This is a genomic window from Mesorhizobium sp. M8A.F.Ca.ET.161.01.1.1 (genome assembly GCF_004792105.1).
GTDB lineage: Bacteria > Pseudomonadota > Alphaproteobacteria > Rhizobiales > Rhizobiaceae > Mesorhizobium.
The window spans coordinates 1-44,054 of sequence record NZ_SRTD01000030.1 but is presented as its reverse complement, the minus strand read 5'-3'; the positions used below and the strand labels follow the sequence as shown (position 1 = coordinate 44,054).

44 protein-coding genes and 2 pseudogenes are annotated in these 44,054 nt (G+C 61.2%); 27 read left to right on the top strand and 19 right to left on the bottom strand.

Translation table 11 applies throughout. The features are described from left to right. A pseudogene (locus EN804_RS33650) lies at positions 1-205 on the bottom strand (5-aminolevulinate synthase); the annotation flags it as partial. Between the two features lie 278 nt (positions 206-483). Here EN804_RS33650 and galE point away from each other — a divergent pair. The 3 genes from galE to EN804_RS33635 all read left to right on the top strand — a co-directional run bounded on the left by galE (position 484) and on the right by EN804_RS33635 (position 3,047). Then, the gene (galE, locus tag EN804_RS33645; protein WP_127276972.1) at positions 484-1,479 is read left to right on the top strand and encodes a UDP-glucose 4-epimerase GalE; all 996 of its coding nucleotides are present in this window, start codon (positions 484-486) and stop codon (positions 1,477-1,479) included. A gap of 103 nt (positions 1,480-1,582) precedes the next feature. After that, positions 1,583-2,833, top strand: a complete 1,251-nt coding sequence (locus tag EN804_RS33640; RefSeq protein WP_135922214.1) for a D-amino acid dehydrogenase — start codon at positions 1,583-1,585, stop codon at positions 2,831-2,833. 1 nt (position 2,834) lies between these two features. After that, complete coding sequence (locus EN804_RS33635; RefSeq protein ID WP_210234942.1) at positions 2,835-3,047, top strand: hypothetical protein; 213 nt, start codon at positions 2,835-2,837, stop codon at positions 3,045-3,047. On the opposite strand, the gene EN804_RS33630 is transcribed toward EN804_RS33635, so the two are convergent. The 7 genes from EN804_RS33630 to EN804_RS33600 form a co-directional block, all read right to left on the bottom strand. Then, positions 3,048-4,424: an FGGY-family carbohydrate kinase gene (locus EN804_RS33630; RefSeq protein ID WP_135922213.1), complete on the bottom strand. Its 1,377-nt coding sequence runs from the start codon at positions 4,422-4,424 to the stop codon at positions 3,048-3,050. It lies immediately after the preceding gene. After that, entirely contained in the window at positions 4,421-4,738 is a 318-nt protein-coding gene (rhaM, locus tag EN804_RS33625) for an L-rhamnose mutarotase (protein WP_135922212.1), read from the bottom strand. The genes EN804_RS33630 and rhaM overlap by 4 nt, the downstream gene beginning before the upstream one ends. Then, positions 4,738-5,739: an ABC transporter permease gene (locus tag EN804_RS33620; protein WP_135916984.1), complete on the bottom strand. Its 1,002-nt coding sequence runs from the start codon at positions 5,737-5,739 to the stop codon at positions 4,738-4,740. Before EN804_RS33620 ends, rhaM begins: the two co-directional genes overlap by 1 nt. Before the next feature lie 268 nt (positions 5,740-6,007). Next, positions 6,008-6,982 carry an ABC transporter permease gene (locus tag EN804_RS33615; RefSeq protein WP_127276982.1) on the bottom strand — a complete coding sequence of 325 codons (975 nt, stop codon included), beginning with the start codon at positions 6,980-6,982 and terminating at the stop codon, positions 6,008-6,010. Beyond that, positions 6,979-8,520 (bottom strand): sugar ABC transporter ATP-binding protein, encoded by a 1,542-nt coding sequence (locus EN804_RS33610; protein ID WP_127276984.1) that lies wholly within the window; start codon positions 8,518-8,520, stop codon positions 6,979-6,981. Before EN804_RS33610 ends, EN804_RS33615 begins: the two co-directional genes overlap by 4 nt. Before the next feature lie 84 nt (positions 8,521-8,604). Continuing rightward, positions 8,605-9,600 carry a rhamnose ABC transporter substrate-binding protein gene (gene rhaS, locus EN804_RS33605; protein WP_127276986.1) on the bottom strand — a complete coding sequence of 332 codons (996 nt, stop codon included), beginning with the start codon at positions 9,598-9,600 and terminating at the stop codon, positions 8,605-8,607. Between the two features lie 55 nt (positions 9,601-9,655). Continuing rightward, positions 9,656-10,459 carry a DeoR/GlpR family DNA-binding transcription regulator gene (locus EN804_RS33600; RefSeq protein WP_027145694.1) on the bottom strand — a complete coding sequence of 268 codons (804 nt, stop codon included), beginning with the start codon at positions 10,457-10,459 and terminating at the stop codon, positions 9,656-9,658. Between the two features lie 186 nt (positions 10,460-10,645). Here EN804_RS33600 and EN804_RS33595 point away from each other — a divergent pair, with 186 nt between their 5' ends. The 3 genes from EN804_RS33595 (at position 10,646) to ggt (ending at position 16,104) form a co-directional block, all read left to right on the top strand. Next, positions 10,646-12,748 carry a bifunctional rhamnulose-1-phosphate aldolase/short-chain dehydrogenase gene (locus tag EN804_RS33595; protein ID WP_127276988.1) on the top strand — a complete coding sequence of 701 codons (2,103 nt, stop codon included), beginning with the start codon at positions 10,646-10,648 and terminating at the stop codon, positions 12,746-12,748. Positions 12,749-12,836: 88 nt separating this feature from the next. After that, on the top strand, positions 12,837-14,129 hold the full coding sequence (rhaI, locus tag EN804_RS33590) for an L-rhamnose catabolism isomerase (RefSeq protein ID WP_127276990.1): 1,293 nt from the start codon (positions 12,837-12,839) through the stop codon (positions 14,127-14,129). A 235-nt stretch (positions 14,130-14,364) separates the two neighbouring features. Then, complete coding sequence (gene ggt / locus EN804_RS33585) at positions 14,365-16,104, top strand: gamma-glutamyltransferase (protein ID WP_135922211.1); 1,740 nt, start codon at positions 14,365-14,367, stop codon at positions 16,102-16,104. A gap of 84 nt (positions 16,105-16,188) precedes the next feature. Here the strand turns inward: ggt and EN804_RS33580 are convergent, their stop codons facing one another. The 4 genes from EN804_RS33580 to EN804_RS33565 form a co-directional block, all read right to left on the bottom strand. Beyond that, entirely contained in the window at positions 16,189-16,530 is a 342-nt protein-coding gene (locus tag EN804_RS33580; RefSeq protein ID WP_015319229.1) for a hypothetical protein, read from the bottom strand. A gap of 269 nt (positions 16,531-16,799) precedes the next feature. Next, positions 16,800-17,288 (bottom strand): hypothetical protein, encoded by a 489-nt coding sequence (locus EN804_RS33575; RefSeq protein ID WP_245511858.1) that lies wholly within the window; start codon positions 17,286-17,288, stop codon positions 16,800-16,802. Between the two features lie 257 nt (positions 17,289-17,545). Further along, positions 17,546-17,986, bottom strand: coding sequence for a hypothetical protein (locus tag EN804_RS33570; RefSeq protein WP_135922210.1), 441 nt, complete (start codon positions 17,984-17,986; stop codon positions 17,546-17,548). A 323-nt stretch (positions 17,987-18,309) separates the two neighbouring features. Then, entirely contained in the window at positions 18,310-18,606 is a 297-nt protein-coding gene (locus EN804_RS33565; protein WP_210212440.1) for an adenylate cyclase, read from the bottom strand. Positions 18,607-19,890: 1,284 nt separating this feature from the next. Between EN804_RS33565 and EN804_RS33560 the strand changes: the two genes are divergently transcribed. Further along, the gene (locus tag EN804_RS33560) at positions 19,891-21,177 is read left to right on the top strand and encodes an MFS transporter (RefSeq protein ID WP_127311540.1); all 1,287 of its coding nucleotides are present in this window, start codon (positions 19,891-19,893) and stop codon (positions 21,175-21,177) included. 150 nt (positions 21,178-21,327) lie between these two features. Here the strand turns inward: EN804_RS33560 and EN804_RS33555 are convergent, their stop codons facing one another. Beyond that, complete coding sequence (locus tag EN804_RS33555) at positions 21,328-22,263, bottom strand: XRE family transcriptional regulator (protein WP_167531545.1); 936 nt, start codon at positions 22,261-22,263, stop codon at positions 21,328-21,330. On the opposite strand from EN804_RS33555, the gene EN804_RS37470 reads away from it, so the two are divergent. The 4 genes from EN804_RS37470 (at position 22,262) to EN804_RS33530 (ending at position 26,434) form a co-directional block, all read left to right on the top strand. Next, complete coding sequence (locus tag EN804_RS37470) at positions 22,262-23,320, top strand: SEC-C domain-containing protein (RefSeq protein WP_127310336.1); 1,059 nt, start codon at positions 22,262-22,264, stop codon at positions 23,318-23,320. The genes EN804_RS33555 and EN804_RS37470 overlap by 2 nt on opposite strands. Positions 23,321-24,225: 905 nt before the next feature. Further along, positions 24,226-24,612, top strand: a complete 387-nt coding sequence (locus EN804_RS33545; RefSeq protein ID WP_127310335.1) for a hypothetical protein — start codon at positions 24,226-24,228, stop codon at positions 24,610-24,612. 110 nt (positions 24,613-24,722) lie between these two features. After that, entirely contained in the window at positions 24,723-25,403 is a 681-nt protein-coding gene (locus EN804_RS33540) for a thermonuclease family protein (protein WP_245511859.1), read from the top strand. Between the two features lie 359 nt (positions 25,404-25,762). Further along, complete coding sequence (locus EN804_RS33530; protein WP_127310332.1) at positions 25,763-26,434, top strand: hypothetical protein; 672 nt, start codon at positions 25,763-25,765, stop codon at positions 26,432-26,434. Positions 26,435-26,467: 33 nt separating this feature from the next. Here the strand turns inward: EN804_RS33530 and EN804_RS38385 are convergent. Beyond that, positions 26,468-26,557: pseudogene (locus tag EN804_RS38385) on the bottom strand (oxidoreductase); the annotation flags it as partial. A gap of 687 nt (positions 26,558-27,244) precedes the next feature. On the opposite strand from EN804_RS38385, the gene EN804_RS33520 reads away from it, so the two are divergent. Genes EN804_RS33520 through EN804_RS38370 form a run of 4 tightly spaced genes read left to right on the top strand, consistent with a single transcriptional unit; the run spans position 27,245 to position 29,027 of the window. Beyond that, positions 27,245-27,916, top strand: a complete 672-nt coding sequence (locus EN804_RS33520) for a hypothetical protein (RefSeq protein ID WP_245478274.1) — start codon at positions 27,245-27,247, stop codon at positions 27,914-27,916. After that, positions 27,913-28,092, top strand: coding sequence for a hypothetical protein (locus EN804_RS38380; protein WP_245478273.1), 180 nt, complete (start codon positions 27,913-27,915; stop codon positions 28,090-28,092). Before EN804_RS33520 ends, EN804_RS38380 begins: the two co-directional genes overlap by 4 nt. Before the next feature lie 19 nt (positions 28,093-28,111). Beyond that, on the top strand, positions 28,112-28,570 hold the full coding sequence (locus tag EN804_RS38375; RefSeq protein WP_245478272.1) for a hypothetical protein: 459 nt from the start codon (positions 28,112-28,114) through the stop codon (positions 28,568-28,570). Continuing rightward, positions 28,521-29,027 carry a hypothetical protein gene (locus EN804_RS38370; RefSeq protein ID WP_245478271.1) on the top strand — a complete coding sequence of 169 codons (507 nt, stop codon included), beginning with the start codon at positions 28,521-28,523 and terminating at the stop codon, positions 29,025-29,027. Before EN804_RS38375 ends, EN804_RS38370 begins: the two co-directional genes overlap by 50 nt. Before the next feature lie 12 nt (positions 29,028-29,039). On the opposite strand, the gene EN804_RS38365 is transcribed toward EN804_RS38370, so the two are convergent. Both EN804_RS38365 and EN804_RS38360 read right to left on the bottom strand, forming a co-directional pair. Then, positions 29,040-29,570 carry a hypothetical protein gene (locus EN804_RS38365; protein WP_245478270.1) on the bottom strand — a complete coding sequence of 177 codons (531 nt, stop codon included), beginning with the start codon at positions 29,568-29,570 and terminating at the stop codon, positions 29,040-29,042. Beyond that, positions 29,501-29,905, bottom strand: coding sequence for a hypothetical protein (locus EN804_RS38360; RefSeq protein ID WP_245478269.1), 405 nt, complete (start codon positions 29,903-29,905; stop codon positions 29,501-29,503). The genes EN804_RS38365 and EN804_RS38360 overlap by 70 nt, the downstream gene beginning before the upstream one ends. A gap of 231 nt (positions 29,906-30,136) precedes the next feature. Between EN804_RS38360 and EN804_RS37735 the strand changes: the two genes are divergently transcribed. Together EN804_RS37735 and EN804_RS37730 are read left to right on the top strand one after the other, a co-directional pair. Continuing rightward, a complete protein-coding gene (locus EN804_RS37735; RefSeq protein WP_210212297.1) occupies positions 30,137-30,679 on the top strand; it encodes a hypothetical protein in 543 nt (180 codons plus the stop codon). 108 nt (positions 30,680-30,787) lie between these two features. Next, positions 30,788-31,555 (top strand): hypothetical protein, encoded by a 768-nt coding sequence (locus EN804_RS37730; RefSeq protein WP_210235377.1) that lies wholly within the window; start codon positions 30,788-30,790, stop codon positions 31,553-31,555. 166 nt (positions 31,556-31,721) lie between these two features. On the opposite strand, the gene EN804_RS33500 is transcribed toward EN804_RS37730, so the two are convergent. Next, on the bottom strand, positions 31,722-32,585 hold the full coding sequence (locus EN804_RS33500) for a nucleotidyl transferase AbiEii/AbiGii toxin family protein (protein ID WP_127310331.1): 864 nt from the start codon (positions 32,583-32,585) through the stop codon (positions 31,722-31,724). Next, positions 32,576-33,817: a type IV toxin-antitoxin system AbiEi family antitoxin gene (locus EN804_RS33495; protein WP_127310330.1), complete on the bottom strand. Its 1,242-nt coding sequence runs from the start codon at positions 33,815-33,817 to the stop codon at positions 32,576-32,578. The genes EN804_RS33500 and EN804_RS33495 overlap by 10 nt, the downstream gene beginning before the upstream one ends. 206 nt (positions 33,818-34,023) lie before the next feature. Here EN804_RS33495 and EN804_RS33490 point away from each other — a divergent pair, with 206 nt between their 5' ends. Beyond that, positions 34,024-35,238: an NERD domain-containing protein gene (locus EN804_RS33490; RefSeq protein ID WP_127310329.1), complete on the top strand. Its 1,215-nt coding sequence runs from the start codon at positions 34,024-34,026 to the stop codon at positions 35,236-35,238. Between the two features lie 42 nt (positions 35,239-35,280). Here EN804_RS33490 and EN804_RS33485 read toward each other — a convergent pair whose 3' ends face one another. Continuing rightward, positions 35,281-35,889 carry a peptidase M41 gene (locus EN804_RS33485; RefSeq protein ID WP_127310328.1) on the bottom strand — a complete coding sequence of 203 codons (609 nt, stop codon included), beginning with the start codon at positions 35,887-35,889 and terminating at the stop codon, positions 35,281-35,283. Between the two features lie 215 nt (positions 35,890-36,104). Between EN804_RS33485 and EN804_RS38890 the strand changes: the two genes are divergently transcribed. From EN804_RS38890 to EN804_RS33440, 9 genes are all read left to right on the top strand, one after another. Then, positions 36,105-36,284 (top strand): lytic transglycosylase domain-containing protein, encoded by a 180-nt coding sequence (locus tag EN804_RS38890; protein WP_348631116.1) that lies wholly within the window; start codon positions 36,105-36,107, stop codon positions 36,282-36,284. A 322-nt stretch (positions 36,285-36,606) separates the two neighbouring features. Next, positions 36,607-37,287, top strand: coding sequence for a peptidase C39 family protein (locus EN804_RS33475; RefSeq protein WP_135922209.1), 681 nt, complete (start codon positions 36,607-36,609; stop codon positions 37,285-37,287). Between the two features lie 676 nt (positions 37,288-37,963). Next, entirely contained in the window at positions 37,964-38,929 is a 966-nt protein-coding gene (locus tag EN804_RS33470) for a zincin-like metallopeptidase domain-containing protein (protein WP_127311954.1), read from the top strand. Between the two features lie 131 nt (positions 38,930-39,060). Then, positions 39,061-39,480, top strand: a complete 420-nt coding sequence (locus EN804_RS33465) for a DUF2958 domain-containing protein (protein ID WP_127870809.1) — start codon at positions 39,061-39,063, stop codon at positions 39,478-39,480. A gap of 75 nt (positions 39,481-39,555) precedes the next feature. After that, complete coding sequence (locus tag EN804_RS33460) at positions 39,556-41,286, top strand: ParB/RepB/Spo0J family partition protein (RefSeq protein ID WP_127309129.1); 1,731 nt, start codon at positions 39,556-39,558, stop codon at positions 41,284-41,286. A 531-nt stretch (positions 41,287-41,817) separates the two neighbouring features. Next, complete coding sequence (locus tag EN804_RS33455; RefSeq protein WP_127309130.1) at positions 41,818-42,141, top strand: DUF736 domain-containing protein; 324 nt, start codon at positions 41,818-41,820, stop codon at positions 42,139-42,141. 165 nt (positions 42,142-42,306) lie between these two features. Beyond that, positions 42,307-42,546 (top strand): helix-turn-helix domain-containing protein, encoded by a 240-nt coding sequence (locus tag EN804_RS33450; RefSeq protein WP_127309131.1) that lies wholly within the window; start codon positions 42,307-42,309, stop codon positions 42,544-42,546. A 278-nt stretch (positions 42,547-42,824) separates the two neighbouring features. Continuing rightward, positions 42,825-43,088: a S26 family signal peptidase gene (locus tag EN804_RS38355; RefSeq protein WP_245478139.1), complete on the top strand. Its 264-nt coding sequence runs from the start codon at positions 42,825-42,827 to the stop codon at positions 43,086-43,088. Continuing rightward, positions 43,076-43,669 carry a lytic transglycosylase domain-containing protein gene (locus tag EN804_RS33440; protein ID WP_245518380.1) on the top strand — a complete coding sequence of 198 codons (594 nt, stop codon included), beginning with the start codon at positions 43,076-43,078 and terminating at the stop codon, positions 43,667-43,669. The genes EN804_RS38355 and EN804_RS33440 overlap by 13 nt, the downstream gene beginning before the upstream one ends. The last annotated feature ends 385 nt before the right edge of the window (positions 43,670-44,054 follow it).

Below are 44,054 nucleotides of genomic sequence, written 5' to 3'. Positions count from 1 at the left end.
GGAACGCGGCGATGACGTCGGCGTGCTGGCCCATGCCAAGATAGTCGTTGGAGCACCAGACGGTGATTTCCTCGGCGCGGCCGTTGGAACGCCAGATGGCGCGCGGAAACTTGCCCGCGATGCGCTCAAGGTCGGCGAAGACGCGGTAGCGACGCTCGGCATGGAGCTGGTCGATCGCGTCCTCGAAGAACCGCTGGTAATTCATGTAGGCTTCCCAATTTTGCGCGGGATCATAATCATTGGTCTTTTGGTCGTCCACCGGGCCGATTTGGTCAAAATGCCACGCCCCGGACCTGTTCCTAACGATGGCGGATCGTGGCCTATTCCCAATCCGTGGCACGCTCTTTGGTTCACTTTTGTTTCCGCACGATGCCACATCAAGTGAACGCTGGTTACCTTAGGTTTTAATGGGCAGACGGCGGACTTTCCAGTAAGGCGGTTGTTGAGACAGTTTCCGATAAATCTGGGTAAGCGAGGATTTGGATGGCGGTTTTGGTGACAGGTGGCGCCGGCTATATCGGCAGCCATATGGTCTGGGAATTGCTGGATGCGGGCGAAAGCGTGGTCGTTCTCGACCGCCTTTCCACCGGCTTCGAATGGGCCGTGGCGCCGGAGGCAAAGCTGGTCGTCGGCGATGTCGCCGACAAGGAATTGGTCGGCTCGGTCATCAGGGAGAACAAGGTCGACGCGATCATCCATTTCGCCGGCTCCATCGTGGTGCCGGAATCGGTCGCCGACCCGCTCGCCTACTATGAGAACAACACCTCGAAGACCCGCACGCTGATTGAAACGGCAGTGCGCGAAGGCGTGCCGAACTTCATCTTTTCCTCGACAGCCGCCGTCTATGGCGGCGCCGGCCTGGAACCGGTGCGCGAGGATGCCCGCCTGGCGCCCGAATCGCCTTATGGCCTGTCCAAGCTGATGAGCGAGTGGATGCTGCGCGACGCGGGCCTTGCGCACGACATTCGCTACACGGCGCTGCGCTATTTCAACGTCGCCGGCGCCGACCCGAAGGGCCGCACCGGCCAGTCCACCCCAGGCGCCACCCACCTGATCAAGGTCGCCTGTGAGACCGCGCTCGGCAAGCGCCCGTTCATGCAGGTCTTCGGCACCGATTATCCGACGCCCGACGGCACCTGCATGCGCGACTATATCCATGTCAGCGATCTGGCCGCCGCGCATCGCCTTGCCTTGCAGCGGCTGCGCGCCGGCGGCGCCAGCCTCGTCGCCAATTGCGGCTACAGCCATGGCTATTCGGTGCTCGAAGTGATCGACAGCGTGCGGCGCGCCTACGGGCATGATTTCGAGGTCAGGATGGGCGACCGGCGTCCCGGCGATGCCGCGGCGGTGGTCGCCAATTCCGATCTCGCGCGGTCCGAACTCGGCTGGACCCCGCAGCGCGACGATCTCGACCAGATCGTCAACGACGCGCTGGCCTGGGAGCGCATCCTGACCAGCAAGAATTCCGCACGGGGCTGAGCGCGCTTTCTCCAAGGGCTCGCAAGGCGCGTGGCGACGCGCTATGGAAGCATTCGCGACACGGCGTGGAGGCGCCGTGCCGGGAAGAGCTTTGGGGGATGGCATGAAGATAACGGTGCTTGGAGCCGGCGTCGTCGGTACGGCGGCCGCCTATTACCTGGCCGCCGACGGCCACGAGGTCACCGTGATCGAGCGCCATCCGGCGCCGGCGCGGGGCACCAGCCAATCGAATGCCGGGCTGGTGTCTCCGGGCGACGCCACCGCCTGGGCCTCGCCGGCGGCACTTAAGACGTTCCTGCGCGGGCTCTACAATCATGATCTCGGCATCAAGGTGCGGCTGCGCTTCGATCCCTATTTCCTCGCCTGGAGTCTGCGCTTCTTGCGCCAGTGCACGGTGGCCCGCCTGCGCGCCAACAGCCAGGTCAAGCTGCGGCTCGCGCTCTATTCGCGCGACTGCATCAATGCCATCTCCAGTGACACCGGCATCCATTATGACGAGCGCAAGAAGGGCATCCTGTATTTCTTCCGCTCGCAGTACAGCCTCGACACTGGCACCGACAATTATCGCTATCTGGCCGAGCATGGCCTGCCGATCGAGATCGTCGGCCGCGATCGGCTGGTCGAACTGGAACCGGGCCTTGCAGGCGTCAAGGAAAAGATCGCCGGCGGCGTCTATTCGCCGATCGACCAGACGGGCGATTCTCGGCAGTTCGTGGAAAATCTGGCCGCCTATGCCGCCGAAAAGCTCGGCGTGAGGTTTCGCTACGGCACCACGGTCGAGGGCTTCGACATCGAGGGCGACTGGGTGCGCGCCGTGATGACCTCGGCCGGACCCGTCACCGGTGACGCCGTCGTCCTATCGATGGGTCCGGAAAGTGGGCTGCTCGGCCGTCGCTACGGCATCGACCTGCCGGTCTATCCGGTGAAAGGTTATACGGCGACGATTCCCCTGGAAGACGAGAGCAAGGGCCCGACCATGGGCGGCGCCGACGAGGACCAGCTGATGGCCTATTCGCGCCTTGGCAATCGATTGCGGTTGGCTTCGACCGCAGAATTCACCGGCTTCGACCGCACCCACAAGCCCAGCGACTTTGCCACCATGTTCAGGACCGGCAAGGACCTGTTCCCCGGCGCCTTCGACGAGAAGAAGGCGGAGCTGTGGGCCGGTTTGCGGCCAATGATGCCGAACTCGGTGCCGGTCATCGGCCAGGCGAAATACCGCAACCTTTATCTCGACACAGGCCACGGCCATGTCGGCTGGACCATGGCCTGCGGTTCGGGAAAATTCCTCGCCGACCTCGTTGCCGGCCGCAAGCCGGAGATCGATCCGCAGGGACTGGTCTACAGGGGATAAAATGTCGGGCCCGCAAGTCGCCATCGACCTTGGCCGCACTGAGTGCAACGCGCGCACCATCGTCGAGCGCTGCGCGCTGTCTCATATCAAGGTGTTCGGCGTCACCAAGGGTATGTGCGGCATGCCGCAAGTGGCGCGCGCCATGCCGCGGCGGTGTCGCCGAATCGACGCGGTCAATTTCGTCATGTCGGCCTTCGGCAAGCGGATCCTCTGATCAGCCAACTGCCTCGACCGCCGCCTGCCACGCGCGCGCATACTCCGCCCAGGCCGGATCGGCCGGCGGCTCTTGTGTTTGGCCCTTACCATGCGCGGCTCCCTGATCCGATGCCAGCAGGGCGGCCCCGATGCTGGTGCCCGTCGCGGCTTCCGATGCGATGACCGCACGGCCAGTGCTCGCGGCAAGCATCCACGTGAACAATTGGTTGCGCGCAAAGGGTCCCTCGACCGTCGTCGGGCCACCGCCGCCGATCAGGTCGAGGCAAGTGGCGGTCATCAGCGCCAGGTAGAAGGAAATGGCGGCAAAGCGCTGGCCGGGAGGGATGGCCTCGCCCTTGCGCCATGCGGCCGCATGATGCGGAAACGGCCCCGAGCCCTGCTGGGTCGAAGGCAACAGTAATGTCTTGCGCGCCAGCACGGCGGCGACGTCGCTGTCGCTCCAGTCCTGCGCCGCGCCTTCGGTCAGCAGCGAGAATTCCCGGCCGCCCATGAAACGCGCCGAGGGCACGGGGTTGCCCAGCGCGTTGACGTTGACCAGCGTATCCCTTGCCGGGTCGAGCGCCACCGCCTTGCCGCCGACCGCCATCGATACCACCCAGGTGCCGGTCGAGACCACCGAGAAGGGCGGTGCGTCGGACAGGAGATGCGGCAACAGGGAGGCGTTGGAATCGTGCAGGCCGCAAAAGACGGGCGTTTGAGGATCGAGCCCGGTGCGCTGCGCAAGCACGGGCAGGATCGGGCCAAGGCGGTCCCTGGCCGGCCGCACGGGCGCCATCAGGTCGCGCCAGCCCAGGCGGTCGACCAGCGCCGAAAAATCCGCTGTCCAGGGGTTCCACAGATCGGTGTGGCAGCCGAGCGACGTCACCTCGTTGGCGGCGGCGCCGGTCAGGCGCAGCGCCCAGTATTGCGGGTACATCAGCATCGCGGCGGCTCGGGCAAACTCCGTCGGGAAACTTTGCTGCTGCCAGAAGAATTGCGCACCGAGATTGAGGCCGAGCGGCAGGCGCGGCGTGCCGGTCTCGGCGAAAGGCGGGCGGATCGCGTCATAGTCCGCCGCGAGTTCATCGGGGCCGCCGAATTCATAGTCGAGAACCGGCAGCACGAGTTCGCCGGAGGCATCGACCAGCACGCCGGTCGCGCCATGGGTGGTGATCGAGATGGCGTCGATGCGCTGTTCGCGGTTGAGGTCGGCAAGGCTGTCGAGGATGAACGCCCACAGCGCTTCGACATCGTGATGCGGGTAGGGCGCTTGCCGCAACGGCGCGTTCGCCACCCGGCGCAGCGCCGCCTCGCTCAATGTGGCGAGATCGACCAGCGCCACCTTGGCGTTGGTCTTGCCGATGTCGATGACGGCGACGTGGCGGATCGCGCTCATTCCATATGGAACATTATTTCCAGCGCAACGGCCACTGGTTCGTTGTCCGGTTTCGTCTCCATGATGTCGGCCATATGGGCCCACCAGCGCTGCATCACAGGATGCTTCGGCAGATCGGTCATGCCGTGACCATCGCGCCGCCACAGCACGCCGAACAGGATGTTCGTCTCGTCGTCGAGATGGATCGAGTAGTCGGAGATGCCGGCCTGCTTCAGCAACGCGACAAGCGACGGCCAGATTTCATCGTGGCGCTTTTTGTACTCGGCCTTCATGCCGGGTTTGAGCATCATCTTGAATGCGCATTTCTCGGACATCAGGCCAGGCGTCCCCCGCGCAGCCGTCGCCATACGATCGGCAGGGCGATGACGATGATCAGCAGCAGGCCAATGAAGATCGACATGACGATGCCGGGCACGTTGAGCAGGCCGAGGCCGAAGGTCACCAGCCCCATGATGAAGGCGGCGAGCACGACGCCCAGAATGCTGCCGGCGCCACCAAGGATGCTGACGCCGCCAAGCACCACCATGGTGATCACCTCGAGTTCGTAGCCCTGTGCGATCGACGGCCGGGTCGAGCCGAGCCGCGAGGTGATCAGCACCGAGGCGATGCCCGACATCAGTCCGGTCAGGCAGAACAGGATGAATTTTATGCGGCCGACGCGCACGCCTGAAAACTGCGCCGCGACCGGGTTGTTGCCGATGGCGAAGACACGGCGGCCGAAACTCGTGCGGTGCAGCAGGAACCAGTAGACGACGGCCGCGATGAGGAAGAGCACCAGTTCGAACGACACCACCCACCAGACGTAGCCCTGGCCGAAGAAGGCGAAGCTTTCGGGATAGCCCTTGTAGGCCTGGTCGCCGAGGATGATGAAGGCAATGCCGCGAAACAGGCTCATCGTGCCGATGGTGACGACGATGGAAGGCAGACCGAGCCGCGTCACCAGCAGCCCGTTGAAGGCGCCACAGCCGAGGCCGACGACGATGCCGATCAAAACAAGCACTGGCGTGCCGGCGCCGGCCTGCACCGCCATGCCCATCATGGTCGAGGCGAGCGCGATGATGGCGGCCACCGACAGGTCGATCTCGCCAGAGATGATGAGCAATGCCATGGCAAAGGCGATCAGGCCCTTCTCGGTGAAGTTGAAGGTCAGATCGGACAGCGAATAGGGGTCGAGGAAATAGGGCGAGGCGAAACTGTTGATGGCGAAGATGGCGATGGCCACCACGACCAGCAGCGCTTCCCAGGAAAAGATCGCCGAAGAGAGCGGCTTGTCGAGCCGGTCGGGAATGTGGCGCGGGGCGGGGGTATCGGTCATGCGGCATGCTCCAGACGCTGGCGCTGCCCGTCGCAAAGAGCGTCCCTTCTCCCCGTCACTATACGGGGAGAAGGTGCCCGAAGGGCGGATGAGGGGCGGCGCCAATGTTCGGAGGTGCTCAACGTATGCGGCGAGTTCCGGCCGAGGCAAATCGGACCGTTGCTATTCGCAACGATCCTGTTTGCACCGTAAGCGCCGCCCCTCATCCGCCTGCCGGCACCTTCTCCCCGTATAGTGACGGGGAGAAGGGAGCACTTCAACGTCCCGCTCATGCCTCCGCCTTCCTCAGAATAATCCGCCCCTTTTGGCGTTCGCCGCGCGCGTTGAGCACGACGGCCAGGATGATGGCGCTGCCCGAAATCGCCATCTGCCAGAAGGGCGAGATGTTGATGACCGGCAGCGCATTGGAGATGATGCCGAGGAACAATGCGCCGAGCACCGCACCCCCGACCGAGCCGATGCCGCCCGCGATCGAGATGCCGCCGATGACGCAGGCGGCGATGATGTTGAGCTCATAGCCGTTGGCGACCTCGACCGAGGCGATGACATACCGCGAAATCCAGAGATAGCCGGCGAGGCCACCGATCATGCCGGAGATGCAGAAGACGATGAATTTCGTGCGCCCGACATCGATGCCGGTATAGACCGATGCCGTCGGATTGACGCCGATGGCATAGATCGAGCGGCCGAGCGCGGTACGCGTCATCAAGACGAAGAACAGCGCGATGACCAGGATGGCGATCCAGGACAGCACCGGAATGCCAAGCAAGGCCGCGCGCTGAAAGCCGATGAAATCCGGGCTCATCTTGTCGGCGTTGACCCAGGCGCCGCCCGAAATGACGAAAGTGGCGCCGCGATAGATGGTCAGCGTGCCCAATGTCACCACGATCGAGGGGATGTTCAGCCGCCAAACCAAGAGGCCGTTGATGGCGCCGAGCACCAGCCCGACGGCAAGCGCGATCACGACCAGCAGCGGGATCGGGATCGCCGGATGGGCCGCGTTCAGCATCGCTACCACCATGCCGGTGAAGCACAGGTTGGAGGCCATCGACAGGTCGATCGACCGTGTCAGGATAACGACCATCTGGCCGAGCGCCAGGATCATCAGGATCGAGGTGTCGTTGAACACCTGGCGCAGGTTGCCGGGGTCGGCAAAGCCCGGAAAGCGCATCGAGATCAGTCCGATCAGCACGGCGATGGCCGCCAGCAGCCAGATTTCGCGGTATTTCAGGAAAGCCTTCATGCCGCGATTCCCGCTGCCGTCCGGACCAGCGTCTCGGCGTCCAGTCCCTTATTGTCGTAGACCGCCGCGACCAGGCCCTCGCGCATGACCACGACGCGGTCGGACATGCCGAGAATCTCCGGCAGTTCCGATGACACCATGATCACCGACAGGCCCTGCGCCACCAACTCCGCCATGAAACCGTGCACGGCGGCCTTGGAGCCGATATCGATGCCCTTGGTCGGCTCGTCGAGGATGATGACCTTGGGTGTCGTCGCCAGCCATTTGGCGATGACCACCTTCTGCTGGTTACCGCCCGAGAGGGTACCGACATCCTGGCTGAGCGAAGAGGCGCGCAGGTCCAGCCGCTCGGTGTAGGAGCGGGCAAGCGAAAACTCTTCCGCGAGCCGCAGCATACCGGATTTGGAGGTGCGGGCGAGCGATGGGAGCGAAACATTCTGGAAGATCGGCAGGCCGATCACCACGCCTTGCTTGCCGCGCTCCTCCGGCACGTAGACGATGCCGGCCCCGATCGAATCCGCGGCCGATTTCGGCGCGATTGCCTTGCCTTCCAGCGTGATCGTGCCGCCGGATATGCGGGTGATGCCGGATATCGCCTGCATCACCTCGCTGCGCCCGGCGCCGACAAGGCCATAGAAACCGAGGATTTCGCCCTTGTGCAGCTCGAAGCCGATATTGTTGAACTCAGTTGGATGCGAGAGGCCGGAAACGGAAAGCACCGGCGCGCCGATTTCAGCCTTGCGCTGCGGAAAGATGTGGTCGACCGAACGGCCCACCATCATGCGTACGATCTGGCTCTGGCCGGCATCCTTGATCAGCCCTTCGCCGACCATCTCGCCGTCGCGGAAGACCGTGTAGCGGTCGGCGATGCGGTAGATCTCGTCGAACTTGTGGCTGATGAACAGGATCGCCTTGCCCTGCTCCTTGAGGAACGCGATGAGCAGGAACAGCTCCTCGATCTCCTTCATCGAAAGGGCGGCCGTCGGCTCGTCCATGATGACGATCCCAGAGTCGATCGACATGGCGCGCGCGACGGCGACGAGATGCTTGTTGGCGATGCCGAGATCCCTGAGCCGCGCATCGGCGTCGATATGGCCGGCATGCATGGTGTCGAGCACTTCGCGCGCATTCTTGCGCATCATGCGCCAGTCGATGGTGCCAAAGCGCGTGCGCGGCGCATGGCCGAGAAAAATGTTTTCGGCGACACTGAGATCGTCGAACAGCACGGTTTCCTGATGGATGGCGGTGACGCCAATCCCGAAGGCGGCGTGTGCGCTTGGCAGCGCGACGGCCTGTCCGTCAATGCTGATGGTGCCTGCATCGGGCTGGTAGATGCCGGTCATGATCTTGACCAGCGTCGACTTGCCGGCGCCGTTCTCGCCGATCAGCGCGGTCACCTGACCCGGATAGAGCGACAGGCTGACATTGTGCAGGGCCCGCACGCCGGGAAAGCTTTTTGAAATGCCGGACAGCGTCAGGCGTGGAGCCGAGGCCGGAGGCCGCTCCTTTGTCTCGTTGTGTCGGGCCGTCGTGTCCATATCCGTATCAAGCCCTGAAACTAGGTCCGTTTGAAGTCGCGGCGGGATGTGACTCCCGCCGCGTCAGCTTGAAAAACTCAGTGATCAATAGATCTTGGAGAACTTCTCGATGTTGGACTTGTCGAACTGGAAGGGCGGAGCCATGGCGGCCGAGTTGGTGTCGTCGAGCGTGACCTTGCCGACACGGCCGATCGACAGCGTCGCACCCGGCTTGGCTTCTTCCTTCTTCACCGCCAGGTCATGGGCGAGGTAGACGGCGGAATAGCCGAGGTCGATCGGGTTCCACAGCGCAACCGCCTGGCTGGCGCCGTTGTCGATGAACTTCTTGAACTCCGACGGCAGCGCCAGGCCGGTGACGTTGACCTTGCCGATCAGGTTCTCGTCGGTGACGACCTGGGCGGCGGCAACGACGCCTACTGTGGTCGGCGCGATGATCGCCTTGAGGTTCGGGTAGGACTTCAAGAGGCCCTTGGCCTCGTCGGTGCTCTTGGCCGAGTCGTCATCGCCATAGACGGTGGCGACCAGCTTGATCTTGGGGAACTTCTCCGGCAGCACCTTCTTGGCCGCTTCGATCCAGGAGTTCTGGTTGGTCGCGGTCGAGGAGGCCGACAGGATGGCGACGTCGCCGCCTTCCGGCAGATAGTCGGCGGCGAGCTTGATGATGGTCTCGCCGATCAGGCCGGTGTCGGACGGGTTGAGGTGAAGCTGGCGGCCTTCCTTGGCGACGCCCGAATCCCAGGAGATGACGGTGATGCCGCGCTCCATGGCCTTCTTCAGCACCGGCACCAGGGCGTCGGCGTCATTGGCGGAAATCGCGATGGCGTTGACCTTCTGCGCGATCAGCGAATTGACAACTTCGATCTGCGCCTCGGCGGTCGCCTTGGTCGGGCCGGTGTAGATGATGTCGACGTCGCCGAGTTCCTTGGCGGCCTCTTCGGCGCCCTTGTTGGCGGCATCGAAGAAGCCGTTGCCGAGCGACTTGACCACCAGCGCGATCTTGACGTTTTCCGCGTAGGCGGCATTCACGAACATGGCGGCCGAGAAGGCCGCCGTCACCATCAATTTCTTCAAGATGCTCATCTGGTATCCTCCCTTGAGCGTTGCATTCCATCGCCGCTGCGGGCGTGAGTTGGTCTCAGGCCTGCAGTGAAGATTCTTCCTTTGTCGACTTGCGGGCGACGATCAGCGTCACCCCCGCGGTTTCCAGCATCTTGGCTTCGCGGTCCTCGATGCCGTCGTCGGTGATGACGGTGGCGATGCGCGAAAGACCGCACAGGATCAGGCTGGAGCGTTTGCGGAATTTCGAGGAATCGACCAGCACCACCAGTTCGTCGGCCTGGTCGATCAGCTTCTGCTCCGCCTGGATCAGCAGCGGATCGCCTTCCATCAGGCCGAGAGGCCCCAACCCTTGAGCACCCATGAACATGCGGCGCGCGTAGAAATTGCGCGTCACGTCATTGTCGAAGGGCGACAGGATGATGTTCTGCTCGCGGTAGATCGTGCCGCCCGACAGCATCACCGTGTTCTTGGAGTGCTTGAGCAAGTGCTCGGCGATCGGGAACGAATTGGTGAAGATCGGCATGCGGCGGCCGGTCAGGAAATGCACCATCTGGAAGGTGGTGGTGCCGCCATTGATGATGATCGGCTCGCCGTCCTTGCACAGTTCCACCGCCTCGCGGGCGATGGCCCGCTTCTGCGCGGCGTTGAGCGTTTCGTTGACCGAGAAGGGCCGGCCGGCCAGCCCGATGAACTGCGGCGGCGATATCGCCTCGGCGCCGCCGCGCACACGGCGCAGGCGTTTCTGCACATGGAGAGCCGCGATATCGCGCCGGATCGTCGCCTCGGACGACTCCGTCAGGTCGACCATTTCCTGCACCGTCACCACAGGTTTTTCCTGGACGGCGGACAGAATGATCCTGTGGCGCTCTTTTTCGTGCATGGTTCCTCCCTGCCTGGCCATCTAGGCACCCAAAACGAGCAGTGTCAATCATTTCCGATCATATAATTGCATTGTGCAGTGCAGTATGATCGATCTTGATCGTTTGTGATTGACAAGTTTGTGTCTTGCGTAGACATTCCCGACAAAATGGACCGCGTTTTTTTGCGTCCCCAGGGAGGATTACCTATGCTCGACAAGCGCTCCGGCTCGCGCCTCGCCAATCTGTGGGATGATGCGAAGGCCAAGGGGATGAGCGATCCCGAGCTTCTGGTCTATCGCTCGAACACGCTCGGCTCCGACAAGCGCGTCACCAACTATGGCGGCGGCAACACCTCTTCGAAGATATGGCAGAAGGATCCGCTCACCGGCCAGGATGTGGAAGTGCTGTGGGTCAAGGGATCGGGCGGCGACAGCGCTTCGATCAAGCTTGATGGCTTCGCCACCCTCTACATGGACAAGCTGCAGGCGCTGAAGGGGCTTTATCGCGGCGTCGAGCACGAGGACGAGATGGTGGGTTATCTTCCCCACTGCACCTTCAACCTCAATCCGCGGGCGGCCTCGATCGACACGCCGCTGCACGCCTACGTACCGAAGCCCTTTGTCGACCACATGCATCCCGATGCCATCATCGCCATTGCCGCAGCGAAGGATTCCAGGGCGCTGACCAAGGAAATCTTCGGCGACGCCATCGGCTGGCTGCCATGGAAGCGTCCCGGCTTCGAACTTGGCCTGTGGCTGGAAAAATTCTGTGTCGAGAACCCTGAAGCCAAGGGCGTCATCCTCGAAAGCCACGGCCTGTTCACCTGGGGCGATACGCCCAAGGCGTGCTACGAGACGACGATATCGGTAATCAACCAGGCGATCGAATGGTTCGAGCGCCGCTCCGAGGGTGTGGCGATCTTCGGCGGCGAAGTGGTCAAGTCGCTCGACGCTTCGGCTCGTCGCGACATCGCTGCGAAACTGATGCCGAAAATCCGTGGCCTGATCTCGGAAAAGAGCCACAAGATTGGCCATTTCGACGATTCGGCCGCCGTGCTCGAATTCGTCAACTCGAAGAATTTGCGCCCGCTGGCTGCACTCGGCACCTCATGCCCGGATCATTTCCTGCGCACCAAGATCCGCCCGCTGGTGATCGAATTCGATCCGGCAAAGCCTGATGTCGATGCCGTCATAGCGCGCCTCGCCGACGACATTGCCGAATATCGCGTCGGCTACCAGGCTTATTACGACAGTTGCAAGCATCCGGATTCACCCGCCATTCGCGATCCCAACGCCGTGGTCTACCTGATGCCCGGCGTAGGCATGTTCACCTTCGCCGGCGACAAGGCGACGGCGCGCATCTCGGGCGAGTTCTACGTCAACGCCATCAACGTCATGCGCGGCGCCTCCACCGTCTCTTCCTATGTCGGCCTGCCCGCGCAGGAGGCTTTCGACATCGAGTACTGGCTGCTGGAGGACCTGAAGCTGCAGCGCATGCCGAAGCCGAAGTCGCTCGCCGGCCAGATCGCGCTGGTCACCGGCGGCGCCGGCGGCATCGGCCGCGCGACGGCCAACCGGCTGCTGCGCGAAGGCGCCTGCGTGGTGCTGGCAGATATCGACGAGGCGGCGCTCGCGGGCGCCAATGAGGAACTGGCCAAGACCTATGGCAAGGATTTCGTCCGCCCGGTGCTGATCAACGTCACTTCGGAAGACCAGGTCGTCGCCGGCTTTGCCGAGACGGCGGTCGAGTTCGGCGGCATCGACATCCTGGTGTCCAACGCAGGGCTAGCCTCCTCGGCGCCGATCGAGGAGACGACGCTGGCGCTGTGGAACAAGAACATGGACATATTGTCGACCGGCTATTTCCTGGTCTCGCGGGAAGCATTCCGGCTGTTCCGGGTACAGAAGATCGGCGGCAATATCGTCTTCGTCGCTTCCAAGAACGGCCTTGCCGCATCGCCCAACGCCTCCGCCTATTGCACCGCCAAGGCCGCCGAGATCCATCTCGCCCGCTGCCTGGCGCTGGAAGGCGCGGAAGCCCAGATCAGGGTCAATGTCGTCAACCCGGACGCCGTGCTGCGCGGCTCGAAGATCTGGACAGGCGAGTGGAAGGAACAGCGCGCCGCCGCCTACAAGATGTCGACCGACGATCTGGAAGAGCACTACCGCTCGCGTTCGATGCTGAAGCGCTCCGTCTTCCCGGAAGACATCGCCGAGGCGATCTATTTCCTGGCCTCCGACATGTCGGCCAAATCGACGGGTAACATCATCAACGTCGACGCCGGCAACGCGCAGAGCTTTACGCGCTGAGCTTCCTTCTCCCCGTTCTACGGGGAGAAGGTGCCCGAAGGGCGGATGAGGGGCGGCGCCAGCCGTGCGAGTACTGGGAGGAACAGCAGTGTCCGAATTGATCATCTCGGCCGACGTCGTCGAAAAAAATAATGCCGCGCGCAAGGCCGACCTCGAGCGTGACTACGCCTCGCTCGGCGAGCGCCTCGACCGCCACGGCATCGCCATCGATGCCATCAGGGACAAGGTCGAGAAATTCGCGGTCGCGATCCCCTCCTGGGGTGTCGGCACTGGCGGCACCCGCTTTGCCCGCTTTCCCGGTGCCGGCGAGCCGCGCGACATCTTCGACAAGATCGAGGACTGCGCCGTCATCAGCCAACTGACGCAGGCGACCCCGACCGTCTCACTGCACATTCCGTGGGACAAGGCCGATCCGAACCGGCTGAAGCAGGCGGCCTCCCGCTTCGGTCTCGGTTTCGATGCCATGAATTCCAACACCTTCTCGGACGCGAAGGACCAGAAATTCTCCTACAAGTTCGGTTCGTTGTCGCATGCCGATGCCGGTGCTCGCCGGCAAGCCGTCGAGCACAATCTCGAATGCATCGAGATCGGCGAGACGCTTGGGTCCAAGGCATTGACGGTGTGGATCGGCGACGGCTCCAACTTCCCCGGCCAGGTCAATTTCGCCAAGGCCTTCGAGCGCTATCTCGACGCCATGCGGGAGGTCTATGCCGGCCTGCCGGCCGACTGGAAGCTGTTCACCGAACACAAGATGTACGAGCCGGCCTTCTATTCCACGGTCGTCCAGGACTGGGGCACCAACTACATCATCGCCAAGGAGTTGGGCGACAAGGCGTTCTGCCTCGTCGACCTCGGCCATCACGCGCCCAACGTCAACATCGAGATGATCGTGTCGCGGCTGATCCAGTTCAAGAAACTCGGCGGCTTCCACTTCAACGATTCGAAATATGGCGACGACGACCTCGACGCCGGTTCGATCGATCCCTACCGGCTTTTCCTGGTCTTCAACGAGCTGGTCGATGCCGAGCTATCCGGCGCCGAGGGCTTTGATCCCGCGCATATGCTCGACCAGAGCCACAACGTCACCGATCCGATCGAAAGCCTGATGCTGTCGGCGGTCGAGGTGCAGCGTGCCTATGCGCAGGCGCTGCTGGTCGACCGCAAGGCGCTCGAAGGCTTCCAGGAGGCCAACGACGCGCTGATGGCGACGCAGACGCTGAAGGCTGCTTATCGCACCGATGTCGAGCCGATCCTGGCCATGGCGCGGCTGAAGACCGGTGGCGCCATCGATCCGGTCGCCGCCTATCGGGCGGCGGGCTACCGCGCCAAGGTCGCGGCCGAACGGCCTGCAGTCGCAGGTGGTTCCGGCGGTATCGTCTGAGGTCGAGCCACTCCCCCTCATCCGGCCGCTTCGCGGCCAACTTCTCCCCGAGGGGAGAAGAGGTCAGCGCCGGTGCAAGCTCCTCTCCCCTTGGGGAGAGGTCGGATTGCCCGAATTGCCCTTGCAATTCGACTTGGCAATCCGGGTGAGGGGGTCTCTCACGCGCTTATTCAATTGTTATTGGACTAACGCCCCCCGAAGGTCTTTCCTAGGCGTCCCGCTTAGGAGTCCCGCCATGCACCTCACCCGCCGGACGCTCATTGCCGTCAGCCTTTCGATCACCTTCGCCTTCATACCATCCGCCGCCGTCTTCGCCGCCTCGCCGGCACCCGCCAAGGGCGAGAACGGCATGGTCGTCACCGCCCAGCATCTGGCTTCCGAAGTCGGCGTGGAGGTTCTGAAAAAGGGTGGCAATGCCGTCGATGCGGCTGTCGCCGTCGGCTATGCCTTGGCCGTCGTCTATCCCAATGCCGGCAATATCGGCGGCGGCGGCTTCATGACCATCCGCTTCAAGGACTGCAAATCGACCTTCCTCGATTTCCGCGAGCGGGCGCCGCTTGCCGCGACCAAGACCATGTATCTCGACAAGGACGGCAAGCCGGTGAAGGGCGCCAGCCTCGACGGCTATCTCGCGGTCGGCGTGCCGGGTTCCGTGGCCGGTTTCGAGATGGCGCGCGAGAAATACGGTACCTTGTCCAGGCAGGACCTGATGGCGCCTGCGATCGCCTATGCCAAGGACGGGTTCATCCTCAATCAGGGCGATGCGGCTTCATTCGCCGGCAGCGCCGACAGGCTGGCGAAGGACCCGGCGGCCGCCGCCATCTTCCTCAAACCCGAGGGCAAGCCCTATGGCATCGGCGAGAAGCTGGTTCAGCCCGACCTTGCCGGGTCGCTCTCGGCCATTTCCGAGAGAGGTCCCGATGCCTTCTACAAAGGCGCCATCGCCGACGCCATCGTCAAGGCGAGCGGCGCCAAGGGCGGTATCCTGGCCAAGGGTGACTTCGAGCAATATGCGGTGCGCGAGCTGAAGCCCGTCAGCTGCTCCTATCGCGGCTACGAGATCATCTCTTCGCCGCCGCCGAGCTCGGGCGGCGTCATCATCTGCGAAATCCTCAACGTGCTGGAAGGCTATCCGCTGTCCTATCTCGGTGCCGGCTCGGCCGAGACGGTCCATGTCATGGTCGAGGCGATGCGCCACGCCTATGTCGACCGCAACTCGGCGCTCGGCGACCCGGATTTCGTCGACAATCCGGTCTCGAAGCTGCTCGACAAGACCTATGCCAAGGACATCCGCGACAAGATCGATCCGTTCCGCGCCGGCGTGTCGCAGGATTTGATGCCGAAGGGCTTCGGCGAATCGAAGGAGACCACCCATTATTCGATCATCGACAAGGACGGCAACGCGGTCGCGGTGACCTACACGCTGAATGGCTCGTTCGGCGCCGGCGTCGTGGCCGATGGCACTGGCATCCTGCTCAATAACGAGATGGACGACTTCACCCAGAAACCCGGCGTGCCCAATCTCTATGGCCTGGTCCAGGGCGAGGCCAACGCTATCCAGCCGAAGAAGACGCCGCTGTCCTCGATGAGCCCGACCGTGGTGGTCAAGGACGGCAAGCCGTTCATGGTCATCGGCAGCCCGGGCGGCTCGCGCATCATCACCATCACGCTGGAGGCGATCGTCAATGTGATCGACCACGGCATGAACATCCAGGAGGCGATCGACGCGCCGCGCATCCATCACCAATGGCTGCCCGACACGGTCTATGTCGAGCCGTTCGGGCTTTCGCCCGATACCGAAAGGCTGCTCGCCGGTATGGGCTATCACCTCGATCTCGCTCACCAGAGCTGGGGCCAGGCGGCGGGCATTCTCGTCGGCGGCAAGAGCCTGGCGGAAATCGAGAAGGGCGGCGGCGCGCGCTACAATGGCGCCATCGACAGCCGCGCGGCGTCGGGCGAAGCGCTTGGATATTGACAGGCCGCAAGCCTGTTCCTTGCCGGACGAGGCCGGATTCCACCCTTCGGGAGCGGCCTCCGCTTCATGGCCCGGCAGGAGCCGTCAGGTCACCAGCGTGATGGTCGATGCAATCAGCATCAAGGCGGCAATGCCGACGAACAGCGCATAGATGCGTGGCCGGTCGAGCAAAAGCGCATTTCCCGATATCCAGGCCGACGTGGCGCCGCCCAGAGCGAAGAGGAAGCCGTTGCGATGGCCGAAAGTCATCGACGCGGCCATCAGCCCGCCGATGATCAGGGCGCCGAACACGATGATCACGGCGACCGCGTATTTCTCGAAGTCGTTGTTGCCGATCCCTGGTCCGATCGCGTTCAAATTCGGCAGGTCGTCCGGATCGAAGGGGTTCGCCGACCCGTATTCGTCTTGACCCATGGATTCTCGCATCACTTGATCTCCGCTGACCGGCAACAAACCATCAACGCCTGCCGAGCGCAACCCGATCGCGCTGTGGCGGATGCGCCCGGCACCGCTCTGGGCCCCTCTCGGGGATGGTTTTGCGGAGCTGTTGCCCGATCGCGTCACCTACCTTCTCGGGTTTGTCGCCTCCGATCCTGCCGGTGACGGTCAACCGCTCGGTACAGGCGGCTTTCGCGCTGCGGCAACCGAATACCGCCCTGGCTGAACACCTGTCTCGGTAGAACCACCTCGCGCCATCATTGCTGTGAAGGAGGGGCGCTCAGTCGACGATAGGGGATGCCATCGAATCTTGCCGTCACAAAATCGGTGACGGACATCTTGCGCTTGCGTCCGTCGCTGCAGGCGTAAACCGGCCAACCGGCATCGCTGCATTCGCTGGCTGCGCAAATACGCGCCAGGCAGTTACCGATAGTCAATCGGAAGCCGCCCTTGCCGGCGAAGCCTTGCAACAAGCTGCCGTCCGCCGAGCGCCATGTCCGCGCCCGGAATTCCGCCCGCAAAAGCAATGGTTCGAGAGGGATCGCAAGATTGGTTTCGCCGGCGCGCCCTGCGAACTGCAGACGGAAGCGCGCCATTGCAGTCGCGTACGCGGTCACAAGATCCGATTCGCGAAAATAGGCGATCGGCAGGTTGGAGCGATCAAACAGATGAGACATGCGTTCGCTTGCCTCTACCGGCATCAGCAAGGCAACAAAGACAAGAAAGGCGACGCAAGCTCGCGACATTTTACAGCAGCCATATTGGTCTCGGCCTGCCGGTTTGGCCCCGGTTGCCCCCCAGCAACATCCCGCCAATCGTCGTCCTGCGCAAGCCGCTTGCCGAGGCAGTTCATGAGGCGGCCGAGTGTGCAATTCGCAAAGGCCGCCGCGTTAAAGCGATTGGAGGCGAAGACGGTGACCCGCATCGACGAATTTGCGCGGGCGATGGCGATGTACAGTCGGCGTTCGCGGCAAAGAAGAACAGCTACCGCAGCCAGGGTTCCCTAGGCGAGGCGAGCCGGTGGCAGTTCGAACAGATTGGCGCCGTTCTCCTGGCCCCGCTCGACATAGCCGATGATGCCGAACCATCTGGCGACGTCAGGCCCCTGCAGCCAGCTGCGCGAATGGATCGGAAGGTTGCCGGCCAGCGCCTGGATATGCCTGATATGCCGCTTGCAGAAGCGCACCGTCGAGGCGCGGAAGAAATCCTCCTGCGCGGCAAACAGCGTATCGGCGGCATCGCTGTTCTCGTGCCAGGCAATGATCGCCACGGCCTTGTCGCCCTCAACGAGCGCATGCGCCCGGCCTTCCTTCAAATTCATCATCAGATTGTCGTAGGCGATCTTGCTGTCCTTGCCGGCCGCCACGTACTCGTCCGACATCCGCTTGGACAGGCCATGGAAGACATCCTCGAGATCCCCGAGCGTAGCCGCGCGTGCTCTCATCTCACCTCCTGCAGACCCGGCAGGGAGTTTGCCCTAGGGATGGTGGGGCGCCAAGCAAATTGAATCCCCCAGGAGCCCGGTGAGAGCAAAGTCGTTCCGTCCATCGATATCCGTGAGTACCCCCCACCGCGCCGAGAAGTGAGCCTGGCCCGATAAATTCCGAGATCCGAGGTTAGAAAACGCTCGGATCAGCAGATTCGCCGCGGTTTTCGCGTGGTGCCGGCGAGTTTCCCGAGCTCACGCCCACAAGTGGCGTCAACTTGGCGGGATGCGTTGGCCCGGCTGCTTCGGCGGCCGGGCCTGTTGTTCCGCGGACCGTGCTGTCACCTATTATGGGACTGCTGGAAGCCGGCCACGTCGTACTGAGATACGCTCTTCGGATTCTTCGAGTTTTGCGGCTGGGTGCCGGCGTAATGTGTTCCGGCATTTCCATCCGGGTTGAAAGCTGAGCCCGGGGCAGAGCTGGCGTGGCCGGGGGTCGCACTTCCTGTTTGAGCAGTTCCGATTTCTTGGCTGGGCTGACCTGTCGTGCCCGTCACCGTGTGAACATTGGTGGCCAAAGCCATGCTGGTGGAACCTATGAACAAGCCTGCCACCATCGGAATGAGGAGATGTCTCATGATCGTTCTCCCAAAAGCATTTGATTTTGGGCGCTCGGGGTCTTGTGAGCGCCCGGCGAACTAAAGTTAGAACGCTCTTCGGACCATCATTCATCCCGACTGTCGCAAACTGTGATCTGTTTGTTTCAGTGACACGCTTTTGGCGGCTTCGGTCTCCAGGTCCTTTAAGGCATCAGGGAACAAGAGCCTGTGGATCCCAGTTAACTGGATATGCCAGCCAAGATCAAAGAACCACAGCCGAAGCCCGGCCCGCAGCCACCCGTCGATCGGCCAGACAAAGCTCCGTCGGAGCTTGAGCATGTCGATCCGCCACCGCGAGACGTGCGGGAGGCGCCGGCACCAAATCCCAATGGCGACAAGAAAGCCTAAGCGCCGACTCGCGAACGCGCTGCAACAGGCGCATGCCACACGAGAACGATCAGGTGGTCGCTCTATAAGACTTGATTTTCTTTTTAAAAGATGGTGCCCAGAGGCGGAATCCAAGTAAATGAAATCGGCCATTGCTTTCAAACGGTTGTGGTTCGCACAGCCATGGCACCTACCAACAGAAGTACCAACAAAATATTTCTGTGGATTGGTTGGGTTCCCAGACTTCGCACTGCGCGCTAAGACGCCGGCAATACCTGCACCTTATCTCGTAAGCCGATAGTGGTTGCTACTGGGGGTAGCCCAGTTCGTCCCCTCGATGACATCCCATGATGGGGGGGTCGAGTCGGGAGAGGGCTACCGCCAATACAGCGCTGTTGTAGAAATCGTCTGCTAATCGTACGTTCGCGGTGTGTCTATGCGGTTTAAATCGGATGGGAGAAGCGCGTGATCTGGCAGGACGAATGACTGGCGTATGTCGAAGCAACGCGTCCTAATCCACCGCCACGTTGGTTCGAAACTGTGACCCTGCATGATTGAACACGTCTCGGAGGACCGTATTTAAGGATAGACGTGTTCTCAGGGAAAGCGGCTGAGTGCCATCGCTTCGACACGTTTCATCCAAGCGTCCTTGCAGTCGGAATAGGCGTGGCTGTCTTCGGGATGCATCACCGGGCATCGACGTCGAATGCATCCTGCCTTGACCGCATGAAACTTTCCGCCTAGCTCATGGTGCCATGAACGTCGCAATGGTTTTCATCGTGGTGGTAAGGGAGCGCATGGGCAGGATGGTGTAACCATCCGGCGAAAGCACCCATGCGCGGTAAGCAGGCTCCTGACGGGGCCTTTTTTTATGCCCGAAATCGGGCCGCCTCGTCAGACCCTCACTTTTTATCCCATCACAAGGTGAAAGAGATCATGGCGAGCGACAACCCCACTCGGAGTCCGGACACCGACATATCAGCGAAAACGGTCATCACCGAACCCGCTACTCCACCCCGGCTAATTACTCTCATCTTGCTTTCGGCTCTTGCCGTGTTGCCGGTGAACATGATTTTGCCGTCGCTGCCGAACATTGCCGCAACGTTCCGAGCCGATTTCGCATTGGTCAATCTGTCGGTCGCCGGCTTTGCGATCATCACCGCCGTCATAGAGGCCATCGGCGGCGCACTGTCGGACCGATTTGGGCGCAGGCCGGTCGTCTTGATATCTCTCTCGATCTTTGTCGCGGCGTCCACCGGCTGCGCTCTGGCTCCCAATATCGGCACTTTCCTCCTGTTTCGCGCGATGCAGGCGTGCATCGGCCCCTGCTATTCCGTCGCTCTGGTCATCATCAAGGAGACATCGGATGAACGCGAAGCCGCCAGCAAATTCGGTTACCTCGCCATGGGATGGGCGCTCGCGCCCATGGTCGGTCCTTTGTTTGGCGGGTCGCTGGACGAACTGTTCGGATGTCGGTCAAGCTTCGTTGTCTTCGCGATCCTCGGTGCGGCCGCCTTTGCCCTATCCATGCGCGAGATCAGAAGAATTCCATTGCCTAGATCGAACAGGAACTATCTTGCCTCCTATCGGGTGCCTCCTATCGGGTGCCTCCTATCGGGTGCCTCCTATCGGCTGCTCCTGCGTTCAGCACGGTTTTGGGCCTACACACTGTGCATGGCGTCCTCAATGGGGGTGTTTTATGTGTTCCTGGGAGGCGCACCATTGGTCGTCGGTGACGCGCTCGGTGGATCAAGCGCGAAGCTCGGCCTCTACATGGGATTGGTTCCCACCGGCTTCATCCTCGGCAGCTATTTGGCCGGGCGTTACGCCTCGAAGAACGCACTGGGCACTACACTTGTTTTCGCGCGTCTACTGACTTGCGCCGGTCTGTTGGCCGGTCAGGTCCTATCGACATTTAGCATCACTCACGTTCTGGCCTTCTTCGGCCCCTGCGTCTTCATCGGCGTCGGCAACGGATTGACCATGCCTGCCGCCAACAGCGGCGCCTTGTCGGTACGGCCGGATCTGGTTGGCACCGCTGCGGGACTGGCCGCCGCAATGAGGATCGGCGGCGGAGCACTCATAGCCTCCATCGCCGGTCTGTTCCTTGCGGATTCGATCCGCGCGCTTTTCATCATGATGCTGATATCGGCAGCACTTGCATTGTTGGCGGCGCTGTACGCCGCCTTTCTCGATCGGCGCGCTTCAGAGCCTGGTTCTTAGCGGACGACCGCTTCCCATCCTTCCAAGACGTTCGCACGGAACCAATGAGCTTGCACAAGAGGTCGAGGAGGTGACTGCCCTCGGTTTTCCCTTAGCCTCGAATCTGACCTTGTTGAACCAACCGCCGCTGGCGGTCGACGGAAGGCATCGTTAGGGTTTGGCCAGACTCACTTTCTTTCCAATATGATCGCGCCACAACCCGAGCCGCTTTATTCGATATTCAACAAGTTCCGGTGAGGTCCCGAAGAAGGACGCGATCTCAGGGGCACTTTTGCCACCCGAGACCATACGCTTGATCGGGTCTCGTGGAAGCAAAGTTGCCGATGCCAAGAAATACGCGTCGTGCTCTTCAGCGCTATCATATGTTCGACCGAAGCAGCCAGCAATCTTAGCTATCTTGGTCAGCTTGTGCCCGGCAAGAATATGCCAATATTCCTCAAGGAGCGTCACTCTTTGTCTCTCAACGGTATGGTAGTCGTTTAAAAAGACAACCCACCTATCCTGATCGGAATTTAAGGGAACGCTCATAGCGGACCACTCGCCTCGCGACGGTCCAGCAAGTGTGTTCTTTGCCTTTCCAGTAATACAGGAGGTATCCCGCAATCGCTCTACCATAACAGAATCAACAACCAAATAGAATGGATCTAGCGGGTCGCTTTTCTTCAATCCTAAATCTTTTCGGAAATCTTCGGCCGTCTGCTCCAGCTCTTCCTTTGACATGGCGATAACTTCAGCATCTATCGGCGCGCTGCTCGGTTCTGATATGTCACCCTTACTATAGTGCTGACGAAGACACACGGCAGCGTCCAGCAGGGTTTGCACAGTCTTGGAGGACGCGTTTTTGCCAGCGCGGAAGTGAACGAATGCCACCCGATCAAAGCCAAGCTCGTGTTCATCGGCATCGGGGCCGAGCCACTCGAGCAGCCTAATTTTGGAATTGTTGTCGGGCGACCCGTCGCCCCGCTCGATGCGGGCCAGCGTGGAGAAGCTGATTCCCACAATCCCCGATAATGCCCTTATACTAAGACCTTCGCGTTCCCGCTTCTCGCGGACCGCCCCGACGAGCTTTTCTTCGAATTCGTTCATGTTCACCATTGTGCGATCAGCACACCTTGACACGCTTCGCTTCAGAATGCATCCTGTGCTGGTGACACAGACTCGCACATCGGCAAGCAAAATGAAAGTGTTGTTGACCGACGATGCGCGGGCTGAGTTGCATCGGATTGGCGTCGGTTTGGACGCGCGCCGGCCCGTGCGGGTGAAGGACGGGGGCATCGTTATCCTCGACCCACAGCCCACATCACCCACTGTCCAGGAGAAAAGTGATGAGCAACAGCAAGGAGCGGGAGGACCCGCAGCCCGATCATGGCAAAGGTCCACCCGGCGGCAAAGGTCGTCCGGTAGATCACGGGCGCCCCGTGCCGGATCACGGATCGTCGGCCTCGCCGGCAACTACGCCGGGCAGCTAGAGAATGTGCAACGGGCATACCCCGGCGCAACTCTCCTCCCCGATGACCATGGAGTATGGCTTCTCGCTCGCAGCCAAGTGATAGATGGCTTATCGCGAGAAGCCATATTCCTTATTGCCCTACCAGAAACGCCAGCGGTCGAGCCGCGTGGATGGGCGTTCTGGCAGCAAGATGGGCAGGTCGAATGGATCGGCCCGCGACATACCAATTTCCCTGACGGCTCGGTGTGCGCTTATCACCCCATGCTCGATAAAGCTTGGTCGCCAGGCAGTGATTTGTGCACGTTGCTGGACCTTTATAGCGTATGGGCGCTTCGCCAGCTTCATTTGGTGGTGTTTGATCGGTGGCCGGGACGCCAGTATGCGATGCTGGATGAACTGGGCCAAGCTGATCCCTATTATCGGCTAACCCAGTTTAAGGAGGCCGAGCTTTGCAACTGCGGATCAAATCGGCGCTATGGCGAATGCTGCCGGCCGCATGATCTGAAGCTACCCTTCCCGTCGATTCTGCACGCCTTCAAAAGCCGTAATCTCGGTCTCGGCATCTTTGATCGAGCGCCTCCCGCCGAAATTGCAGTGTTGATTGCCGAAGGAGGACAGAATCCCCCACCCCCCATGCTTGGGGTTCACTCTACTCTGCGGGCTCATATCGTGGACGTAAGGGGGAATCCTTAGCCCTACATCCCGTAAGAGATGCTCGATCGGGTCAGAGGGAAAAGCATTCCACTTCTGACGAAATCCCCGATGCCAGGTGCCGACGACTTCCGAGCCGTCGAACCATGTCGAGAAGTTCAGCTTCGGAAAATGCAGCACGCGGGCCGCCCACCATATTTTCTCAATATCGTGGTCGCCTGGACCCTTTGCCCATGGGGTCCAGCCCTTGCATAGCCGTTGCGCCAATTCGCTGTTTCGCATCTTCAATCCCACGGAATGATGGATAAAATAGCGGGGTATATCCGTCGTAATAGGGAAGTCTACGAACTGCCGGCAGGTGGAATTTACCAGATTTGTTCATCACTCTTGCAACAAATTCAACTTTAGGAGATGCTAACTCGGCCTTGGGAGGGCTGGGGGATGAGAATAAAAGCATTTGTGGCACTTGGTGCCACGGCAGCGCTGGGCGGCTGCCAAACAAGCAATCAAGCCGACTACATGCAAATAGGCTACGGGCCTAGTTTCTACGTCGCCCACGCTCAATGCGAAATGCATAAGGGGTCGGTTGACCAAGGCTATATTGCTATCGGGTCCCCGGGCTTTGTTGCGGGGGCCGGAATCGGGAATGCCCTCGGCAACTTGGCTGCCGAAGATCACTATATGAAGAACTGCCTCATCCTAAGCGGGTGGAAGCGTGCCCCGCATGGCCAGGGTGCCACGGCAGCTCCAGCCGTTGCTGGTGGCGCGCCACCGACACCCTATGGGATCCAGCGTGCACCTGGCAGCTGGATCAATACGGCGCTGCTGGACTGGTCAGACGCGAATAACAAGTGCGTCGCCGGCGACAAGCCCGCGTGTGGGACTCGAGCGAAGCTTGGTGCGCAACTGAGAGCCGCCGGCATAAACCCGGCGCCGGTCTAGGGGCCATGCAGTGGAACCTGGCGATCTGCCTTGGCATCGTTCTGGCATTGAGCGGCTGCGCAGCGGATTATCTCAATCACTATGACAGCGTGACGCTCTCTGCCGGCGACGCCAATCGCGCCAATAGCCTTGCCCAGATAGTCGACCCGTTCAACCCGAACAGTCAGAACACGCATATCGAGGGCGACGGCCAGCGAACAGCTGGAGTCATCCAGGCCTTTCGCGGAATCCCGCTGACACCGCCAGGCCAAGGTGCGCGCCAAGGTGGCGGCGGGGACTCTGGCAATCATCCATGCGATCTGCGCAATGGGGTTGACAGCCTAGGCCGGGCTTGTGGTGAACGTGCCGCCGAAGCGAAACCGGGCGGCCGCACCGGACATGAGGCGAACTAGCAATGCTGCGTAGAATGCGATCGCCTCGCCGGAGGCCACTTGGCATGGTGCAAAGGCGCCTGATCTTGGTGACGGTGGTCGCGGCTGGCGCTCTGGCTGCGCAAACGGCCATGCAACACAGCGACCACATGCCCGAGCTCCATCTGCCGAATTGGACCAGCGCGGGCCTGGCGACGATTGCCGGCGTGGCATCCGTCATCGACGGCGACACGATCGAAATCCACGGACAGCGCATCCGCTTCAACGGCATCGACGCGCCGGAGAGCCAGCAGCTTTGTAAAAATGCGAGCGGGGCCGACTATCCCTGCGGCCGGCAATCGGCACAGGCGCTTGACACCTTCCTGGCCGCGTCTAAGCCAGTGCAATGCACATTCGTGACCTGGGATCGTTATCACCGCTTTGTCGGCGACTGCCAGCGTGCCGATGGCGCCAGCGTGGCCGCCTGGATGGTCGAACACGGCCAGGCGATCGACTGGCCCCGCTACAGCCATGGTGCCTATGCAGCGCAGCAGGGGAAGGCGGAAGCGGCGAAGGTCGGGCTGTGGGTCGGAAAGTTCCAAGCGCCGTGGGAATGGCGCGCCGGGCATGGAGATAATGCCCAATCGGCGGTGAGCCAACCAGTCGGCATCATCAGCCGTCAACAGGTAGCCCAAAGCTACTCATGCCAGCCGCGGCGGAAATGCTCGCAAATCAGCTCGTGCGACGAGGCTCAATGGTATCTCAGTAATTGTCCGTGGGGCGGCAAGCTCGACCGGGATGGCGACGGGCAGGCGTGCGAAACCTTATGCTAGGAATGGCGACGATGACAGCGAGACTAATTGGACTGGCTTTGGCTTTGTGCCTGCCCTTTCAGATGGTTGCGCTTGCGGCGGGAGAACCGACTGTGGTCTCCTGCAAGTTTGAGCACCTGCCTCCGATGCTGCTAACGTTCCGTGGCGGGATGGGAGCTAACGACAATACCCTGCAAGTCGGACAAAACCCGCCCGTTCCGTTAAGCGTCGGATCAAGTTTGATGGTTGCCGAAATAGGGGTACAGGAGCTGACGTTTTCCCTTCGAATGCCCACCTCTGTTTCGATAGCCGCGCCTGGGAATGACGTCATCACATATTACGGAGACTGCATTAGCTCCCTACAACCGCGAGGATAACCGGTGCGGCTGCTTCTAAGGGCTGATGGAGCCGAGCGGCGCAACTGGCTGGATTTATTCTCGGCTCCGTTCGACCCTTCCGTTGAGGTGCTTAGTCAGGACGGGCAAGAGCATCTTGTTTTGAACGTGGCCCGGTTGGGCGCTAGTTCCACGCCCCGAGAAGCCTATGACGCTGGTAAGTTGGCCGTCAGGGAAATGAATGCGATCGTGGCCCGAATTGTTGGCAAATCAAATGTGACGTTGACCGGAACGGTTCGCTTATTCGGGGACCGATTATTGGTAGATTTCATCATGGAGACCGAGACAGCGCATTTTAGATTTGGCGCCGGGGCGGCCAGGTTTCAGATCCTTGACCAGCATGGTGAGCCGATCGTCGAGGAAGCGGCACCATCGATCGCGCAAGAGAGATACAAAGCCGCTGCCGCCCAACCTATTCTTGCTGAAGCGTTGGCCTATTCAGCCGGAGCCCCTGACTGGTTTGATCTCTACAAAGCGTGCGAGTGTCTCCTGGCCGCAGGCGTCAAACTCGATAGCGGGATGAAGGAGGTCAAACAGACCGCTAACGCCTTTCGCCATAGAGTCAACGGCAGTTCCCGGTTGCCCCCAAATCCGCCAAGCCTCCTCGACGCCGTGAGACGAACGAGACCCTGCATAAACCGGGAGTTGGACCGCTAGGGAAGACCTGTCAGCGTATGACGACAGCGCCCCTTAGACGATTGACCTATGGACGCCGCCGTCGACGCGCAAAGCAGCGCCACTTGTCGCCGAAGCCTGCTCCGAGCAGACATAGACGACCAAACCACGCCGAGCTTACCGCCAACCAACTGCCCATCCAGGAAGGGTCGCCATCAACCCCCATCTGACCCATGCGCCGAAAATGGTAGATCGATGGCGAATATGCCGGATCGCCACTACGCAGACTGTTTAGTGTCTGCGCAGCCGCGACCGTGATCTCAATAGTGATATCGCCTCGCTCGCCAGGACGAACGCCAACCCTGAACGACGGTTCTCCATCGACGATGTCGAAGCGAATGCCTTGAACTGCACCCTTGGAAAGTTCGACACCATCCATGTAGCGTTCGACAAATGACACATTCAGCTCAGCCGGCAAAACGGCCCGCCTCGTGCGGGCCGTTTTGATACTCGGCTGGCTGGCCATCGATTTGCCTTGGCTCAGGGGCCTGCCTTGCAAGGAGGCAAAGCCGACGCCGCGGGACAAAAAACCAATCCTGTCCCCGCAACCAATTCTGTCAAAAACCAATAACCGTCCCCGGTCTAACCGGTGCGATTTTTTCGTTTAGGGGCCAGGAACGTCTCGGGTGGTGACGTGCTCCCTGGTTTGTCCCACGTTTAGGAGTTAGCCCTGTTCACGTTGTGATCCCTTCACGGATCGTTGACAATCAAAAGGCCTTCGCCGATCTCCATTTTCTCAATCCCCTTCGCTCGGAGCCGTATCGCCCGCTTCAACGCTTCGAGGTAGTTCAAATGCTGCAATTTGATGGAAACTGGCGCTTCGACAGTCCCGGCCCGATTGAGCCGACGGTCAACCATGCGTTTCGCGATCTGATTGACCGCATTTGCAGCCAAGGCGATCGCCGCACGATTTTGGAGCGCTTCAAGTCTCGCTTTGCCGGTGCGGGTGGTGCGCCCTACTACCCCAGCAGCAGCGTGAGCTGGGCTTCCGACGATCTCGACAAACTCATGAATGTGGCGAGCGAAAATGCTCCGCTATTCATTGAGGCCTTCTGCGACGGCTGCAGCGACATCGCCAATCAGTGGTCCCACATAACCCTACTGGACGTCGCGCGCCTCAACCGTATTCTTGCCGACGCGGGCGCCGGCTATCAGATTGATCCTCCGGCTTTGCGCGCGACCCGAGCCCATGTTCCGATCGCCGTTCCTGAGCAGCTGCCCTCTGTCGATGCGCAAGCATCGACGCTGATCTCTGTAGCGCTCGACGCGTCCGAGCGGGCTCTGTCGCAGGGAAACGGACGACAGGCCGTTCAGGAGGTTCTGTGGTTGCTGGAGACCATCGCCACCGCTTTCCGCGGACTTGATGTCCCGGACGGAAGCATCCAAGGGCGCTACTTCAATAAGATCATCGGTGAGCTCCGTGCACGCGGCCGAGGCCATCAAGGCAGATCTTGCAATGGATGATGACACTGCACGGCTACCTGTCTTCTCCGACTGGTGGCGGCGTGCGGCATGGCACCGATCTGAAGGAGGGTCTCGCACTGGGCATCGACGAAGCTCGCCTATACTGCAATCTCATCCGCAGCTATCTGACATTCCTGATAGCCGAGCATGACCGTGTCAGCCGGCGAACGGCGTGATAGTTCGGAACGGATAATCGTGACTCGCATCTTCGACTTCGACGGCCCTAACATGAACAAGGGCTTCATCAACCTTAGGGCCGCTGAGCATCCCGAGGAAAAGCGACTGCACAGCATCATCGAAGGCATGTGGGAGCGCTACGAGCCCTATGCCGATCCAGATTTTCGCGACGGCTTCGCTCGCGATGTCGATGCCCGCTTCTGGGAAATGTATCTCGGTTGGACTTTCCTCGAGGCTGGGCATGCGCTGCTGCCGACGTCCGAACGGTTGCGCGAAGGTGGGCAACCCGACCTCTGCGTCCTGACTGATAGTGGGCGTATCTGGATCGAGGCCATTGCCCCGGACGAGGGTAATCCCGGCCCAGACCAGGTCACGCGCCCAAGGCGGCGGCCTCTTTGCGGCGCCCGTGCGCCAGGCTCAGCTACGCATGACGAGCGCATTCTGGACGAAATTCAAGGTCATCAAAAAGTATCTTAAAGAGGGCAACATCGGCGCGGATGACGTGCGTCTGATCGCAATCAGCGCCAGCCGCTTCGGTGTCTATGTCCCCGAAAAGCCCCCGCTGATCCTGACATCGTTGTTCCCCATCGGTGACGCCTACATCACCATCGATCGCGCAACAGACGAGATAGTCGAGGAAGGATTCCACGCGTCGCCTGAAATTGCGCGCCAGGGTAAGCCGGTCGAGCGCACTGCTTTCCTCAACCCACTCTTCAGCGACGTCTCCGGCGTTCTCTGGTCTCGCGTCAGTCTCGGAAATCTTTCCCGGAAGACCCGCCCGCTGACCTACGTCCACAACCCCTTAGCGACGCGTCCGCTGCAGCAGCGATTTGGCGTTTGGGACCGGGAATTTGTAACGGTGATCGACGGCGAGCATTGGAAGGCAATAGACATCCTCGCGCCCCAGGTTGAGATGAATCAAGCGGACGTGTGAAGGCCCGCCAATCTACGAAGGCCGACCCTGTACTGCGTTTTGGATCTCCTCAACGAAGATTTTGATCAGGTCCGCCGTCTCCTGGACGAACGCCTTCGTGAAGACGTCGATCTCCTTGCCCTCCTTGTCGAAGCCGTTGCGGTGGACGCAATCGTGACGAAGCAAGACGGCCTTGAACAGGCTGGCTTTGTCGCTGGCGAGGTCCAGAATTCGCACGCCGAGAGCGATGTTGTAGAGAACGTCGACCTTTTTGAGATTGTGATACATGACAGAACGCAGGTGCTCCCGGACCCTGCGTTCGACCAACGCGGGCTCCTTTGACACCTCGGACAGAGTGAATTTCTTCTTCCCCAGATCCTCGTCCTGATCAATCAAACGCTGCATAGCCGCTTTGTCGCCCATAACCTCATTGAGCAGAGTGTCGCCGAGATATGCTTCCAGCGCCGTGACCTGGTGGGAGAAGATCATCCGGTTCACGAGATGGTCGCCGTGATATCCACCATGATCGGCGAGCAGATCACCCGTGTGGTGATAGGAGTCCATGAAAACCCGATATGGGTTGGACGATGCCTGATAGTCGAGCCAATCGTCCGGTTACTCTCACCATGCTCAAGCCCGTAGTCGAAGTCTTCGACGAGCTCGTTCCTGCCAATATCTGTGTTGTGATAGTTTTCGATGCCGACGGGATACTCCCAAAGCCCCCAGGTCAGGTCGCCAAGCTCCGGATGGTCGATCACCGCCTCATAATGGATTTCCGGTCCCATCTGGCGCTCATCGCCGCCAACGGCGTCCCAATCCAAATCTTCCGCTCCGACTTCAAAGATTTCACGACTCGACGCGTGACGGATACGGGCAATGCCCTTGCAGTAGACTTCCATGTGCCCACCCACTGACTCGCTTTCGCCAGCTTAAACAATCGACGAGCCGGGTGGCATAGAAAATCGAAAGGCACTTCGTTCTGCGTCACCGGCAGTTATTGTTCGAATATGCGTGCTTGCGAGTTTGTCTGGGTCGCGGAAAACAGTCTTGAGGGGCCTGTATTGTTGACGCGCCCCCGCCAATCGATGTGAAGCTGGCGCTCTGCAGCTGGGCGTCCGTGACAGGGAGTGGTGAGGCGCAAAATCCCGCAGTGGGAATTTGATTTCTATGCGCTAGCGTTGCCGCGCGGGCATGCCTTTGGCGAGGAGCCACCGGTCGCGGCATGGGGCTCAAATGACGGAAATGGATGTGGCATTGTCACGCATAACCCCGAGAGCGATTCATTCCACGTCATCGTCATGCGACGGCGAGTGGATTCCGTTTGGACGGTTACCAAGCGCGCCGATGGATTCGCCACGATAGACGCGGCAGCCACGGCCCTTGAGCCCGAGCTTGCCGACGGGTTGGCGCTTGAGCCATTGCCGCCCGGCGTCCCTATGCAAGCGCCACTTTTCGATCTCGCCGGCCGCGAGCCAAGCGAGGTGTTTTGGATGTTGGGGATGGAAACCCATCAACCGGCGGCCTGGGCGTTGAACCAGCTGTATCTTGCGCTGCCGAGACCCGACCGCAATTGGGTGAGCGATTGCCAGACAACCAACTTCCATACCCGGCTGTGGGAAGCGCAGCTTCTCGCGTCTTCGCGAGCAGGGTCTGCTTGTCGAGCAGCCCTTTGAATCGCCGGATTTCCGCATTGAGAACCGGCTTGGCGGTGAAGCATGGTGGAGGCAGTTACGGCCAATCCTGCTGTGCCGTACAATCACGTCAACGCCGCCTTTGCGGACATGCCGACCAATCGCGAGGAAGTCTTCTTCGGCGCGGCGGCGTTGCGCTTCGCCAAAACGATCGGCAACAAACTTGCACGGCGGTACGACCAGCTTCCACATGCCAACGGCAAGCCGTTCATCCTGGCCGTTGCCGACTTCCAGGCATCCGGCTCGATGATGTGGAGCCGCGAAGGCTTGATCGGCTACCTGCTTGGTTCGGGAGCGACGGTCGCGGAGGTCGACGGCCGGCCGCAGGCTGTGCCGATGCCGGCCGAACATTTGCTGGGACCCGCGCGATTTCCCGCGGGATTGTTCGCCAACGATGAGCATGCCGAGCTATCCGCTGTGATTTTCACGAATGCCTGCTCGATGGCCAAACTCAATCGCGTGGCCATCTCTGGCGGTGGCGCGCCTGCCGGTCATCGCTACACCCGCATCGGCAATTTCTTCGACCGAACACCCGGCGCATTGAAGGGTATTCCATTTTGTCTCGACATCACGAGTGCCGACTATCGCGGGCTCTGGCCGCATGGCTACGAGCCATGGACGGCGGAGATGGAAGTCTTCCACAACCCCTTTGCGCGCCACCCGGTCTCCGTCGATCTCCTGCCCGAGGCGACCCATTGGTTCAGACAGGGCGGTGAATGGATCTGCAGTTCTGTCTACGAAGCTTCGATCCTGTGGTCGCAGACCCTGATTACCAGTTCCGATAAGACGGCGCCCTCGCTGGATGATTTCCTCAACAATGCCGCCCGCGACTCGAGAATGGATAGCCCTGAGGCATGATCCACGAGAGCCGCCGCTTAAAAATTTCTGGTCACGAGACGTTGTCGACCCTTGTGACCCATCCGCAAGATCAAGATGAAGACATGCGACTTTCGATAAGCAGGCGTTCCCGTTACGACAGGAACCGTCGATTATCGGTGTCCGGAAGCGGATCGGAAGGCCACACCTAGTCAGCCAGCCCGAGCGCCGCCATCCAGGCATGCACCTGTCCGAAGGCATCTGTTTGCCACTGCGCTGGCGTGCGATCACCGATATGCGGCGTTCCTTCCACAAACTGGCGCACCCACACCGGTCCTATCATATCCTCTTTCGCGAACTTCTCCGCGATCCCCAGATAGCCCTCACGCGCATCCTTGATGTCAAGCAGTGGGCGACAGACCTCAGCGAGCGCCTCGGGACCGCCTTCGTAATTGCGGATGCAGTAATAAACGTCGTAGGCATCCTTGCGCTTCTGGCGCCGCATCAGTGCCTGGCCTTTCATCGCCAGCAGCGCCGGGATGGAGGCAACGGCAATCTTCACCCGGTTATGTCCGCCGCCCGGCATCGTGCCTTCAATCGCCGTCAGTTGGTGAAAGCGCACGGCCAGTTCCGCACCGGACGCGCGTTGCACTGCAAATTCCGATAGGAGAGGGGGAATGTTCTTCTCGATCTCAGCGTCACGCGGCATCAGGAAGTCGACGATCACGTCGACGGGTGGCCCACCGTCGGCCACTTCAATCGTGCGAACAAGCTGGAACCGTCGGTGCTCCGCGCTCTGCGAATAGCCATTGCCTATGAGGGCCTCGACCAGCCGAACATATTCGCCATCGCCAAGCGCCTCCGCATCCAGCGTCAGATCAATGTCGATCGTGCCCACATGCTGCATGTCGTCGGCCTCCAGAAGCAGCCACGGTACGGCTCCACCGACAACAGCGAACTTGCCCTCGAAACTGCCAAGGATCTGTCCGATCTCCATAAGCGCGGATTTGACCGCAGCGCTGACGCGGTCGGTATAGTCGGCGGCGGATTGTGGATCGGGCGCTAATGCCATTTGAGCAACTTTTCTCTTAGATGTTCGGCGGCCTCACGCCCACGGTCGTCGAGATGCGAGAGGTCAAGATAGGTAAGGATCGGGGACGAGACTGGCGGTCCGCCGGGAACCTCGACGCGCTCCTTCAGGATGGCTGGATCATCCGGTTCTATCACTTCGACATTGGCGCCGCTCTTCGATGGCTTCAACTTGAGCGCCTCGATCAGTTCCGGCATGGCCGCCGTGTCGGCATAGAGAGTCGTCAAGTTGCCGCGCATATAAGGCGCAAGCCACTGTGCTGCTGAAAGACCGCCAAGCATGGCATGTCCGTCCGTCTCGCGCCGGCTCAACGTTTCGCGAAGCGCTTCGTCCAACTGGCGCCCGTGAAGGATAGTGTACCAGGACGAACGCTTGCCTCGAACCGGCTCGTAGGAATCGCGCCAGGCATCCAGCATAGCGTCCGGCGCGGTCAGGTGAAGGCCTTCGTCATCCACTGCGGCCCATTCCCTGTCGCGCAGCGCCGACCGCACATTGCTGGCATGGCCGAGGCTGACATCCGCTGCTTCGGCGAGGTCGGCCACCTTCCAGGGCCTTTTGGGATCGCGCAAAAGCGTACGCAGGACCTGCCCCGCCTTCGGTGAGAAGACGGCGCGAAAGTTTCGCGCCGCCGGCTTCGGTTTGTCGGCTGTCTCCCGCTCGATAAAGACGTTGTCGAAAGCGATCCGGCAGTTGCCGGCAAGGTCGAGCCAGCCCATCCTCGCATTCGCGCAGATGTTGCGCGACTCGGGAGAGAGCCATGACGCGGCGACCAGAGGAACGACGACGTCGGAATGCGCCAGAGTCTGATACCGCGCCATACAGGCATAAAGCTGATCGATCGCGCCTCGGACCTGCCGCGGGTATCCCGGCTCTTTCACCTCGCACATCAGCGTGATGACGCGATCCGCCATTTTGACACGGGCAAGAATGTCAGCGCCGGCCATCGGCATATTGGGGCCGGTTCGCAGGTCCCATTCTTGGTCGATGGACTGGATTTTGAGCGAGGGAATCCGTTCCAGCTGCTGACGCAATGCGTCAGCGACTTGGCTTTCGATCTCTTTCACTCGTTCATAGGTTTTCATTGTGAAATGAAATAGCCTAGTTTGGTGAAATTGGCAACTGATTTCACCGCAATCTGCTATTTCACTTTGTAGTGAAGCATGGTGTATTAGTGAAATCCGCTGCGCTTCGAGCCAGTCGGACCTGCTCGGCATTCAGCGTTCCAAGCGCGTGATGCACTTCACGGCACGGGCGTCAACGACAACCTTGCCGATAAGGCCAGGAAGCTCGGCATCCCGGTCTGGAAATTCGGCGGCGCGTAAGCACCACCATCGCACGAGGCAATTGTGTTCGCGATGAACAACCGTCAAATTCGAGCGCAGTAAACTCGGAACCGCGTCGCGCAAATTTGAGAAACCACGTGCTTACCATCACTCATCCGGAATTACTTGGCGGTCTTGTGAACTTTCCCGGTGGGCTGTTCCCAATACGCATTCCAGGCGAGAGCGCTTTGCGCTTGATCATCAAATGCCCAAAGGAGTGGATTCTCGCCGCCAAGCTAAATCGCGGCTTTCGCATCTATGTTGCGCCGTTGATGGCCAACGGCCGGAAATCATGCGGAATGGTATCTGCATTCTTCGATGATGCCGATGAGCCGCTCACTCTATGGACAGCGCTCTTTGATGATGAATTCACGGCCGAGATTCAGGAGTTTTTTGCCTCGGATAAACTGAGCGTGCACATGTTCGATGAGCATAATCGAGAACTGCTTGGATACAGCGCGACGAACGATGAGGCCGCACGATTTAAAGCAAGCATGAGCGCGATGGCCTTTGCTCCGTTCTCGGTCGAGCTAGCTCGCGATATCCATGACCAACTGCCCGAGTGGTTCGGGCTCCGGACCGCCAAAGACGATGACGAGGCCTATGCAATCTGCTTCGGCGAACCGCTGTTCCCCGATGACATGTACATCCAAGACGTTCGGCCGGACGTGAACGCATATCACGGCGCAAAGACGCCGATGCACACGATGCTGGAACGCGAGGATGCCGGGCACTTCAATGAGCTTGATATCGTCTATGCGATGCAACGCATCTTCCAGAGCGACGATATCTACCTGAACCCGATTCGCCACGATGATGGAAAAGAATTCCTGGACGTCTTGCTGATCACGCCGAACACGGTCTTCCTCGTCCAAGCCAAGGACAGCCCTAATACGGAGAAGGTCTTGCTTCGCTCGATCGGCCGAAAGAAGTCTACGGTCGTCGGACATCTCAAAAAAGCTGTCGACCAGATGCGTGGTTCAATCGGCTACGCCCGATCATGCGTTCCACTAAAATTCAGAACGGGCAAGAGCTATCACGAGATCGACTTGGGCGATCGTGATCTCGTTGGCTTGATTGTTGTCAAGGAGCTGTTCAATTCCGAATATTCAGTCTACAGCCCAGCTGTCCTCGGCTTGTTCAACGAGACAGCCGTTCCGTGCTTCGTGTTGGATTATCCCGAGCTGCATTCCTACACTCATCACCTCGCTGATGAAGCGGCCTTTATTAGCGCGCTCAATCAGGTGTTCACGGTTGCCATCGAGCGCGGGGAGTTTCCGAGGCTTCGGTTCGGCCTTAACCCGCCTGGCTGACGGGCCGAGGCTCCCGTTACATTTATGTCGCTAGAGCCTGGATCAATCTTGGCCTATAGGGTCGGCTTTGGTCGTGTCGCCAATCGGGATCGGTTCAACCACTGATATATTCTGCACGGCAGGCAGCCCTTCCAGATATGGAGCGTCCAGCGTCACATGCTCCTTTATCACCTGGATGCGATCAGCAAGGTTGCCCGCCAGGCCGACAATTGTGTCGGCGTGCAGTTCGACGAGTTCAACTGCCCTACCGAACAATTGGCGATCTAACTCATCAAGCTCGGATTGCGTCGTGCCTTCGTCGCTGACGTCGGTCCCGGCCCGCGTGATATTTCTCAGGATCTGGATCAGCTCGCGGGCTTTCGCGTGATCCTGCTCTGCGCCTTGGCCAGGATTGCGGATGATTTCAATCGCCCTCTCGACGGCAACGGCGCGCGTCGGCGCGCCGCCGCCTGGAAGTGTTTCTGCGGCGCTGCCGGCGTAAAGCACGACCACGCGTCGCGCGATGTAACTGGCCAGCAGTTCGATCGTGCCGGTCTGCTCCGGAAGTGCAATCGCGGCCATTCCACGGTGGCCGTCGAACGGCCCAGTCAGCTCAATCGAAACATCGCCAGTACGGAAACCCATCGCCCGCGCCACCACATAATGCCCCATTTCGAGCCGCCTCAGCGGATCCGGGCTGCTTTCCGCGGCCCGACGGAGGGGCTCTCCTTCTCCTTACTGGCCTTGCCATCGCGAGCGTCACGCCCTCGATCTCGGTAGCACAGGTCACGCCAGTCGCACGCCCTTCACCGCGCGATGCCTATGCCGATCACATTGCCGAGGCGTCACGCCGCTTCGGCGTTCCGATCGCAACGATCAGGGCGGTGATGCGTGCGGAAAGCGCCGGAGAACCGCGCGCGGTCTCCTCGGCCGGGGCGATGAGCCTGATGCAGATCATGCCCGCGACGTGGGCCCCTATATCGCGAAGGTCCAGCGAATCGGGCAAGCGTGCGGCCACAGCTCGACCGGCCAGCCCTCCAACCAGCGGCAGTCGGCCTCGGTCGTAGGCAGAACCGACCTTTTTGGCAGTATGGAACCAACCAGGAAGCATTGTGGGAAGAGCTGAATAGGAGGCTGAGGGCCGCTGATAACCAGAGACCTCCCCATACCCGATCCCTATATCGGGACGATCCAGCGGATCGGGGGAGCGTGCGGCCACAGCTCCAGCGGCATGCGCGGGTCCAGTAAGTGATCAAGCCGAAGCGGGTCCATGCTCGGTTTCAGATCAGAGACTAGCGCGAACGTCATCCTGGTCCCCATCGTGATGATTGCTACGCCGCGCAGGCAAAACAGACCCCCACCGTCTCTGTCTCCGGCGGGAAGGCAGGGGTGGAACGCACCAGCCCGCGGGCAGATAGGATTGGGGAACTTGTAGCCTGGCAGGAGGAATTGCGATGGCGGCGAAGTTACTGGCCACAGACCACAGATTTCACGTGCGGACCAAGCTGCCTGCTCATGGCAGCGCAACTTCTCGGGGTTAAGGGGCAGCCAGGGTGCAGCCCTGAAGGCCTCGGCTTGGCCGCTTTGCGCCTGGGGCTCGAAACCACGATCTATCAGTATGATGCGCTGGAACTGCTGCAAGATGAGTGTGAGGCTGTCGAGCACAAGCTCATCATGCGCGCCGTTGTGGAGAGCGATCGAGTGCATTTCCTGCAGGCCGGCGGCGAAATGAAGTTGGCGTTGCCTGGGGAAGAGGATCTGCGGCGACACATGGCGAGGGGCAATGTACTTTTATGCCTCGTTAAGGAGCTCGAGGACGATGGCAGCTTGGCGCTGCATTGGGTGGTCCTGGCCGACATTGGTGTCAGAAGCGTGCTCGTCCTTGACCCCTGGAACCAAGACACACCAGATCCCGTGCGGCTGGAGCGTTTCTCTATAAAAGACTTCTTGGGGCGGATAAGCCACGGAGGCGAAAGGCGCGGGGCGGTCCTGGCATTGGGCAAGCGGAGGGCTCAACTAGCACCCGCCTGTCTGGAAAACAGCGGCTCATCGGAATCGAACCTACTCTAGGTTAGATCAACAGGCCCTGCCGCTGGTCTTTCGGACACGAGGTTATATTGCAAGCCAGCATGGCGCTCGATGCGGCGAACCCAGCGATCGCTGCATGCATCACGTTTCCGGGCCGCGGTGGCGTCATGGCCTCGCTCGGACCGGTCCCGCGTAAGGCCCCGACCTGGCCAGACACCTCATGACACGCCGCGCACCGGCACGCTCGCACTGTTACGTCAACGAGGCTCTTCGAAATCGATCCTTGCGAGCTCCTCGCTCAACGACGTCGGTCTCCTGACCGCTAGGCCATCTGGCTCATCAGGGTGCCTGTGCGCCAAATGGCGCACACCGGGTGCTCGTGAACCGAGCCCGCTCATCTTCGGCAGGCTCAGGCGGTCTCGGCCATACGGCTTCGCCCCCTGGCGCATGCAGCCCGTGCGGGCTGTGACGGTCGCCGCCCTTGCGGGCGACGCTGTCTTTTTGGGGTGGCCTTCCCGGCGGCGCGGTGTGGGCGGCTCTCCCTTCTAGGCCCGCCGCGGCGCCCCGCAACCCTCCGCTTCCCGCTCCGGGTCCTCCACTTCGTTCCGGTCCTGCGGATGCCGGCCGCCTCTGACGGCGAGCCTTTCCGGTCGTTTTTCGCCGCCCACCCCGCTTCCGGGGAAGGGGCGCAGCGAGATTTTCGAGCGGAGGTCAAGTCATGCGCAGAACCGGCAAGCGCGGTGCTCGTGGAGAAGTGCTAGCCAAGAGCGGCGAGCCGCCGAGGGCCAGCCTCTATACGGAAATCACAGATCGGATCATCGCCGATCTGGAGCGGGGTTGCGTGCCATGGGTGAAGCCTTGGGGCAGGGCCAAGGCATCCCTTGGCCTGCCGAAGAATGCCGTCACCGGGCGCAGCTATTCCGGCATCAATATCCTGATCCTGTGGGGCGCGGTGATCGAGCGCGGCTATGCCGGCCAGTACTGGCTCACCTTCTGGCAGGCGCTTTGGCTTGGCGGCAATGTCAGGAAGGGCGAGCACGGCACGACCATCGTGCATGCCGACCGCTTTATCCCGAAGGACGAGAAGGAGCGCGCCAGAGAAGAAGAGGCCGAGCCTCGGGCGGTTCCCTTCCTCAAGCGCTTCACCATCTTCAATGTCGCGCAGTGTGATGGCCTACCCGAGCACCTTTACGGCCAGCCTGAGCCGCTGCCCGAGCGCGCGATCATCCCGCAGGCGGAGGCGCTCATTCGTGCGTCTGGCGCGGATATTCGCATAGGTGGCGATCGCGCTTTCTACATGCCGGTTCGCGATTTCATCCAGCTGCCGCCGCAGCCCGCGTTCCTTGATCAGATCAATTATTACCGCACGGCCCTGCATGAATTGGGCCACTGGACCGGGCATCCCACCCGGCTTGCGCGCGACTTCTCCGGCTCGTTCGGCACCAAGGCTTATGCCCGCGAGGAACTGGTGGCCGAGCTGACAGCTGCCTTCACCTGCTCCACGCTTGGCATCGAGCCCACCGTGCGCCATGCCGACTATATCGCTTCGTGGCTCTCGGTGCTGCGCGAGGACAACCGCGCCATTTTCCGCGCCGCCAGCCTTGCCTCGAAAGCCGCCAATTTCCTGCTCGCCTTCGGCGCCGACGCAGCGGACGCGGCAGACTCTGGGGAGATCGCGGCATGACCGCGCGCTACGCAAAAGCCGATCGATATCGGTCTCTTCGATGGTGAGGCGGACAAGCGGAAGGTCCAGTGAACCTTCCTCCCGCCGAACGCCCGCAATCAACCCGACCTGTTCTGAGAAGGAGCTTCGCCATGATCCTGATAACCCAAGACCTGCGCGCCCGGCTGCTCGCCAATGGTGCAGCCCATACCGAAACCGATCATGTCCCGGTCGTGAAATTGTTCAATCCGGTCGGCGCCGCGACCTGGCTTTTGACCGAACTCGACGCCGATGGCGATACGCTGTTCGGCCTTTGCGATCTCGGTTTCGGCTTCCCGGAACTCGGCAGCGTCAGCCTTGCCGAGCTTCAAGCCGTGAAAGGGCCGCTTGGTCTCGGCATCGAGCGCGACCTCTTTTTTCACGCGCGGTTTCCGCTCTCGGTTTATGCCGAAGCCGCGCGCCTTGCCGGCCACATCACCGAGGCCGAGCGGCTTTTGCGCCAGGCCGCCGCCGGCCTTTCGATCCCCCTTCCCGAACTTCCGCCCGACATGGCGGAACGATCGCGCCGATAGGCGCAAAACCGCCCGCCGCTCGGCCTGCGGCCTCGCGGTCAGGGCGATTTCAACCAGTGTAAAGGAGACGGAACCATGCAGCTTGCCCATGTCGCAATCGACCATTTGAATATCTCTGCCGCCAACATGCGGCATTCCAGACGAGCGCCGGATATCTCCGATATCCTGCCGTCCGTGAGGGCGCGCGGCGTGCTCGTGCCGCTTCTGGTGCGGCCCAACGGGTCGCCCGGCAGCTTCGAGATCGTCGCCGGGCGGCGGCGATACTTTGCCGCAAAGACCGTCGCCGACGAGCGCGGTGAGACGGAGCCCTTGCCATGCGCCATCATGGAAGATGGCGACGATGCCGGCGCGCTCGAAGCCTCGCTGATCGAGAACATCGCCCGGCTCGACCCCGACGAGGTTTCGCAATGGGAGACCTTCACCCGGTTGATCAAGGAAGGGCGCGGTGTCGCCGATATTGCCACTACCTTTGGACTGACCGAACATCAGGTGAGGCGCATCCTGGCGCTTGGCGATCTTCTGCCGAAGATTCGCGAAGCCTATCGCCGCGAGGAAATCGACACCGAGACCGTACGCCATCTCACCATGGCTTCGAAGGCACAGCAAAAGGACTGGCTGGCGCTCTACGCGGATCCAGATCAGCGCGCGCCGCGCGGCTGGCAATTGAAGCAATGGCTGTTCGGCGGCCAGTCGATCTCGACCAAGGTGGCGCTGTTCGCCATCGAGGATTATGGCGGACTGGTCGTGTCCGATCTATTCGGCGAGGACAGCTATTTTGCCGATGCCGACCTGTTTTGGCAAAGGCAGAACGAGGCGATTGCCGCCAGACGCGGCGCCTACATTGAAGCCGGTTGGCTCGAAGTGATCGTGCTCGAACCGGGGCAGTATTTCCACTCATGGGACTATGAAAAGACGCCGAAGAAGAAGGGCGGCAAGGTCATTGTCACCGTCTCGCACCGTGGCGCGGCCGAGTTTCATGAAGGCTACCTGTCGCGCAAGGAAGCCTGCCGCGCCCGCTCCGGCGGCGAGGATGGCGAGGATGTCGAAACGCCTGCCAAGCCGTCGCGTCCCGAACTCAGCGGGCCGATGCAGAACTATGTCGATCTGCATCGCCACGCCGCTGCGCGCACGACATTGTTGGACCATCCGGCTGTCGCCCTGCGCCTGATGCTGGCGCATGCCATTGCCGGTTCGAGCCTCTGGCAGGTTCGCCTTGAAGCGCAGCGCGCAGCCAACGAGGCAGTGGCGGCAAGCATCGCCGCAAGCAAGACCGAAGCGGCCTTCGCCGAGAAGCGGCGCGAGGTTTTGGCGCCGCTTGGGCAAGCTGACGATGACACCAGCATCGCCGGCGGCAACGGCGAGGACTTTACCACTACCAGCGTGTTCGCCCGGTTGCTTACGCTTGGCGATGACGATGTCGCGCGCGTTCTGGCCATCGTCATGGCCGAGACGCTCGCCGCCGGCAGCGCCATCGTCGAGGCGCTCGGCAATCATCTGAATGTCGATATGCGCAGCTGTTGGCAGCCGGACGATGCCTTCTTCGAGCTGCTGCGCGACCGCGAAGTCGCGAACGCCATGCTTGCCGACATTGCCGGCAAACAGGTCGCTGAGGGCAATGTTTCGGAGAAGGTGAAGACGCAAAAGAAGATCATGCGCGACGTCCTTGCAGGCGAAAACGGCAGGCAGAAAGTCGGCGATTGGCTGCCGCGCTGGATGACATTCCCGGTTGCGAGCTACACCGATCGCGGCGGTTTTCGCACTGTGGACCAGTGGTCGAAGGTCCAGTCCCTGTTCGTGTCTGAATGATCCTTGGGGCGTGGCGACGGCAGCGATTGGGCTGCCGCCGCTCGGCCGTCTGCCGGGAGGCAGTGGCGCTGAGCTTCTCCTCGCAGACCACTGCGCATCTCCGTTCCCGGTGCCATGTCCCCCGCGAAATGACTGCTGGCAGACAGGTCGATTTGTCCGTTTTAGGCGCGTACCGGATCGGAACGATGGCGCCGGCGCGGCGTCGAAGCGTCCGCATTTCGCTAACCGCCTGACCGACTTGGTGTCGCAGCGACCGCGTATATGGCCTGTCCTGAGGCGCTCTGCGAAGACCATTCCCCTGCCGCTGGCTTGATGACCTATGAGCGGATCCGTCCCGCCCGAAACCCTCGCCGTCAACTTTTTTCCCCGCCGCCTGCGGCGGCTTCCTCGCGCCGCTTCGCTTCAAAAAAGCCGTCCGCTCGGATCCTCCGCTGACGCTCCGGCCCAAGGGGGTTCGGGCGGGCCGGACGCGCCCATCACGGTCCGCCATCGCAGGGGAATGGTCCCCGGCGAGCACCAAAGGAGACTAGCATGACCGCGATCGGATACGTCACCAAGCAGGATAACGGCGGCTACAAGGGCCAGCTCAGGACACTCAGCGTCCGCGCCGACATCGACATCGTCCCCAACCAGGCCAAGAGCGCCGAAAATCACCCCGACTTCCGGGTGCTGACACAGGGCGTCGAGGTGGGCGCCGGCTGGGTCCGGATCGGCGAGGCCTCCGGCAAGGACTATGTCAGCCTGTCGATTGCCGCACCCGAGTTTGGGCCCCGCAAGCTCTACGCCAATCTCGGTCGCGCCGCCGGCCAGGATGACGACGACAGCTTCGCCATCATCTGGAACCCGGTCGACTGACCGGCCTCTGAAGCCCTCGCGCCGCCGGCGCGGGGGCTTCTTCCAACCCCAGCACCGTCTGCCCAGGGGGCGGCGAAAACTCCCAACCGACTCTTCGCCCGTCCCGCAAACGCCCTCGCTCGCCGATCCTCGCCGTCATCTTCAGTTGGCGAAACGAGGACCATCATGGACGACGAAAACGACCGCGCTGCCCGCGCCAAGAAGGGCAGTCCGTTCCTCAACACCGCGCAGGCAGCTTTCTATATCGGCCTCTCCCAGCGCACCCTCGAAAAGATGCGCACGCAGCGCCTCGGCCCGCAGTTCCGCAAGCACGGCCGCTATGTCCGCTACCACATCGACGAACTCGACGAGTGGTCGAAAGGGCGCCAGCAGGAAGCAGGCTCCAAGGATGGAGGCCGCTCATGAAGACGCTGGCATCCATCCATTTGATCGGCTCTCGCCTGCGGCGCATTCGGGCACGAAAGACAATCGCTGTCGCTGCAATCGGACTGGGCCTGATCGGTCACGGGCCTCGCCAATCCATCGCCCTGGCTGGTCTGGAACGCCTCGACCAGCGCGCCGGTCGGGCTCTACCGTGTCGCTGGAGGAGCCCCCGCACGCGGTGATCTGGTCCTCGTCCGCGCGCCCGATCCATCGCCGACCTTGCCGCCGAACGCGGCTACCTTCCCCGCAGCGTGCCGTTGGTGAAGCGCCTTGTCGCTCTTCCCGGCGAGCATGTCTGTGCCTTCAACGAGGCGATCATCATTGGCGGCGAGATCGTCGCGAGCCGGCTGGCGACCGATACGCAGGGCCGTGCATTGCCTTGGTGGAGCGGCTGCCGTGCGCTCTCGCAAAACGAATTCTTTTTGCTCAATCGCGAGGCCCCACGCTCCTTCGACAGCCGCTATTTCGGGCCGGTTCCGGCCAAAAACATCATCGGGAGGCTCGTGCCGCTATGGACCGAATGACCCTCCTGGTGCTGGGCATGGTCGCCATTGGCCCATGCGCCTGTTCCGCCTCGACCGGCGCTGAGCCGGTCGCCATCTCCCATAGTCCGCAGCTTCGAAAGTGGCAGGTGTTCGTCTCGGAAGCAAGCCGGCGCTTTCGTCTTCCTCAGACCTGGATCTACGCTGTCATCGATGCTGAAAGTCGTGGCAAAACCATGCTCGATGGCCGCCCGATCACCTCGCGCGCGGGCGCAATGGGCCTCATGCAGGTGATGGCCAAAACCTATGAGGAGATGCGGATCGAGCACGGTCTGGGCTTCGACCCATACGACCCGCGCGACAACATTCTGCCGGAACCGCCTATCTCCGCACCATGTATGACCGCTTCGGATATCCCGGCCTGTTCGCTGCCTTACAATGCTGGACCCGATCGCTACGACGACCATTTGCAGCGTGGACGGCCGTTGCCGACCGAGACGGTCGGCTATCTGGAAAAGCTCGATGCGGCCGGGATTTCAGCCGCCGACATGGAGCAGTTCGGGGGCAATCCCCCGGCCGCGAAGACTCCGAATCGCCTTCCGGACGGTCGCTGTTTTTCTTGAGAGATGGCGTTTCCGCCAGAAATCCGAACGGCGACATTCTGGTGCCGCTCGGTTCCGGACGGATCGGATCGACGGTGCCGGGCGCGAAGTGAAAGCGCTAGGCGTTCCTGGCTGCGCGGGGTGCTGATTTCTCGATCTGGAAGGGGCTGAGGATTGGGTCGGCGTAAGGCAAGATAAAGGTACCGCCTCCAGGAGGCGGTTAAATCTTTGTCTGCACATCGTTTTTCCGGGAGGCTGCCGCCGGTGCCAAGAGGGTTGGACGTGTAAGTGTCTGATTTTGCTTGATATGTCTGGGAGGCTCGCATTAAGGATGACGAGTTCAGGCCGAAGCTCGGCAAAATCGGGTCGCGCGGCTCGAAGGCCGGCAAACGCTATGCCGGCCAGG

Bases quoted from the DNA above. Each gene is read 5' to 3' on its own strand.
- galE (WP_127276972.1), top strand. From the start codon at position 484: ATGGCGGTTTTGGTGACAGGTGGCGCCGGCTATATCGGCAGCCATATG.
- EN804_RS33640 (WP_135922214.1), top strand. From the start codon at position 1,583: ATGAAGATAACGGTGCTTGGAGCCGGCGTCGTCGGTACGGCGGCCGCC.
- EN804_RS33635 (WP_210234942.1), top strand. From the start codon at position 2,835: ATGTCGGGCCCGCAAGTCGCCATCGACCTTGGCCGCACTGAGTGCAAC.
- EN804_RS33630 (WP_135922213.1), bottom strand. From the start codon at position 4,424: ATGAGCGCGATCCGCCACGTCGCCGTCATCGACATCGGCAAGACCAAC.
- rhaM (WP_135922212.1), bottom strand. From the start codon at position 4,738: ATGTCCGAGAAATGCGCATTCAAGATGATGCTCAAACCCGGCATGAAG.
- EN804_RS33620 (WP_135916984.1), bottom strand. From the start codon at position 5,739: ATGACCGATACCCCCGCCCCGCGCCACATTCCCGACCGGCTCGACAAG.
- EN804_RS33615 (WP_127276982.1), bottom strand. From the start codon at position 6,982: ATGAAGGCTTTCCTGAAATACCGCGAAATCTGGCTGCTGGCGGCCATC.
- EN804_RS33610 (WP_127276984.1), bottom strand. From the start codon at position 8,520: ATGGACACGACGGCCCGACACAACGAGACAAAGGAGCGGCCTCCGGCC.
- rhaS (WP_127276986.1), bottom strand. From the start codon at position 9,600: ATGAGCATCTTGAAGAAATTGATGGTGACGGCGGCCTTCTCGGCCGCC.
- EN804_RS33600 (WP_027145694.1), bottom strand. From the start codon at position 10,459: ATGCACGAAAAAGAGCGCCACAGGATCATTCTGTCCGCCGTCCAGGAA.
- EN804_RS33595 (WP_127276988.1), top strand. From the start codon at position 10,646: ATGCTCGACAAGCGCTCCGGCTCGCGCCTCGCCAATCTGTGGGATGAT.
- ggt (WP_135922211.1), top strand. From the start codon at position 14,365: ATGCACCTCACCCGCCGGACGCTCATTGCCGTCAGCCTTTCGATCACC.
- EN804_RS33580 (WP_015319229.1), bottom strand. From the start codon at position 16,530: ATGCGAGAATCCATGGGTCAAGACGAATACGGGTCGGCGAACCCCTTC.
- EN804_RS33575 (WP_245511858.1), bottom strand. From the start codon at position 17,288: ATGTCGCGAGCTTGCGTCGCCTTTCTTGTCTTTGTTGCCTTGCTGATG.
- EN804_RS33570 (WP_135922210.1), bottom strand. From the start codon at position 17,986: ATGAGAGCACGCGCGGCTACGCTCGGGGATCTCGAGGATGTCTTCCAT.
- EN804_RS33565 (WP_210212440.1), bottom strand. From the start codon at position 18,606: ATGAGACATCTCCTCATTCCGATGGTGGCAGGCTTGTTCATAGGTTCC.
- EN804_RS33560 (WP_127311540.1), top strand. From the start codon at position 19,891: ATGGCGAGCGACAACCCCACTCGGAGTCCGGACACCGACATATCAGCG.
- EN804_RS37470 (WP_127310336.1), top strand. From the start codon at position 22,262: ATGTTCACCATTGTGCGATCAGCACACCTTGACACGCTTCGCTTCAGA.
- EN804_RS33555 (WP_167531545.1), bottom strand. From the start codon at position 22,263: ATGAACGAATTCGAAGAAAAGCTCGTCGGGGCGGTCCGCGAGAAGCGG.
- EN804_RS33545 (WP_127310335.1), top strand. From the start codon at position 24,226: ATGCAGTGGAACCTGGCGATCTGCCTTGGCATCGTTCTGGCATTGAGC.
- EN804_RS33540 (WP_245511859.1), top strand. From the start codon at position 24,723: ATGCAACACAGCGACCACATGCCCGAGCTCCATCTGCCGAATTGGACC.
- EN804_RS33520 (WP_245478274.1), top strand. From the start codon at position 27,245: ATGCTGCAATTTGATGGAAACTGGCGCTTCGACAGTCCCGGCCCGATT.
- EN804_RS38380 (WP_245478273.1), top strand. From the start codon at position 27,913: ATGATGACACTGCACGGCTACCTGTCTTCTCCGACTGGTGGCGGCGTG.
- EN804_RS38370 (WP_245478271.1), top strand. From the start codon at position 28,521: ATGACGAGCGCATTCTGGACGAAATTCAAGGTCATCAAAAAGTATCTT.
- EN804_RS38365 (WP_245478270.1), bottom strand. From the start codon at position 29,570: ATGGACTCCTATCACCACACGGGTGATCTGCTCGCCGATCATGGTGGA.
- EN804_RS38360 (WP_245478269.1), bottom strand. From the start codon at position 29,905: ATGGAAGTCTACTGCAAGGGCATTGCCCGTATCCGTCACGCGTCGAGT.
- EN804_RS37730 (WP_210235377.1), top strand. From the start codon at position 30,788: ATGCCGACCAATCGCGAGGAAGTCTTCTTCGGCGCGGCGGCGTTGCGC.
- EN804_RS33500 (WP_127310331.1), bottom strand. From the start codon at position 32,585: ATGGCATTAGCGCCCGATCCACAATCCGCCGCCGACTATACCGACCGC.
- EN804_RS33495 (WP_127310330.1), bottom strand. From the start codon at position 33,817: ATGCCGAGCAGGTCCGACTGGCTCGAAGCGCAGCGGATTTCACTAATA.
- EN804_RS33485 (WP_127310328.1), bottom strand. From the start codon at position 35,889: ATGGGGCATTATGTGGTGGCGCGGGCGATGGGTTTCCGTACTGGCGAT.
- EN804_RS38890 (WP_348631116.1), top strand. From the start codon at position 36,105: ATGCGTGCGGAAAGCGCCGGAGAACCGCGCGCGGTCTCCTCGGCCGGG.
- EN804_RS33470 (WP_127311954.1), top strand. From the start codon at position 37,964: ATGCGCAGAACCGGCAAGCGCGGTGCTCGTGGAGAAGTGCTAGCCAAG.
- EN804_RS33465 (WP_127870809.1), top strand. From the start codon at position 39,061: ATGATCCTGATAACCCAAGACCTGCGCGCCCGGCTGCTCGCCAATGGT.
- EN804_RS33460 (WP_127309129.1), top strand. From the start codon at position 39,556: ATGCAGCTTGCCCATGTCGCAATCGACCATTTGAATATCTCTGCCGCC.
- EN804_RS33455 (WP_127309130.1), top strand. From the start codon at position 41,818: ATGACCGCGATCGGATACGTCACCAAGCAGGATAACGGCGGCTACAAG.
- EN804_RS33450 (WP_127309131.1), top strand. From the start codon at position 42,307: ATGGACGACGAAAACGACCGCGCTGCCCGCGCCAAGAAGGGCAGTCCG.
- EN804_RS33440 (WP_245518380.1), top strand. From the start codon at position 43,076: ATGGACCGAATGACCCTCCTGGTGCTGGGCATGGTCGCCATTGGCCCA.